This window comes from Paenibacillus sp. Y916 (genome assembly GCF_056786435.1).
In genome coordinates this window covers 57,672-115,342 of the sequence record NZ_JBXCJA010000012.1, presented here as the reverse complement: position 1 = coordinate 115,342, position 57,671 = coordinate 57,672, and the positions used below count along the sequence as shown (strand labels likewise).

The following is a 57,671-nucleotide window of genomic DNA, read 5'->3' as shown; positions in this document are numbered from 1 at the left end:
GTAAACTCCCCCATCTAGTTCAAGTATAGGAATTCTGAAGATCGTTTGCAATATAATGAGTCGATATGGATGTAAGTAATTGCTGTATGATCCTCGATGCTTTGCCAGGTATGGGTAATAGAGATATCATTATAAGAATGATAAGGTATCATCATCACCATAAAGGGGTACGTTATATGATCAATTTACAGGAAATGCGGAATATGATTACGGGGTCTAATAAACATTCAGTATTAGCATTCGTGGGAATGTTCAGACCGATTGATTTGGCAGAGTGTTTAGAACAATTGAATAGAGAAGAACAACTCAAATTAGTGAAGCTACTTCCACCAGGAGTGTCTGCTGAAATACTGGAGTATTTGGAGCCTTTACTCCAATATCAAATTCTATATCATCTGGAGGGAAGTTTGACTTCTGAGGTGCTGAACGAGATGTCTGGCGACGTAGTAGTGGATATGATGTTGGCTATACATCGATATCAGGCAGTGAAGTTACTCGATTTACTTCCAGAGGATTATCGTCAGAAAGTTCAGACATTAATGACATATCCCGAGCAGACTGCGGGAAGTTTGGCTACGATTGATTATATTGCAGCGAGTAATATTTGGACCATTGAATCGACATTGGCGCATATCCGAAAAGTTGGGAACCAAGCTGAAATTATGGCTTATATTTATGTGACAGGGGTTAAAGGTGAGCTTCTAGGTGTAGTTTCATTGAAAAAAATCATCTTAGCAGAACCTAAAACGCAATTGTTGGAAATTATGGATGATGCCATTTCTGTACCTGCTACGATGGAGCAAGAGGAAGCGGCAGAACTTTTATCGCGATATGATTTGGTTGCGCTCCCAGTTGTGGACACCCAAAACCGGCTTATTGGAGCAATCACAGTGGATGACTTAATTGATGTTATGCAAGAAGAAGCAACGGAAGATATTCAAAAATTAGGTGGAAGCCAGCCATTAGAAAATGCTTACCTAAAAACTTCGGTGTTTCATTTATACAAGAAGCGGATTGTATGGCTATTGATATTGTTTGTTGCTGAAGCCTATACGGGTTCTGTATTAAGGCACTATGAAGCAACGCTATCGGAAGTCATATCATTGGCATTCTTTATTCCATTGTTAATTGGTACAGGAGGAAATACGGGAACTCAGACGGTATCCACATTGGTACGAGCGCTCGCTGTTGGAGAAGTAGCCTTCCGGGATATGTTTAAAGTAATCAGGAAGGAATTTAGCGCTGCATTCATGACTGGGGCCACCATTTCAATTATTGCATTTCTGCGGGCATCGATGCTCGGGGTAGAATCGAATATTGGGTATGTTGTGGGTATAACAGCCATGCTGATCGTATTATGGGCCTCGTTGGTCGCAGCTATTCTACCACTCATCTTACACAAATTGAAGGCGGATCCTGCAGTCATTTCCGGACCACTAATTACTACGTTAGTGGATGGAACAGGTCTAGTCATCTACTTCACTGTTGCTAAACTAATATTAAATCTATAGATTGACATTCCCTTTTTCGCGATGTTACAATAAATCAACTAATACACACTAAACTTATCGGATTTGTTGATATATATAGAGTTGAGGGGGAATACGATATGGAACGTCACATTATTATTAAGCATAAAGAAGAGGAGTTAACAGCGAATATTCATTATCCATCTTCAATATCGAAGACAGAAGGACGAGGCAAAGAACGAGTACCTCTTATTGTCATATGCCATGGATTCGTAGGGAATCGTATCGGTGTGGATCGTTTATTCGTGAAGACTGCACGTGATATGGCAGGAGAAGGATATATGGTTGTTCGATTTGATTATATCGGTTGCGGAGAAAGCACGGGCGATTATGGTGAAGAAGGCTTAGAATCCATGATTGATCAGACTCGTACCGTACTTGATTATGCTCTGGCTTGTGCTGATGTTGACCCAACACGTGTTACCTTAATTGGACATAGCTTAGGTGGGGCAGTTGCGATACTGACTGCGGGACGTGATCGTAGAGTTAACAATCTCGTTTTATGGGCGGCTGTTGGTTACCCTTTCAATGATATTGTCAAAATAACGGGTCGAGAAGTGTATGATACAGCGGTTAAGACAGGTAAATCTGACTATTTAGGATATGAATTGAGCCCTGACTTTTTTGAATCACTTGCGCCGTTCCAACCTTTTCAACAGGCAAGTAACTTTAATGGAAATGTGTTAATTATACATGGGACTTCGGATGATTCGATTCCTGTAGATTATGCATTCCTATTTCAGAAAATATTCTGGATGCGATCAGAAGGTAGCTGTGATAAAGAAATTATTTTTCAAGCGGATCATACCTTCTCCTCAGGATCACATCGTGAAATATTACTTCAGCGGACGAAAGATTGGTTAAATCAACAAGAGAAAAATCAACAAGAATGGCATAATTGGACGATTTAGCATTTTATAGGTAATAAATATTGTCAAGATACCCCCATAAGCTGTAAAATAGTGAGTAGCAACGTATACTAGTGTATGGAGGTTGACATCGATGACATTACCTTCTCTATTTGTAGCTCACGGCTCACCAATGCTAGCATTGGAAGAGCACGAATATACCCACTTTTTGCAAGAACTAAGTCGCCAATTGATGACACCAAAGGCTATCGTGCTATTCTCAGCACATTGGGATACACCAGATCAGTCTATGACTGTAGATGACAAGCACAGTACGATGCATGATTTCTACGGATTTCCAGAGGAAATGTACAAGCTTACTTATCCTGTAGCTGGGGATCTCGAACTGAACAAAGAAATCGTTAATATTTTCAAGAGAAATAATTTGAATTATGTACCTGTACAAGGGCGTGGACTTGACCATGGAGCTTGGGTTATTCTGCAGAAGATGTATCCAGATGCTAATATTCCAGTCGTAGAACTATCTGTAGATTCAAAGCGATCACCGAAGGAACAATATCATATTGGCGCGATGCTTACGGAACTTCGCAAGGAAGGTGTACTAATCATCGCAAGTGGTGGGCTTGTCCATAACTTAAGGAAACTCAATAAAGCGGAACAGCCAGATGATTGGGCCGTTGAGTTTGATAATTGGATCGCTGAACAGCTAGAACAATGGAACTTGAAGTCTTTATTCGAATATCAACATAAGGCACCTCATGTTGATCAAGCCGTTCCTCATTATGGTGTAGAGCATTTCATTCCGCTCTTTTATGCGATGGGTGCAGCAGATGATGAACGTAAGGCCAGACGACTATTTCAAGACTATCAATACGGGAATCTCAGTCTAAACTGCTGGATGTTCGGCTCTGTATCAGATTCGTAATGACTTAACTCAGACCGATAGATGCATAACATTAAATAGAAGAAGAGCAGGACTTATGATAAGTCCTGCTCTTCTTCTATCATTTACATAGCACTTTTGGATCTTAGATGAGGAATCTGTGTTGATGGTGTCTTATTCTCATTGTGGAATAAGCTACGGATATACGGGATTACCCAACGGTCTAGCCCGATACGCCCACCATTAGCGGCGGAAACGACGATGAACATTTCCATTAATAACATTTGAACGTTGGTGCTTACTGTTCCCGATAATAAGAAGGCCGAATTCATGACCATGGCCATTAGTGCAGCGAATGTAGTGAACATTCCAAGAATTAGCCCCAGTCCTACTAATGTTTCACCTAATGGAATAAGTATATTGAAGAAATTTACACCTGGTAATGCGGCATGTTCCAAGAATGCGCCCCACCAAGCTTGAACGCTAGGGTTATCACCAGTACTCTTTGCAATAGCACCTTGTAGGAAGCCGCCCGAGTCGAAGCCACTGATTAATTTATGAATACCACCGGTAAACCATTGATAACCTAGATAAATACGGACGAATGTAAGGATCCATGCAACAAATTTATTAGTTCTTAGTGTATGATTAAACATTTGATACTCACTCCTCAGTGTATAGTTATGTGTCTGTGAAAGATAATCATCTTTGATATCCTTAGTATAAGTGAAACGATTCACATATAGTTGTGATTTAAATCACAAATTTAAACTATATTTTAAGAATATTAAATATAAGATTAAATGATTCATCAATATTAGAAAATGTTGACAGACAAGTAGCATTTAATATGATTAAATAGTAGGAACGATAGACTTATTATACAAGGAGGAATAATCATCACATGAACCAATTGAAAATTAAGCAAATTCTAAGCATCGTACTCATGCTATTTATTCTTTCATCCTGTTCGAATTCGAAAGAGGAAGTAGAGATGCTATTACCTGATCCATCTCCAGTAGTAGAAGAAGTTGAACCAATAGTGGAAGTTGGGCCTATCAATCAACACACAGCTCTGCTTACGGGGCTACCTATAGAGGAACCCTCCAACGCACGACCGATTGCGGTGATGATTAACAATGCTCCGGCAGCTAGACCACAATCTGGATTGAGTAAAGCGGATATCGTCTATGAAGTGCTTGCAGAAGGAGGAATCACAAGACTCGTTGCTATCTTCCAGAGTAACAATGATGCCGTTACGGTTGGTCCAATACGAAGTATCAGACCTTATCTTATTGAAATAGGGGAGCTATATAATGGATTACTTGTGCATGCAGGTGGAAGTCCTGAAGCCTATTCGATCTTACAGAAGCAAAAGAAAGATGATCTAGATGAGATCGGGAAAGCAGGTTCCTTTTTTTGGAGAGATAAAAGCCGTAAAGCACCGCATAATTTATACTCGGATACGGACAAGCTACGAGCAGGCGGAGAGAAATTGAATTATGCTCAAGATGTAACGATACCAACCTATCCATTTAGGGCAGAGGATGAGGTTATAGCAGGTGAGAACGCAGAAAAAGTGGATGTTACCTTCCTACAGAAAAGCTATATGGTTTCCTATGAATACGATGTGGATGCAAAAGTCTACAAACGATTCATAAATAGTAAATCACATATAGACCTAACGACCAATTTGCAACTTGAAGCGACTAATGTGATCGTAATGGGGGCGGATCATCGTGTGCTTGATGATGTCGGAAGGATTTCAGTTGATATCAATCAAGGTGGCGAAGCGCTAATATTCCAACGTGGGCAGATGATAAAGGCGAATTGGATTCATCGCAAAGATGATGTTATTCGATTCGTGCAGGGTGAGCAAGAGATTCCATTGGTTCCGGGAACGACTTACATAAATATTGTACCTAATGATCCTTCGTTTGAGGGTCATGTGACGGTGTCGAATCCTGCTTTAGAATGATGTGAAATATTCAAAATTTGTCATAATAAATTTCATTTCATCACAAAAAATATACTTTTGTAAAATATAATGATGAACTATGTAAAAAGAACCTAATTTGATTACACAAAAGAGATTCAGATTGTGGTAGAATAACAAGGTTGTCAATTGAATTGGGCAGATGAAATTATGACAATATTTCTGTAAAGGGGTAATCAAATGAGATTGAAGAAGAAGGACATTTTTTTTGAAACGATGGAGAACATGGCAGATAAGATTGTACAAGCTGCTGATTATTTTGCTGAGAATGTTGCGAATTTCAAAGATGTCAATGCATTTGCAACTCAAATGAAAAAGTATGAGTCGGAGTGTGATGAGTTTACACATATCATTATAATAGAACTCAACAAAACATTTATTACACCGATTGATCGAGATGATATCTTGGCGCTCACATCTAGCCTAGACGATGTAATAGATGGATTAGAAGCTACAGCTTCCCGATTCTATATGTATAATCTTGATGCGCCGGACGAGTATATTGTGCAGTTTGCAGAGATATTACGTCAGTGCGCTTATGAAATACAGAAGGCTATTCACTTGCTATCTCACAAGAAGTTGCTTGCTATTCGAGAATACACCATTCGTTTGAACGATCTAGAGAATCAAGGGGATGACCTCCTTCGAATTTGTATCAAGAACTTGTTCGCAACCGTTAGTGATCCTATTCAACTGATTAAGAAGAAAGAAATTTATGAACGTCTAGAGCAAACTACAGATACTTGTGAAGACGTGGCTAATATGTTGGAATCAATTATTATGAGCAATTCTTAAGGGGTTTACGAACATGGAAACATCATTATTTGTGTTAGGTATCGTCATTTTTCTCGCTCTAGCATTTGACTTTATTAATGGGTTCCATGATACAGCCAACGCTATTGCAACATCTGTATCCACCCGTGCATTGAAACCAAGAGTTGCTATTATTATGGCTGCGTGTATGAACTTCGTCGGAGCAATGATGTTTACCGGTGTAGCCAAGACTATTGGGGGGAGCGTAGCTGACCCTGCAATGCTCGATAACGGGCTACAGGTAATCATTGCGACTCTACTTGCCGCTATCATCTGGAATTTGGTGACGTGGTGGTTCGGTATTCCATCATCCTCGTCACATGCGTTAATTGGTGCATTAGCAGGGGCAGTACTCGTAGGAGCTGGATCTAGCCAAGTGAATTGGGAAGGATTTATTGGTATCGTAATGGTACTCATCTTCTCCCCATTAATTGCATTCGTTGTTGGTTATATCTTTATGACAGTCTTGAAATGGATATTTGCGAATAGGAGTCCGCACACGGTGAATAAGGGATTCCGCACAATGCAGATAATGACAGCAGCCCTGCAATCATTTACACACGGAACGAATGATGCGCAGAAGGCGATGGGGATTATCACATTTGCTCTAGTCACATCAGGAAGGCTTGACACATTTGAGGTACCGCTATGGGTTAAGATATCTGCAGCAACCGCCATGGCGTTAGGTACTTCCGTTGGTGGATGGAAAATTATTAAGACGATGGGAACTAAAATCTTCAAAATCGAACCGATTAATGGATTTGCCGCGGATATGACTGGAGCTTCTGTCATATTAACAGCGACGGTCCTTCACATGCCTGTTAGTACAACACATGCCATTACATCAGCTTTATTAGGCGTTGGTAGTGCGAAGCGGGTATCTGAAGTGAAATGGTCACTTGCGGGAAGGATCATTATAACTTGGTTTATTACGATTCCAATTTCGGGTCTGCTCGCTGGTTTGATATTTAAAATCTTATTCTAAATGATGAAGGCCAATCGCTGAAGGTTGGCTTTTTTTCTATTTAAATACACGGGGATTGTACCAGAAAGGATAAATGATGATTAGGACACTTGCCATTACACACTCACATGAAGTAAAGATTGGGATACCATTAGAAGAAATCCATATGGATGATTATCTATGGATCTGGACGGATTTCAGTTCTCCTACACCAAAGGAAGCGTTACTACTAGATACGTATTTTCATTTCCATCCACTAGCTATCGAGGATTGTATGCATGTACTGCAACGGCCGAAGCTGGACTTTTATGATGATTTACAGTTTCTTGTTCTCCATGCGCTGAATCCAGATACGTTAAAGGTTGAGGAAGTGGACCTATTTCTAGATCATAATCTACTGGTTTCCTTTCACCATCGACAGCTGTCTGAAATTGACGATGCATGGTCCCAAGTTATTGAGCATGCCCATGAGCGTATAATATGGTCCCGTGGCCCGGTTGGTTGCGCATATACCCTGATTGATATGATGGTAGATCGTTATTTTCCATCGCTCTACAGTATAGAAGATGAGTTGGCTGAGCTTGAGAATCAAGGAAGTAATGAATCTGTTGAAGAATTGATGAAGCAAGTGTTTGACTTACGAGGAAGATTATTAAAGCTTCGACGGACCATTGTTCCGATGCGGGACCTGATGTATCGAATTATTAATTCTCAGCATATAAAGAATAGTGGAGAGCATACGGTGTATTTTGCCGATATTTATGATCATTTGATCAAGCTAACCGACATGATTGAGGCTGATCGCGAAATGACGGCTGATTTGCGTGATAGCTATATCTCGCTCAATTCCAATCGAATGAATGCTATTATGAAGACACTCACCGTCATTACGGTCATCTTCATGCCGTTGACTTTAATTGCAGGGATTTACGGAATGAATTTCATTAATATGCCGGAACTTAACTGGAAATATGGTTATGCTATCGTGATGGCGATGATGTTCTTGCTTGGCGGTGGCATGGTGATGTGGTTCATTCGACGTGGCTGGTTTAAATAGGAAGAGTGCTGTTGTATAAATGCGGCACCCTTCCTGGAATATATGATGGAGTGTATATAAGACAGGATGACTTTATTTCTTTTTGTAGGTTGAACGTTTCTTGATCTGCGTGGGCTTGGTGGTGTTTGTGGATTTACGGCGTGATATCTGTTTCTGTTTATTAGTAGAAGATGACTTCTTGCGTCGACGTTTGGGGGGAGTGTAGTATAAGTCATCGCCCTCTAAGGAAGTACTTTTGGACTTCCCTTTTCCGAAGGAGCCCATCATGAGTTTGATCATGGGAGCCATTTGTTGGACACCAGCCATGACTTTCTGGAACTTTCCCATGGAGCTGACAATCCCGTCAACACCTCCCATTCTATCGATCACACCTTTGAGTTCACCTAAACTAGCAAGAGAGAATCCACCTGCTTTGGCAGCAGTTTCCGCAACAGGTAATAATGTCGTAGTTGCCGTTGCCACGGGATCAATCAATTCAGCCGCACCTAATTCGTTCAGCCCACCCCCTTGATATGGTGTTAACCCGGAGGATCCAAGCTGTGGAACATCTCCTGAGGAATTAATTCCAGGGTATGAATTGTTAGATGAAGGCGAAGAGAAAGGACCGAGTGAACGCTGGTTGTTCGAAGAATTACGATGGTAGTGCTCTGCCATGATTATCACTATCCTTTTCAGATTGGTTTACAACACTGTATGTGATAGGCGAACATAAAGTATGGACGAATGCCTGGGTAATACGGGATAGGAGCGGAAACGGGCGTAAGCCTATAGAAGGAAATCTTCTCGGTGCTGAAAAGCTGACTTTTTGAACTCGAACTTATAGAGGAAAATGCCTGGATAAATCATGTTATGTGATGAAAGTGTCAAGTTACTTTAATACGTGAAATCGTTAATGCTTGAAAAGATCGTACCGACTAAAGTACAATGGGATTACATAGTAATAGTAGGGGATGATTAGTGGTGCAATTAAAGAAGCTCAATGACAAGAACGTGGATCAATTATTTGAAGCAATATTAACTCTTAAAAATATAGAAGAATGTTATGTCTTCTTCGATGATCTGTGCACAGTGAATGAAATGCAATCACTTTCTCAGCGACTGGAAGTGGCACGTATGTTAGGAAAAGGATCGACATATAATCAAATAGAGGCAGAGACGGGTGCTAGTACAGCTACAATCTCCCGTGTGAAGCGTTGTTTGAATTATGGTAATGATGGTTATAAAATGTCATTGGAACGTTTAGGGCGGTAACAACATGAAGAGTCCTGGTATATTAATTATTAGCCATGGTTCGAGGGAATCATCCTGGGTAGAACTAGTGGATGAAGCAGTGAATCAATTACCGCTACAGGATCCTATTCCTGTGGCGGTTTCGTTCTTGGAGTTAGTAGACGGTAGGTTGATTCAGGATGGAATAAATCACCTTGAAGAACAAGGTGTGACTGACATCGTGGTCATTCCACTATTTGTATCTTCGGGAAGTACCCATGTTGATGAAATTGCTTACGCACTAGGGGCGAAAGAGATGGCAGATTGCGATACCGACCTTGCTCCTTTTCATATTCAAGCGAATATACATTATGGTATTCCGATGGATGATGATGACGATGTTGCTCAGATGATATGGGATAAGGTACAATATCAATTCACAGAACATGATCAGAAAGTGATTCTCCTCATAGGACATGGAAGTATTTATGATCAATTTCGCCAACGCTGGGAACTGGGAATATCATCACTAACTGCTAAATTACAACGAATTAGTGATGCAGCTGCCGTAGATTACGCGCTGTTGAACCCGGATTCTGTAAAGGAAAGAATGGCGTATTGGCAAAATGAACGAGGATATGAAGTGATTGTATTTCCACTCTTTTTAAGTGAAGGATATTTCACTCAAAATGTGATACCGAAGCGACTTGATGGATTTCAATATCGCTATTCTGGTGAAGCGCTATTGCCACATCCATTATTAACTCATTGGATAGGTAAACAGATTTATGCTATGTTACAAATGATTAAATATTGAAAACAGGTGGTTTCTTGTATGAAGAGAGCAAGGTTGATTTATAATCCGACCTCTGGACGAGAGGAAATGAAAAGAAGACTGGCTGATATACTAGAACGGCTTGACCAAGGTGGTATTGAGACTTCGGTCCATGCTACGACGGGTGAGGGAGATGCTACTCGTGAAGCTGCGGACTCCATAGAACGAGGGTATGATCTGATCATTGCCGCAGGTGGTGATGGTACGTTGTATGAAGTGGTCAATGGTATGGCGGGAAAAGAGAATCTTCCACCGCTTGGTTTATTTCCGCTCGGAACGACGAACGATTTCGCTCGAGGTCTTGGAATTTCTAAGAACTGGGAAGAATATTGTGATCTGATTATTAAACAAGAGACAAGACCAATCGATGTAGGTAAAGCAAATGATCGTTATTTCATTAATATTGCAGGTGGAGGAACACTTACAGAATTAACATATGATGTACCAAGCAAGCTGAAGACATTAATCGGACAACTGGCTTATTATCTTAAAGGGATTGAGAAGATGGTACGTTTGTCCCCCCAGGAACTCATCATTAAAGCGAATGGGCAAGACAATCTTCATGATGAATTCATGCTGTTCTTGATTGCTAATACGAATTCTGTAGGTGGCTTTGAGTTGCTAGCACCTAGTGCTCGTATTGATGATGGTCTTTTTGATGTGATTGCACTAAAGAACTGTACGTTGCCTGAATTCGTTCGTGTCGTCAGTATGGCGATCCGTGGAGAACATCTTAAAGACAAGAAAGTGATTCATTTCCAAACGGATTATATGGAAGTTACTTCACCTGGTGAAGTGTTGCTCAATCTTGATGGAGAACTCGGTGGTACTCTACCTGGAACATTTGAAAATCTCAAACATCACTTACAGATTTTCGCGAAATCGTAAGTTAAGGAAAGAAGTGAATATAGCATCATGAGAAGAAACCGTGGCGGTCGGCAATCTGATCGTCGGAGCAATCCAGTTCCATTGATCGGATTACCGGTATCCAAGAATGATGAAGTCTTGATTGACATCATTGGTATGAACCATGACGGGGAAGGGGTAGGCCGGACAGAAGGCTATACCCTTTTTGTGCAGGGTGCGCTCCCAGGAGAAAAAGTTCGTGTGAAAGTGTTGAAGACGAAGAAGCAATATGGCTATGCCAAGCTTGTGGAAATCGTTGTTCAGAGCCCAGATCGCATGGAGGCGCCTTGTCCGATCTATGACCAATGTGGCGGCTGTCAGCTGCAACATATGGACTATACAGCACAATTGGCGTGGAAGCGCCAGTTAGTAATGGACAACCTAGTGCGCATTGGAAAATTGGATGTGCTAGGTGAAGGGGAGAGTAGGGAAAGTGCCGGGCAGGGAATTAGTGGGGAAAACGCTGAGCAAGGGATTACAGTGTTACCTACGCTTGGAATGGATGATCCTTGGCGTTACCGTAATAAAGCCCAAGTGCCTATCGGAGAATTCGAGGGAGGGCTTGTAGGTGGTTTCTATGCACGAGGAAGTCACCGAATTGTCGACATGGAAGCATGTCTTATACAGCATGAGAACAATGATGAGATCGTCTCCCATATTAAAGCTATCGGCCGTAAGCTCGGCATCACAGCGTACGATGAAGAAACAGGGCAAGGCCTGCTTCGCCACGTCGTTGTCAGAGTAGCCTTTCGTACCGGAGAAATGATGGTCGTATTAGTGACAAATGGTGCGAAAATTCCAAACGTAAAGTCTTGGATTACTGAGATTACAAAGGCTATGCCAGCTGTAACTAGTATCTGTCATAATATCAATACCAAACAGACGAACGTCATCTTCGGTGATAAGACAAGCGTGCTGTGGGGAAATGAAGTCATCTATGATTATATCGGTGATGTTAAATTTGCCATCTCTGCACGCTCTTTCTATCAAGTGAACCCAGCGCAGACCGAAGTGTTATATGGAAAAACATTGGATTATGCTGGACTTACAGGTGCAGAGACTGTGATCGATGCATACTGTGGCATCGGTACAATCTCGTTATTCTTAGCGCAGCATGCGAAGAAAGTCTACGGAGTAGAGATTGTCCCCGAAGCGATTGAAGATGCACGAGCGAATGCGGAACTGAACGGCATGACGAACGTTGAGTTCGAAGTTGGCGCATCCGAGGACATCATTCCACGCTGGAAGGAGCAAGGCATCACGCCTGACGTGATCGTCGTCGATCCACCGCGCAAAGGATGCGATCCACGATTATTGGAGACGATCCTAGCGATGCAGCCGGAGCGGGTCGTATACGTGAGTTGTAATCCCTCGACGTTAGCGAGGGATTTGAGAGTGCTTGAGGATGGCGGCTACCGCACAGTTGAGGTGCAGCCGGTGGATATGTTCCCGCATACGGTGCATGTGGAGTCAGTGGCGTTATTGATAAAGAATAATACAGAATGTTGAGCCCCTTATAAATGCTGGGTTTTAGTCTGTAGAACAGTATCATCAATATCGGTAGTACAGACGACTAAAAAGTGCATTGATGTAAAAATTGATCGGAGAACAACCTAAAAGAACATAAAGATGACGCCAGGAATTGTTGATCCTGTGCGTCATCTTTGTTGTCAGGAGGTTTTATTTTCCCTGAACATGATGTAATTGCAGTTAAAGCCGACAATGAAAATGCTGGCTTAGTAACTAATATCTCTGGTTATCTAATCTATGTACTACACGATGAAGACGGGAAATCCCATTATCCCAAGATTGAAAATCAACAAGTTAACCAAATCAAAATATTTAGGGGTAATTTGTTACTACGTGAACTGATTGGAGAGGATTTAAACTCTTTTCGCCTCTTATTCAACCAGCAAGGACCACACAATGAATTTCAATTCGAAAAGGGACCTGAGTACACAGTTCTGTTTATAGGTGATAATTCGTTAGGGTATAACTATGGGGTTATGGAAAAGGATGGGCACTTTGGACTTCCTCATATTGAGAGCAAACTGCCAGATGAGATCATAGACTATTTTAAGTAGTTAGTTATCATTGTGCTAACGAAGTACGATAGCACAGCGGTGGAACCGATCCATCGCTTGTTTTGCATTGCTGGAAATCCGCTCAGCTAACGGGCAGTTTACTTCGATATAAATATCCATAGTATGGATTATATGGTAAGGTAATAGAGATGATTATGATTAGGAGGAGTTAGTTTTCCATAATGTAATAAAGCTTATGGTGAATAAGAATATGGTAAGAGGGGTCTGCGAAGGGGATCGCAGATAATATATTTTGTGTAATTCCCGAAGTATTCAATAATAGTAAAAATTAATGGTACTGTCTGTATAAACACAAAAATTAGATTCGAATGGAGAGATAAACTCAATGACAATTATGTGGTCAAATATATTAATTTCGTTAGTGATTTTGGGGATTTTTTTGGTATTCATCACATTCCTTATAGTAGGATTTTTTAAGATTGTAAAAAGTATTACAAATTCCGAAAAAACATTAAAAAGAATAGAAGGAAAATTGGATTATGAAATAAAGGACAAAGACAACGGTAAGTAAAAAATTAGATAAAGTCCTTATAAGCAACTAACGGGACACGATAGCACAACGGTGGATGCGATCCATCGCTTGTTTTGCATTGCTGGAAATCCGCTCAGCTAACTGGCAGGATAGAGGAACAGACGGTAAGGTTGTTCTCGAACAGAAGAACAAATTAATGATATGATGTTGTAAATGGAACAGGCTAGTCGAGCCTATTTTCTATTTTCGTGAGGGAGTCGATAAATGGGTATGGGAAGTACGAATCAATGGGATGCGGAATGGGAAGTATCAGAAGAATTGGCTCATAAATTAATAAGCAGTCAGTTTCCGCAGTTAGCTTCACAAAGCGTACAACAACTAGGATACGGCTGGGATAATACTGTTTTTCTTGTCGGGGCCGAATATGTATTTCGCTTTCCAAGAAGAGAAGTTGCAATTAATTGTTTAAGGATGGAAGGAAAGATACTACCTAAGCTTAAAGATTATTGTTCCATTGCATATTCGTTACCGCTATTTTTTGGGGAAGGGGATTATAATTATCCTGCACCTTTCCTAGGCTACCCCTATTTATCAGGAGAGTTTCCAATCGGATTAACTGATAAGCAACGTGCGTTATCAGCAACAACGCTCGCGCAATTTTTAAAAAGCTTACATGCATTCCCTGTGCAAATTGCCCAAGAAAATGGAGTTCAACATGACCATAGAAATTTGATTGATATTGCAATGCGTAAAGAAAAGTTGCATAAATTCATTTCCGACCTTGCCCTTCATTTTAGTGAAGAAGAGTATCGTGAAATATCGAACTATTTGGAACAGCTTGGAATTGAAAAAGTGAAACCCAAAAACGTATTCCTCCATGGAGACCTTCATTTTAAAAATATGCTGGTAGACGAGAATGGAATAGTTTCAGGGATTATCGACTGGGGGGATATCAATATCGGACATCCTGCTTGCGACTTGAATGTCGCGTATAGCTTTTTGCCTCCCGATGCGCGTTCAGACTTTTTCAAAGAATATGGGGATGTCGATGAAGAAACGAAGATATTAGCTCGATTGATAGCCATATACATTCCCATTTTGATCATGATGCAGGCAATTGATTATAAAGATGAAAAGTTGGTTGCTGAAGCAAAAGCGATCATAAAACGTGCTCTCGCTGATTAATAAATGTCATTCAGCTAACGGGACACGAGAGTTAAACAAATAAGGAGTAGACCTGCCGAGGTATCTGCTCCTCTTTTCTATTGAAGTAACGGGCAGTTTACAATAATGATCAATGCATATTGGAAAGAGGCTATCATAATTAAACATCTTCATTGTTAGGACTTAGTAATCATGTGAAGGAGAAATAAAATGAAATCAAATCGACTGTTATGGATTGCTTTGCTATTAGGAATAGCTGTGCCAGCTATAGTTACAATAGTTGTTGCCTATTTAATTTTTGGTGACTTAACTGAGGCTGTTAAAGCGATGTACAGCTTTCGTGGTCAACCCAACAGAACAAAAGACGCTGTAGCTTCGTTATTTTTGGTAATCTCCTCTTTGCTCGGCATCTATTCATTAATTAGTACGATTGTTTTTAGCTATTTAATTTGGAAAGTAAGTGATAGTACTTTAAAAGTCACAGAAAGGTCGGAGAAGTTAGAAATTCAAAGGGATCAAACAGTTATTCAAGAGCACGCATTAATTGTATACTATGATGTTCAACGACAAATTACTAATCTAGTTGATTTATATAAAAGTTTGGTTATAAGTAATAAGGAACCGAATCCATCTCGACTATACCTAAGTACTGATTGGATGAAGAATGTTGCTTCCCTCAGGAATGAACTCTCAGAGCAAGAAATGAAATATCTTTTTCGGTTTTATGAGGAGTTTCTGACCTTACAATCTATTCTTGAAATACATAAGGAACCAGTCGAAATAACAAAACATGTGAAAAAGCTTTCTGAGAAGTATCTTGTAGAGGGAGTACCAATGCAAATAATAATTCAATATTCACATTGGTTAAGTACAGAGAGTAAGATGTCACTGAAACTCCTTGTTATTATCCGAAAGGTTCACAAATCTACTTTTCCCTCGAATAAAATTAAAGAGGATTTGATCAAATTTGACGGTGAAGGGGATGTAATGAATATAGATGTCGATAAGTATCCCTATTTTAGAGAGGGGAGCACTTCAACGCTATTTGATGCTCTTGGTAATAAAATTCTTGTTGGTTCTTTTACATATGGCGGAGCTGAATTTCGGGGAGGTGAAAGGATTTATGGATCTCCGTCAAGTGTTGCATACAATATTGTAATTCAAAAAGCAGAGTCGGACGAAGGCCCCCCAGTAATAACTAATGTAATAATCCATGACTTTAAAGCAGAAAAAGATATCTATAACGCTGAAATAGAGAATAATGAACCTGTTAATGGTTTGGTTATTAAATATAATGCCGAAGACGAGAAGATGTACGAGGGTTATCTAATGGATGGTAAAAGAGAAGGTGAGGGTACATCTTATCGAAAGGAAAAAAAGTGTTTTTCAGGTATCTGGGAGAAGGACTACCCGAAGAATGGTGAGTTAAGAGAAAACGGGAAGCTAGTTTTTAAAGGGGAGATTAAAAACGGTATTAAACCATGGGAAGGGGAGGCATTCGAACTTACAAGGGATTCCTTTTATGAATTTACGGGTATTCTGAAAAATGGTCTTCCTTATCATGGGTCGGGTTATAATTTTAGACAGAATCAGTACGGGTTAAGCTATGACGATGAACTTGAGCATGAATACATTGATCCCGAGTATGAGCAGGAGATGCATAGACAAATGTTCGAAGACGATCACGCTCGACAAAACGAGAAGGCTCGTAAAGCACATAGGTGGGAGGAGTATATTAAGGCAGATTGGACTACTGGTGAGGCTACAGATAAAGATCCAATAGAATCTAATATTAGAGTATTATATTATAAATAATTTATTGGATAATCAGCTCATTTGAAAAAAACTGCTTTTGGCGTGACGGTTAAACATTTTTATAATTTGAGTATTGGGTCTGTCAGTCGGTCTCAATAAATAGCTTTAATTGCCATGATGATGCCGTCGAATTATTCAACTAACGGGACACGATTGTACTTGCTGCCGCAAACCATGCGTTAAACGAATGGTTTATTTATAGACTTTTGAAGGACAAGCCTGCTAGACTTTTGTTATTCTGTTATAGTGAGCTTAATTGTTATTGAGACTGTCAAAATATTAATCAGGGGTGTCAAATTAGGATGGAAATTGATCTGAAACAAAGATGGACACTTGGATATTCACTCGGAAGTGGTGGCTTTGGAAGAGTTTTTGAAGCTAAAAATGAAAACGGTGACGTAAAAGCAGCAATTAAACTCATTCCAAAGACGCCTGGCGCAGATCGTGAGCTTTTGTTTGAAGATCTTAGTGGTGTTCGTAACATAATCCCCATAATTGATTCCGGTGAATTTGAGCATAACTGGGTTCTTTTGATGCCACGGGGAGAAAAGTCTTTACGTGACCATCTTAATGAGAAGGGGAGTTTATCTGTTTCTGAAGCTGTGAATGTCTTATCAGACATTGCTACAGCATTGTCTGATATTAAGGGTACGGTTGTTCACAGAGATCTTAAACCGGAGAATATCCTGCTTCTTAATGGACAATGGTGTATATCCGATTTTGGGATAGCACGGTATGCAGAAGCTTCGACTGCAGCAGACACTCATAAGTTCTCTTGGACGGGTGCCTATAACGCACCGGAAAGATGGCAATATTACCGTGCTACTGCAGCCTCGGATATGTATTCGTTGGGCGTTATTGGTTTCGAACTAATCACAGGTCGACGACCGTTTCTCGGTATTGATCCTAGGCAAGAACATCTAACGCAGAATCCTCCTCCGTTGACTGGTTGCCCGCCGCTTTTAACAGCTTTAGTAGCTCAATGTCTGATGAAGGCTCCAGAAGTACGGCCGTTAGCCGAAAACTTCTTGGCTCGCCTTACTCCAATCCTTCGCCCATCATCTGGAGGTGCTTCACTTCTACAGTCAGCTAATTTAGCTCAGTCTCAACAATTAGCCAGTGAAATGGCAGCACGGTCAGCAACTGAGGATGAGGATCAGCGAAAGAAAGAGATTGTAAAATCCGCAAGTCAAATTTTTTCTATGGTTCTCAACCAACTAGAACAATCAATCCGTGATAATGCTCCGAGCGCAACGATAGAACAAATAAGAAACAAGTGGATTGGGACGACACGGAAAGTCCAGATCCTTGATAATGGTGGGGATTACTCACATGGTTTGTCCGCCAAATTAGGACCTTCCACACTAACAGTTCAGCCTGTTGAAGAGACCAATAACAACAATTGGGGGCATTCCAAGCCAGCCTTTCAGGTGCTGGCACATACTTCAATTGAAGTTCGAATTCCACCAAACAGCTATGAATACGAGGGAAGAGGGCATTCACTCTGGTACTGCGACGCTGAAGAAGAAGGGGTATTCCATTGGTACGAAACCGCATATATGTTTACGCCAATAATCAATAGGAGAGGGCGCCAAAATCCATTTTCTCTCTCACCCGGTGAAGAGTCCGGAAAAGCTCTTAGTCGAGCATTGACGGAATTTCAAGTGTCTTGGCCATTCATTCGGATCGAAATTGGCAATGAAAATGAATTTCTTGATAGATGGATGACTTGGTTCGCACAGGGAGCAGTGAACCGATTGTCTTCCCCTTCATCCATGCCAGAAAGAGATACAAGCGGAACGTGGCGTCAGTAATAAAGTAAAGCTGGTCAAAATTCCAACCGAGTGTTTTTAGTTCAATCTGTTGGGTGTCAAGAACATTAATAAATTTTAGGTGTTGTCGGACGCATAGAACTTCTATACACTGCCGTGGGCCAAAAAGTACTCCGAGTTATTAAGCTAACGGGACACGATAGCTCAATAAACATCAGGGGAAGACTTGCCGACAGCAATAGATCGGCAGGTCTTTTCCGCTAAGTGGCAGGAGAGTTGCACAAGATGATGGGATTTTTGTTAGTATTAAACAAAAGGGAGGGGAAGAACGTGCATAAAAAGAAGTATTTTATTCTAATGCCACCTATGCTGATAATTGGGCTAATTTTATTTTACTTTCTTCCAGCAAATCAGAGATCTTATGTGTTTTTAGCTCCTATTACATTATGGTTGATATATTACACTTGGATATTTATTGAAAGAAAACAAAAGAAAAAATTATAATTGGCTGTTATTGAACTATCGGGCAGGTTAGTTTAACAAAATGTGGAATTAATACGAATACACTGTTATTTGTGTGAGGATGAGCTTCTGAGAGAGGGCGCTGCTGGACAATTACCTGGAAAGCGGTCAGCAGGAGACCTTCCGTCAGGTGGTCGCCGAAATTTTCGATTGGAAAAATTATTTGACTACTTAACTTATGAATGAAAGAAGGTAAAGAAAATGATACGAGAAATTAAAGAGCAATTCACTGAAGAGATCCTTACCGAAGCAATAAAGCGATATGACATTAATAATGACACCGTTCGTTTATTGGGCGGTTATGAAAGCTTTGTTTATGAATACCAGAAAAACAATGCACATTTCATATTAAAAATCTCACATACAATTAGAAGATCAAGAAACAATATACGGGGTGAAATTGAATTTTTAAATTTTTTGTCGAATAAAGGACTGGCAGTTTCAAATGCTGTTCCATCGACCAGGGGTAATATGGTTGAAGAAATTGCTGCAGAAAACGGTTCGTTCCTAGCCATTTCATACGAAATGTCTCTGGGAAAAGAAGTGTCGGATGAAGATTGGAATGAATCGCTTTACGAAAAATGGGGCAAGTTTCTGGGGAAAATCCATCATGCCACAAAGGGCTATGAATGGAGTAATCCGGCGTATAAACGACAAGCCTGGGACCAAGAAGTTCAATTAAAGGCGGAGAAATACCTGCGACCTGATGATGTGATGATTTCAATTTTAAAAGAAAGATTAACAAAACTTACTTCTCTGCCCAAGTCCAAAGATACATATGGTTTGACTCATACTGATTTTCATCAAAGTAATTTTTATCTACATAACGGAGACATTTATTTGTTCGATTTTGATGATTGCGGTTATACGTATTTCGTGAACGATATTGGGATTACATTGTATTATGCACTTTCTTATCCGTTTAAGGAATTTGAAAATAAAACGGAATATTATAAATTGTTTTTCCGCCATTTTATGAAAGGATATCTGAAGGAAAATACAATCCAAGAAGAAGAAATAGTATATTTACAAGATTCTATTAAACTTCGTCATGCATTGCTGTATATTTATTTTCATCAAGTAAACGATGTGTCAAATTTGGATGAAGAATCAATGAACTGGTTAAAAGAGCTTCAACGAGTAGCCGCTTCTGATGACCCTATGCTGCCGATTGATTTTGTTCAAGAATTTAGAAGCATTTATAATAGTATTCATTAACCTGGGAGCATCGCATTTTACTAACGTAGGAGCCGGCTGTGTGTTTTTTTAACTTATATTTTTAAAATGGTGTTACTTAGTATCTGACACTAAATAGAAATACATACAGCAGTCTGCTCATTTTATTAAGGTAGCGGGACACGATAGTTCAGTAAAACAGATTAAACCCTCTCAATTCAAGTAAACCTAGACTTATTAGGTCTAATGGGAGGTTTTTTTATGAAGTTAAGTGATTTATGGAAACTTTATGAAGCAGACAAACGAATTCAGGGATATAGTCCGTACACCTTAAAAGCTTATTCATTACAAATGAAGATGTTGATTAGCGAATTAGGTGACCTTGATATAGGAGAGATCACTTTACACTTGCTAAAGGAATATTTATCTAATCAGTCCGGGCGATTGAAGCCCAGTAGTTTAGGACACCGTATTCGATTTGTCCGTTCTCTTTTTCGCTTTGCATATGAAGAAAGTTACCTCACGATGAACCCCTCTCTTAAATTAAGGGAACCGAAGATGGATAAACGCATTCCGAAGTTCTTAATTGAAGAGGATGTGATTCATCTGAAGATCTCTTGTCTATCCTTTCGAGAACGAGCTTTACTCGAATTCCTATATAGTTCTGGCTGTCGTGTTGGGGAGGTACAGAAGATAAACATTGAAGATCTTAACTGGGAGAATTGTTCAGCAATTGTAAATGGTAAGGGAGCCAAGCAACGAGAAATTTACTTTACCACCGAATGTAAAGTATGGTTAAAAAAATACCTGGAGAGCCGCGTGGACTCCTGTAAGGCACTCTTTGTGACTGATACACACCCTACACGACGAATGGCGATCCCAACGATCAGATGGGCATTAAAGCGATTAGCAAACCGAGGAGAAATTGAAGCTAATGTGTACCCTCACCGTTTTCGTCATACCTATGCATGTAAGTTATTAGATAACGGAGCTCCGTTGGAGTTCATCCAAGGTATGTTGGGTCATGAGAAAGCATCGACCACACAAATCTATGCTCAGCTTCGTGGAGAACGAAGACGAGAGCTATATCGTCGGTTCTTTTAGTACCTTCCCCCTCAAGAACAGGTAGTTGATAAAGATGGGCGTTACTGGTACTAAACTAAAGGGCAGTTTAGCGTAACAATGGATTTGGTATACGAGAGTTGTGAAATATACTGATAATGTGTAGAATGTGTTCAAAAACCTTCGTGAATTGAATAAATATCATTAGGCTCTTTTTGGAGGGTTATATTTGGAGGGTTATAGATGTTCTTAAGCAATAAGAAGAAAATTAGAGGATGGAAAAGACACGTAAGAAAAATTGAAAAGTGGAAGCGACGAGTCATTGATTTAGACATAGAACATCTACATCAATACCAAAAGGATTATGCAAAAATTTTGATTCATCCATTTTACGCCATCCCACGCAGAAATCCTCCTGTCTGGTACAATCGACTTCTCCTTGAAGTGATTTTGGATGTTTATCAAAGTTGGCATGAAAAGTTATCAAAATTAGATGAAGATTTCTATCTAAGGTTATGGATATATGACCCACACTTCATCAACTCGCAGGTTGTAACTGCTTATAAAGATTGTCTTCAATTTTACGACCAAACATTTGATGTTGGAAATCAAGAAAAACAATTCCCTTTAGACAAGTACACTTACCTAAGAGAAAAGTTAGAAATGTTCGATTGGCACATACATATTGATAGCGACGTTTACACAGAGAGTGACCTAATTGACAATATCCAGCAAGGTTGGACGAGTGAAAATGAAGTTGAAGCTATTAAAGGGAAGGCTTACAAAGTCGAAACAGTTCATATTTCTGATGGAGATACAGATAAAACATACAGTGTGAATGTTGGGGATGTTTGGGTAGGTTCAATAAAAAAATACTAATTATCGTTCCATAATGATGGGGTGTTATGTACATCCAGTGACTGTGTAAGCAATGAACTATACCAGCTAATAGCTTGTCAAGATTACCAGTAAAGTGAAGCTTATTCATATGGTATATTTAAAAATAAGTAAGGCAAATAACCCTCCAATCTTATTATATTTGGAAGGTTATACCACTGCTTTCATATTAAGCAGACCGGAATGTCTTTTTGTTTTTCATGATGGCATATAGCCAATGAACCAATTTATTGGCACATGCGACTAGAGCCACTTTATGTGGTTTTCCTTCGGCTCTCTTACGATCGTAGAACTCCTTGATTCGTGTATTGCGAGCCCGGATTAAGCCACATTGGACAGCCAAAACCAGTGCATATCTAAGCTGCCTGGAACCACGTTTTGTGATCCGATTTCGAGTTGCCGTGAACTTACCCGAAGCAAAGACACTTGGGTCAATGCCTGCAAAAGCGACTAGCTTTTTGGGATGATCAAATCGGTCGACTTCTCCAATTTCAGATAAAATTGTTGCTGCAATTTTATGTCCAATACCGGGAATCGACTGAATTAATTCAAATTCTTCAATTTCTTCAGCCAGAGCATCTATGTTCTGTTCCAATCCTTTAAGATGCTCTTGGTACTGAAGAATGAGGGTAATAAGGACTTTTAAATTAATTAAGTGGCTTGCGTACATGGTTTGCTGAAATGGGTTTTGTTTTGCCGCATCTAGCAGTCGCTGAACGCGTTGGTTAATCCAATCCTCTGAACGTCCTCGTTTCGAAGAGAGAAGTTCTTTCATTTTAGCTTTGAGTGAATCTTCGTCTGTCTGTAAAACCGAATATGAGGTTGGGAATTCACTTAAAAACCGTAGCGAAATACCTGAATACATAGATCCGAAGACACCTTTATAAGCAGGGAAAACCTGATCTAGAACAGCTTGGAATTGCAGTTTAGTCTGTACACACATCTTTGAAAGAGACTCATATTGCCTTGTTAGATAGCGTAAATTGAGCAGCTGCACACCCCTTTTCTTAAAAGGTTCAAACTCTTCCTTGTAGTACAATTCTCCCAAAAGATAAGCGTCAGCAGCATCCGTCTTTACTTTACGAAGCTGAGACTTCCTAAGCCGATTTGAGATGAGCGGATTTATGACAATGTAAATAAATTGATGTTCCTCTAGGAACTGAACAACGGGACTTTGGTAATGTCCGGTTGCTTCTAGGATAAGTAAAGGACGTTGTTTGGATGCAGACTCAACGTCCTTTAAAACTTGATGGAGATTCGCTAGACCATCACGAGTGTGCTGGAAATGGAACGTCCCTCTGAATGGGTTTCCGCGCTCTAAAAAGGCTTGTCCATGGCTATCTTCTTTAGAAATATCTAGACCGATAACTGGATTCATTTCATCTCTCCCTGTATGTTAGATTTACTGGCAGCCCCTACGTTTTCCTCTTGTCGCTCCATAGCATCGCTTGTTATACGGGATCTCATGTCCCAACCAGCCTCAATCATGGTCATGACAAGTAGGGGTGAACACTATAGCGCTCGGGATCAAGTCCCACGGGCAGGAACGTTCGACCAGGCTACCTTAATCCTCAATCCAAATGAAAAAAGGATCAACCAGAAAGAACTGGTTAATCACATAATACGAACGGGCAGTATAGTTTAAACGCTTCGCGAATAACTCCAAGTATGGAATTAATTGCGAAGCTCGCAAATTAATCGTTATACGCAATTACACAAACACCTGAAACCATTTCTAAACATAATCGTAGCATATTGTAAATACATTGAATTGAGGTGAAGTATGAAAGCTTTTGATTACTTAAGAAGAGCCTATTATAAGCTTAGTTATTATTATCAGAAATTTCAATTGATTGTAATGTCTTTTGTAGTTGTTGGAATAGTTGATTATTTTTTTCTTTACGAGATTTTCGTTTCATTATCAGCATTAGCTCCTGTTTTTCTTTTAGAAATTATTCCAGTCATTACTATCATTTTATCAATAATTATTATTCGAGGAATCGTTAAATTTATTAAGAAGATGAAAGAAAACAAACACTTACTATTTTTAATCTAACAAGAAATCATATTAAGAAGCTTTGACCGTATTTCAAGGAGTGTTAAACATCGTATAACAAGATATTAACGCTTCTGTTCATTGGGTTCTCCCATAGCACTTTGAGGATTTAAGTCAGTTTTTCATTAAGCTAACGGGACACGATAGTGGAATAGCGGTTGCTTCGGCAGTCGTTTTTTATTTGCTAAACTAACGGGCAGTTTAGCAAAATAATCACAACCGTATTCTGGTAATATAATTTTTAGGAGGAAGTCACTTCGCCAAGAGCCTGTAACAGTTTTACCTTTCTAAATTTAATAAAGGAAGCAATTCTCCAAGGTACTACATAGCTAAAAGCAACTATAAAGAAAAGCATACCTAGACTTGTTGGATCCATGCCAGAAAAATATTGTCTTGCTACGAATCGAATCACCACAACTGCAATCAAAACGATAAAAAAGGATTTATTTTTTTGTGCATAAATCTGTCCGTCCTGACGAATTTCATAGTTGGTAGTCAACATAAGAGGAACTGCCAGTAATACCCCGATCAAAGATGCTACGCCAATTTCCCGAATTTTCAAGTGGAATGGAAGTTGTGAAAACATAGAAATCACCGGAAATAAATAGAGTATCGGGAGCAAAATTTTGATCCCCGACCCTTGAATCGGGCGAAACATCGCCCTAGTGCGCCTCCAAAATACTAACCCTAAAATCACAACCATGAATCCATAAATGGTTAATCCGTTCACTTTTCATTCTCCTTGTTCGCTTATTGTTAGACGATTAAGTCTTGTTTTTCGTTTGCACCCTGATAATATCGCCCTTTATTAGGAGAGAAATAGTAACCTTTGTCAACAATTCCATGTTACTATAGTCACTCACTAGTATGAGATGTGACAGGTTCGCTCAGTTGCTAGAAGGAGGGGCTTAGCTCAGCTTGGAGCACACCTCTTGTTGGTTACACACTCGAAAAAACTATTCAAAAAGTAAGACAATTTGCACGGGGTCATTGCTCAGCTGGCAGAGCGCTACACTGGCAGTATAGAGGTTAGGGGTTTGATCCCCCTTTCCTAAATGGTTTTGGATATTATCTCTACGATATGGCAGGGTTATAAGATAAGTTTACATTTAAGAATGATCTCAATATTTGGTCAAATTACACGCTTAGACTCTTGTTGACGTGGTGCAACCATTCTTCCAAGTGTAAGACCGAACCATACCAAGAAAAGGATGAGTAGTAGCGCGATAACAGTACCTATCAGAAACGTCACTACATCTATCACAGCTGCGTCGAATAATCTATAAAGGGTATACGTGGAGTAGGGGATTTCAAGTAACGATGCTGTGATGACACCTGGAGAGTACATTTTTAATGCAATGGTCACCCCAACATGTTTAATACCATCCAGCAAAATCACGGCAACGATTCCAACAAACAGCATATTTAGTTTGCCGTTACTGTCGAAATCTTTTATAGCCAAGTATGTTATTAAACTAAGAAACGAACCGAGCAGCAATACCGCAAACGTAAATTGAAATGTGATGCGCTTTTCCCAATTAATCAGGCGGTTTCCCATAGCTAAAAAAGGATGGTCCTTATTTACCCTCAGACACTTCTCTATCGTCACAATTTCTTCTCCGTCATGGATGAAAAATATGATCGGCAGCAACCATATCAAGGTTTTTGTGCTGATAAGTTCATTTATGTACCATAACATTATCATCGCCTTCCTTTCGTTGCATTGTACGGATAACGTAGGCGAAGAAACGTAGCTTCAACCTCTTGGGCAGAAGCTTACTGACGCCTGCATATAAGAATCGATTATGCCATCCTGGGACAATAAGTGATTTTTTCCCAAGGTTACGTATGGCTGCTGTGACGACGGATGACGTACTCATTGCTCCAACGTCACTAATGCCTGCAACCTCTTGAAATTCCGTCTTCGTTGCCCCAGGACATACGGTTAGCACATCGATTCCCTCATGTTTCAATTCATATGACAAACCTTCTCCAAAATAAGCGTTGTGAACTTTCGTAGCGGAATAATGTGTCCAGTAAGGCACAGGACTGAAAGCGACACTGGATGAAACGAAAACAATACCTCCGCGCTTGCGAACGGCCATTTGCTTGCCGAACGTATAGGCCAATAGAATAGGCGCTAAACAATTGACATGCAGCATATCCAATTCTTTCTGTATATCGTTATTCAAAAATGCACCCGTGATGCTGAATCCTGCGCAATTGACTAATAAGCCAATTTCAATCGTATCTGTTATAGCAAGGATCCCAGTTAAAAAATCTGGCCGAGTTAAGTCAACGGCGGCTACTTTTATCTCTACTCCATGCTCCTTAACTAAAGTCTGTGCCAATTCATTCAGCTTGTCTTCACGGCGTGCAACCAATACCAGATTCATCCCGCGACTTGCAAGTTGCTTGGCAAATTCGGCGCCAATACCGGAGGATGCTCCAGTTATTAAGGCCCATGAGCCATATGATTCGATAAATGTACCCATATCATTTCACTCCTAAATAATAATTAATTGAGTACTCACTTAAATTAGAGGAAAAAAGAATGGCTGCCGTGGACTGTTTCATTATAGACAACTGCAATCAGCTATATTTTAGCTATTGTTGTACGATCAGGCCATGCAACAGCAAATGCACAAGATGGCGAATGTATGGCTCTTCTTCGAGCATGAAAACGTTGTGTCCAAAGCGGGAACGGATAATAACGTATACGAGAATAGATGACGTGAGCGACATCATGGCAACTTCATAAGAACCTTCATCCCATTGCTCACTTGAAGTTCCATTGTTAAGTGTGATACTGCCAATTGTACCGATATTCTTGATCAGATGAAGCACCCCTTGGGATACCGTTTCATCCTGAATCATTTCTGGAGACCAAATAAGCATAATGTAATCTAAATTTTCCTTCAGAAAATGTAGGTATCTCATCCCGTAATGAACGAGCGCTTCCTCCAGCGGCAGTTGCGCAAGCTTTTCTTTCTCCTCCTGTATTCGCAACGCAAAAGAAAAATTGTTCACAAGATCGAGTAAAAGTTTCCGTTTATCGCCGAAATAGTAGAAAATAAGTCCTTCCGCAACGCCGCACTCATTCGCGATTTCTTTGGTCGTGGTAGCATGAAAGCCTTTTTGCGAGAAAAGCTTCAGTGCTGCCTTAAGAATAAGCTCCTTCTTGGATTCCTTGTCCTCTTTTATTGGCAAAATAATATGTCCTCCCTTTGAATACGAATATCATTTTATTTGAGTATATACTCAAATTTTGTCTTATGTTCAGTCCTTTGTCAAGTGGGGGTCAGAATGGGTGTGTTTCGCATCAGAGGTGTCAAACTAACCCTTATCACGTTTTTTTGTATTGTGGGGTTGAAGCAACGGTAGGGTTATGGGGAGCCAGTTATTTGGTTGGTGCAAGAGATGTTACGGCTGAGACGGTAGCCTGGTGGATATCTTTATAATATGGGAGGAATTACAGTGTGAAGGTTTATTACTGGCTTTATAACGCTGAAGGTTCTAAACTGTGTGTTAATCCGCTTAGGTCAGCTCGTTTTCATTGTAGGCGGAATTATCATCTTGCTTCCAGTGCCTACTCCGCTATTACTGATTGGATTCATTCTGGTAGGTCTCGGTCTTGCACCCATCTATACTGGGCTGCTCCATGAAGGGCCACAACCCGGTAAGCTTTACGCTAACGGAGAACGATAGTGCAGAAAGTACTAGCACTTGACAGGGTATAATATCGTCATATAGGTTTATATGGAATTATGTGGACAAAATATTTGACGAGGGGTTGATATAATGTTAGATGAAAAGAAACCGTTCTCTCATTCAGCAGATCCTCATGGGGCTAAAGCTAACTTTGATGTGAACGAAAAGAAACTTCATTCCCAAGGTGCTCCTGGTCTCTGGCGGCAAGTGACAAATTTACTCGTTTTGATTGGAATCATAGCTCTTATTGCTATTTTAGTTAGAGTATTTTGAATAAATGTATCATCTTGAAAGCGAGCGGTATTTTCCCGAGATGGTGTTATTACCAGAGATCAGTATCCTGATTGGTTTGTAATTTTTAAGTCACCGATTCAACTAACGGGACACGATAATTCGATTAGAAGTGGGGACGTGATAAACTCAGGTCCCCACTTGCGTTTTAGTGTGCTTGTTCTTGTAATTCTTTTTGCTCTTTCATTAAAGCTTCGTTTTTTTATTAATTTGGAGATAATCAGAATGGGGAGTATAAAATCACATCCAAATGGAGATATCTGTTATGGATATTCATATTAAGGCAAGCAAGAATACAAAAAAAGATAAGATCTATGATTTATTGAGTTTTCAATTAAAAAAATTAGAACAGATTCTTACTGAGCATGGAATTGTTGTATATAGCACAACAATTCAAGGAGATTATTTAGATGCAGAGAATATCATAAAGATTGAGATTAAAGAAGACAACACTGAACAAAACGATTCAGGTAAACGGAAAAATAAAGGGCGGATGAAAATCCGTTCTATTGTACCGAGTTTACCCTTTACAGAAGAAACCGTAACGAAACTTGCAACGGAAAGACTAAGTGAAATTTATCTTGATTTAATGAAAGCAATAAGAGATAAGAAAATTATGTCTGAAATATTGGGATTAGAAGCAACAGAAAATGATAATCAACTGTTTAAGGCTTTTGCAGAACAATATCGGGATTTATGGCTTACTACTGATGATAGGAAGAAAGAATTACTCAATAAATTTAAAGAAAGAAGCATGTTTGTTCTTGAAAAATATTTGAATGAACACGAATCACTTAGTAATTAGTCGAATTTACACTGCATCTAAACCCTCATTCCCTACTATGTAAAGAATTAATAAACCCGTGATATTACAAATAAAGCCGTGCTAAATATCAAATAAAGTCGTGATAAAACCATCAAATCGCTAAATAGAGCACGGTGCAACCCTAGATCCATGCGATTCCGTAGAGCCGACCGATTTTCAGGATTTCCTCCTGCTTTTAATCTTATCTCAAGATTTTCCTCGTTCTTTAATCGATCATTTACTCTGATTATTTTCTTCCTAACCCCAGCAATTCACCTGTGTCTTCTCGTGTTCTGACGGCAGATTGTTAGCTATTTGACGTAGAGAAGAAAAAGGCGAGAGAAGGGCTGATATGCCTTGCTGGGCGTGGGATTGTGGAGATTGGAGAGGGAGCGGAATCTGCGAATTTTAGGCTTTACCTGTGTTTGTGGCAAGACATTATTCAGATTTTAATAAAGTTGTGATAGAAAAAGTTGGGTGAAAAATTGAGGAAATCACTGTTTTGTAGCAAGTGTTTATTCATACGGGCAACGGTGGAATACGGGTTTGAGGGGTGCTTTTTAGCAGATGTATATTAAGTTTTAACATAAGGGTTTTGAGTGAGTGAATAGAGGAGTTGGGGACGAAATGGGGACGTGAGCTATTCACGTCCCTATTTGAATCTGATCAAGGTGTTTTTGAAAAGTGTATTCGTCTCCACCGCCAGTATCAAGCACTAAATTGTCGATTGTTAAAGAGCGACCGTTGTAACAAATCGTCATGGACGTTTGGAGTAAATCATGAGTGAGGATAACTTCGTTCGGTATGAGAGTCAAGAATTTCAAGTAAGACGTATTGATCAGGGTATATATAAGTATACTTTACTCAGAAATCTAAGGATACTAGTGTGTCCTTAGATTGGATTACTCTTCATCTTCTTTATTTGTAAAAAGGTAATTAAAAACAACCGTTACTCACTTTTGAGTAGCGGTTGTTTTTTTGAAAAGATAGTAAACTTTACGCCGCTTTAAATCAAGCTAAGCCGCGACAGCGGGATAGTTTTCTTTTGGTTAAGGAAATTAAACACCGATATTTACACTACCTTCACACCAAGTTAATACAGCCATGTTGTCGCCAAGTTAAGCTTCAATTAACAAGTAAGCCATACTCAAGAAATTAAAAAGCTTTCAGAGCAGCCTACAGTTCATGAATCAGCGAATATATATAATAGCTATTTGGGTGCTTGGACAGAAATTGGACCTAGGGTGCTGTTTGTCGATTCGAGTATTGGAGATTACACCTATTTAATGGGCGAGGTCAATATTCATTATACGGAGATGGGCAAGTTTTGCTCGATAGCTTCTCATGCCTGCATTAATCCAGGAAATCACCCGATGTGGCGAGTGACGCAGCATCACATTACTTATCGCAGCGGTTCTTATGAGATAGATACGGGCACTGAGCAGGATGTGGTTCGTAAGCTAGAAGCGATTGCTTGGTGGGATTGGTCTAGAGAGGCAATTGCGGCTGGTTTAGAGGATATGAAGAACATGGATTTATTTTTAGAAAAATACAGCTAATGAGTGGAGGTAATCAATTGCATACAATCCATAAGCCAGAGCTAGCGGTATCTCCTTACTTAGCTATTGCAGATACGCTTCAAAAGGAAATTGATATTGGCCTTTATGTAATTGGTGGACCGTTGCCGTCGGAGGCGGATTTAAGTCGCCGCTTTAAAGTCAATCGGTATACGATTCGACATTCGTTAGATTTTATGAATAAAAAAGGGATTATCCGCTCACAGCAGGGCAAAGGACATTATGTCTGTGAGAAGCCGATGGATATCCAATATACGATTACTCAAGCCATGTGTTTTACGGATGTAATGATACAGCTGGGTTGCAAGCCAAGTGCCAAGGTTTTAAAAAGCGAGGTGAACCTTCCGCCTAAACGGATAGCGGAGTTATTGAAAATGGCACCTGACGAAAAGGGAATCCGACTTGAGATTCTACGTTACGCCGATGGAATCCCGCTTGCTTGGAATGAGACGTGGTTACCTGAGCGATACTTCCCTCATTTCCCAGATCAGTCCACTGCATTTACATCGCTTTATGCTTTGCTACGAGAGGATTATCAAGTGGAGCTTGCTCGGATCTGGTCTACATTTGAAGCCATCTACCCAAACTCAGCAGAAGCGACTCATTTGAAAATCTCACCCAGCACTACGCTGCTGCACATCGAAAGTGTGATGAGGGATCAGAACCAACATCTAGTTGAATATACCTCAGCCAAATATCGTGGTGATCTTTGTCGTGTATCTATACAGTTTGAATAGCTAATTCTTACGATGCTGGCTTGCGAACGTAAGCCGAGTTAATCCGTTTTCTAAAGAAAACTCTAAGGAGGCCCCAATGAAAAAATCACGCTTAACGCATATTTTAGTCGAAGGTGATCCGAAATTATTAGAAAAGCTCGCATTGCAGGTTTTGCAGAACGACACCGTAACCATTGTAAGAGAGCCTGAAAAAAGTCTGGTGATGAACAAAGCGCGAGATTCTGTTTCAGGTAATCTATTTTATATGGGCGAAATACTGATTACAGAATGTACGGTTTCAGTGGGTTCGATTTATGGATTTGGAGCGATCATGGGTGAAGATCCGAATCGGGCTTATCAGCTAGCGATTATCGATTATGCCTATAATGCTAATCTGCCAGAGACGTTGGAGTGGGAAAAGCTGCTAGTGGAAGAAGAATTACGAATCGACTACGAAAAACGTCTGGAGTACTCGCGGATTATGAAGTCCAAGGTTAATTTCGATACGATGGGAGAATATCATGCCAAATCCAAATCTTAAAGAACTAAGCTTTGATCGGGTACATGATACACAAGAGGTTTACCGTGTTCTATTGCAGGCCATGTCAAGACCTGGTTTGGTATGTGAGCTCGGAGACAGAGTCCATGGAATCGATATTCCCGAAGGAACCTCCAAGCCTGCGGCTGCAATGGCACTTGCTTTGCTCGATGGAGAGGTTACATTCGCTGTCCATATGCAGGGTCATGATGGCTGGACGGAAACGATTCGCCGATTGACCTATTGCAAATTAGTTGATTATGCCGCTGCGGATTATGTATTCGTAGAGGGTACTGAAGATTTGAGCTTTATCAACCAAATCCAATCCCAATTAAAGATAGGGACACTATCTTCTCCAGAGAAATCAGCAACTGTTTTCATCCGAGTACAAGGCTTAAACGAATCTACCACTCAAGATCAAGGCTACTCACTAAAGCTAACAGGACCAGGAATCCAAACGGAAACCATCTGTACTATAAATGGTTTGTCCCTTATATGGATTGAGATTAGAGCTCGCTTGGTGGAGGAATACCCACTTGGAATCGATCTTATCCTCTATACAGAGCAGGGTGAATTAATTGCCATTCCGAGAACTACGCTTGTGAAAGGAGTGACTGGAGCATGGCATATGTAGCAGTGACTGGGGGTCAAGAAGCAATTCAGCAAGCAGAGCAACTTGTTAAATTTTATCGCTCTAAGGATTCAGACGCGGTTCTTAACATCGCGATGATTGAAAAACAGCTTCGCTTGCTAGTGGATCGTATTATGGGCGAGGGTGGGATGTATGCCCCTGAGTATGCGGCGATTGCACTTAAACAAGCGGAAGGCGATCCAGCGGAAGCGGCTTTCTTGGTTCGCGCTTATCGTTCTACGCTACCGCGTAATCACTATTCTTTAGTGTCTGAGCCAGCGAACATGCGAGTGATTCGACGGATTTCATCCTCCTTCCGCGATATGCCGGGCGGACAAGTCTTAGGCCCAACTAACGATTACACCCATCGCATGCTGAACTTCTCTTTAAAAAATGAAACCACTGAAGATCTCCAGGCTTTTGTAGAGGAATATTTAAGTGATTTGCCTTGGGATGAGAGCAGTATGAATTTCAAGAAAATTGCCGACCTGCTGAGAGAGCAAGCTTTAATGGCGAATGTTATAAACTCGAATGACGAGGAGCCCTACGATATTACACGCCAGAAGCTAACCTTTCCGTGCAGTAGATCTGCTAGATTACAGACCCTCTCTAGAGGCGAAACCGGGGCAATGACAGCTTTGGCTTACTCCTCGATGCGTGGTTATGGCGCAGTCCATCCTACCATCGGCGAGCTGCGAGTTGGCTACACACCGATTCATATCCCCCATCCGTTCGGCAACGATGAGGATGGAGAAGGCATCTATATTGGCGAGGCTTTAATGACGGAAGTCGAATCGATTAACTCCTTTACGCAAGACAAAGAATCAGGCAACGTACAATTCTTGCTGGGCTATGGGCTTACCTTTGGACAAAACGAGCTGAAGGCCATATCGATGTCAATTCTCGAGCGAAGCTTGGAAACCAATGGAACAGCACCTGCACAGAATGAAGAATTTGTATTAACTCATATCGATAGTGTCGAATCAGGCGGTTTTGTATCCCATTTGAAATTACCGCATTATGTGACATTCCAAACCTACTTGGATCAAATCCGTAAGACACAAGCACGGAAGAACAAGCCAGCTTCAGAGGAGGTTGCCGTTGATGAAAGTAATAGAACAGATGAAGTTCAACACAGCGGAGTATAACTTTGCTTTTTTGGATGAGGGCTCGAAGCGTGAGATACGTCGAAAAACACTAAAAGCTGTTGCAATCCCAGGCTATCAGGTACCTTTTGGCTCAAGAGAATTACCAATTGGCAGAGGCTGGGGAACAGGCGGCTTGCAGCTTACCTTATCCCTAATTGGAAAAAACGATATCGTTAAAGTCATTGATCAAGGCAGTGATGATAGTGTAAATGCGGTAAGTATTCGGCGATTGATTGAAGAAACCAGCCATATTGTCACAACGGAGGATACCACGCAGGCAACCATTATCCAATCGCGCCATCGGATTCCAGAGGATCGGATGCATGCTAATCAAATCTTAGTGCTTCAAGTTCCAGAGCCAGAACCCTTGCGACATGTTGAGCCAAGCGAGGAAGTAACCAAAATTCAGCATGGCGAGATGGACTATAGCGGAATTTGGTTGACGCTTTATGAAAGCATCGTTAAATGGGGAGCGATAACGCAAGGTGCAGATTATCCTGTTATCGTGCATAACCGTTATGTAATGGCACCAAGTCCAATTCCACGCTGGGATAATCCCAAGCTTCATCAAGCGGACCATTTAACCTTATTGGGTGCGGGTAGAGAGAAGAAGCTTTATGCAGTTCCCCCTTATACGAATGTAGTCTCCTTGCAGTTTGAGGATTATCCGTTTGAAGTCGAATCTTTTACTGGCTCAGCTTGTCGGATTTGTGGAAGTGAAACAACCTTCTTAGATGAAGTCATCGATAGTGAGTCGGGTCAAATTATTTACCAATGCTCAGACACAGACTACTGCAATCGAAGCAGTGAGCAGCAAGAAGAGGAGACCTCCTAATGGCGATATCGAGTTTGAAAGAGGCAAGTATATCTGATGTAAACAATAGTAAAGAGGATCTCCCGCTTCTAAGCGTTCGCAATCTAACTAAGAAATATGGTGAAGGCTGCACCTCCTGTCTGCTAGATTCTGCACTAGGCGGTCGCTGTCCAGAGTGCGGAACGGTCTGGGCTTGTCGCGATCTTAGCTTTGATCTTTATCCAGGAGAAATTCTAGGTGTAGTAGGGGAAAGCGGCTCAGGCAAAAGCACGATGGTCAAATGCCTTTATTATGATCAGGAAATTACGAGTGGGCATATGTCGATCTCGACCTTTAAGGATGGGGTTTCCAATTTGTTTGACGAATCAGCCCAGCAAAAAAGATACATTCGCAACCATCTGATGGGTATGGTTTATCAGAATCCTTACTTAGGACTGCGAATGGGCTTTTCCAGCTCAGGCAATATCGCTGAGAAGCTAATCGCAGCGGATCATTATCATGTCGGTAAGATTCGCAGTCGCGCATCGGAGCTGCTGGATAAAGTCGAAATCCCTTTGCAGCGCATGGATGAGCCGCCAAAGAATTTCAGTGGGGGTATGCAGCAAAGGGTGCAAATCTCGAAGGCTTTAGCGAATAATCCGCCATTACTGCTGTTAGATGAAGTCACAACGGGCTTGGATTTATCGGTCCAAGCCAAGGTACTGGATTTAATTCGCAGCATTCAACGGGAGTTAGGCGTAGCGATGATTGTGGTTTCCCATGATCTTGGCGTCATCCGAATGCTGTCGGATCGTACAATTGTATTAAGACAAGGACAAATTGTTGAGCATGGCCTAACGGATCAGATTCTCGAGGATCCACAGCATCCCTATACCCAGCTTCTGGTTCATTCCTTGTTATAAGTGAAAGTAGAAAGAAGGGATTCTCAATGCTAAAAGTAACCGGTCTATCAAAACTGTTTCAGCTATCACTCAGTCATGATATGAAAGTAAATCCATTTCAAAATCTCAGCTTTGAGATTGCTAAAGGTCAGTTTATGGGGATAGCTGGACCGAGTGGGATTGGTAAATCCTCGATTCTTAAATGCATTTATCGTACGTACCTCCCAACCTCGGGAAAAATTATATATGACTCATCCTATTATGGTGCGATTGATTTGGCTCAGGCAACGGAACGCGAAATCTCGCATTTACGGAAAAATGAAATTAGCTATGTCTCGCAATTTCTCAAGGTTATTCCGCGAGTATCGGCTGTCGATATTGTCGCGGAGAAGCTGCTGCCCTCAGGAATTCCTATTGAAGCAGCAAAATGGCAAGCCGAGGAAATGCTGGAACGGCTGCGGATTCCACGTAAGCTGATCCATGCTTTTCCGGCTACCTTCAGTGGAGGCGAGCAGCAGCGTGTTAATCTGGCTCGCGCCTTTATCGTGCGACCGCGTTTACTCATACTGGATGAACCAACGGCATCCTTGGATAAAGAAACCAAGCAAAGTGTTCTGGAGCTTTTAGATGAAATGAAAGCCCAGGGTACAACGATGATAGGTGTGTTTCATGATTGGGACGTAATGGAACGGATAGCGGATCACATTCTTGATCTTCAAGCCTTTGTTTTGGAGCGAGTGTAGAGCATTAACTCGGAGAAGGGAGCATTGAGATGAACACTAGAGGTATGGGAGTTAGCTTACCGCCTAATGACACCATGGGCAATTTAGAAAAGCTGAAAAGCAAGCTGATTAAAATCGAAAGTCTTGGCTTAGAAGCTGTCGAATTGTCACTGCATGGCATGGATGTAATTCGTAATGGCGTGATTGATCAGCAGCGTTTGGAGGAGTATCGCAAGCTGCTTAGCAGCTTCAGCCTTAGCTACACAACACATGCTCCCTATGCCATCAACTTATTTCGTAAAGAAGATATTAGTATTGAGCGTGCTTCATTAATTGCCTCATTGGAGGTTAGCGGAGTACTCGGTGCGGAAACGATGGTTTATCATGTGGGCCGCTATATTGGAGAAGAAGAATTCTTATATCCTCATACTTGGCTTGATTATACCAAAGAGCATAAGCAAGAGCTGCTTATTGAGGAACAAAGCTTTATGCGCCAGCTTGGGCAGCTTGGGCAGCAATTAAATGTACGAATTGCCATGGAGAATATGCGTCCTTATCTTGATTGTCCTTATTATTGCTACGCAGTGATCCCGAGCTCCTTGGTAGATCAGGTTGAAGCGATTAATCATCCCTTTGTTGGAATTACACTGGATATTGGACATCTCTACTTATCACATAAAATGTATGGGCTCGATTTAATGGCTGAGCTTAGACGAATGGTCCCTCATGTTATCCATCTGCATGTACACGACAATTATGGCAAAGCCTGCTTTTCCGCTGAGAAAAATCAATATGAGCTAACACCGATTGGTCGTGGAGATATGCACATGCCGATTGGCGATGGTGAGATTCCGATGGGAGCTATTTTTAAAGAGCTGCCGACGGAATTCCCAGGTTACCTGATTCATGAGGTTAGAGATAAATATGAGAGTGAATGGCCTGAGCTGCGTCAGCGTTATCAAACAGCCATTCAATAAACACAAAAAGTGCATGTGAGGAGAGGGTAAGCTTGAGTTCAAATCGTTTGCAAATTTATAATGCTCAAATCGTTACTTTGACTGCAGTACAAGCAGGCTCGCTGATTATTGAAGACGGTGTAATAGTTGAAATTCTTGCAAACAGTTCCCGAGAAGCAGCTTTTATTGGGGAAACAATCGATGCAGAGGGCTGTTATGTGATCCCAGGCTTAGTGGATATGCACAGTGATGCTTTGGAAAAAGAAATCCAGCCTCGGCCCAATACATTTTTTCCGCTGCACATGTCGTTCTTTGAATTAGAGAAAAAGCTTGCAGGCTGTGGTGTGACGACGATTTATCATTCCTTATCGCTGGCTGATGGAGTTGGCGTTCGTGATGACGCAATGGTCGTGGATGTAATCGAGCATATTGTTAAGCTGCGCGAAGAGAGATCGATGATTCATCACCGTGTGCATTTACGCTATGAAGTAACGAATCTGATTGGCATGGGTACCGTGAAAAACCTGATTAATACCCAGAAAATCGACTTGCTGTCGCTTATGGATCATACCCCCGGACAAGGTCAGTTTACGGAGAAAGACACCTATGAGAATTATCTAGTTAAAACCTATGGTGTGCGCGATGAAGAGCTAAGATTAATGGTGGATACACTGAAAAGTAATTCCAAATTAATCGCTTGGGATCAGATTAAGGATATGGCTCAGCATGCAATACAGCGTAATATCGTTGTTGCTTCGCATGATGATGATACCATCGCCAAAGTGGACGAAATGATTGATTATGGTGTGACAATTAGTGAATTTCCAATTAATCTGATTGCTGCTCAGCATAGTCATGAGCACAATCTTTTGGTTGTTGTCGGATCCCCTAACCTGGTAAGAGGTACCTCCCATAGCAATAACATGAGAGCCATCGACGCCATTAAAGCGGGTTACTCCGTTGCCATCTGCTCTGATTATCTGCCATCTTCCATGCTTCCGGCCGTATTCATGCTGCATTTGAAAGAAAATATGCCGCTGCATCAAGCTATTGCTATGGTCACCGCCAATCCAGCAGCTAAGCTTGGCATCAGTGATCGTGTAGGCTCAATTGCAACAGGCAAAATGGCGGATCTCGTGTTCGTCAAGCTGCATATAGATTATCCACTCGTCCATCGCACGTTAGTCAATGGCGAAACGATCTATTATGCCAAGCCGTTTCATTCCCAAGCGGATAAAGCGATTAGCTATGCTTAAAGCAGATCTGCATTGTCACACCGATGTATCGGATAATTCCTTCCGTATTGAAGAAGTAATCCAGCAGGCAAAGGCAGCTAAGCTAACACATCTTGCTATTACAGATCATGATACTACGGCAGGTATTGAAGAAGCATTATTATATGGCGAGCAATATCAGCTGCAAATTATCCCAGGAATTGAGATTTCTGCCTCGGATCCGCAACGTGATAGTCGAGCGCACATTCTGGGTTTATATATCGATCCGCAACATCCGGCGCTGGATGATGTATGCAAGGCAACCTTGCTTTCACGACATGAGGCTTCAAAACAAATGGTGGAAATCGTAGCTAAGATGGGCTACAGCATTAGCTGGGAGCTAGTCAGCAGCTATAGCAAGCAAGGAACTATCGTTTACAAACAGCACATTATGCATGCTTTGATGGATTTAGGCTACTGCGACGAGATCAACGGCGAACTGCAGAAGCAGCTGTTTTCACGGTCCGCGAAGGAAGCAGGTAAAGCATTAATTCCACTTGCTTATCCAAGTGCTGAGGCTGCGATTCGTGCGATTCGTTCCGCAGGAGGGGTAGCCGTGCTAGCCCATCCGGGTCAGTTGGGGAATTTTGAAGCTATTGAAGAATGGGTCAGCTTTGGACTGCAGGGTATAGAAGCTTATCATCCCAGTCATTCATCTGCGGATACCCAGCGATCACTTCAGCTTGCTGCTCAGTTTAATCTCGCGGTCACAGGTGGTTCTGATTATCATGGGCTTTATGGCAGTGCAGATTATCCTATTGGCAGTGTTTCTGTAAATTCTATCTCATCTTTAGAAAATCTATACATCAGGATAACAGTCCGATAACAATTGAACTTTATAGTTAGAATATCTTGAGCATAGTCATTATGCCAGGTGGGTTAACCATTTTATTCAGAGACGAGAGGAGCTTTACAATGAAAAAGGTAGGGATTCTGTTATTAGCTATTGCTTTATTCTCAGTATTCGCAGCATGCTCCAACTCGGCAAAAGAAAGTAAGACGATTACAATCGGTTGGTTGCCGAATGAATCAGGGGAAGACAGTAAAGCAGCTCGCGAAGAAATCGGTAAGCTGGTTGAAGCGGCAACAGGCAAAACAGTAGAGCATAAAACGACGACAGATTATATTATTGCCATTGAGTCTGTAGCTAATGGTAATGTAGACCTTGCTTACTTGGGCGCACAGGGGTATATAGAAGCTAAGAATAAGAATAAAAAAGTAGAGCCATTGGTAATCCCAAGTGGTAAATCAGGAACAGCGGAGGATGCCGTTTATTACAGCTGGTTGGCCGTTAAAAAAGGGAATGAAGCTCCTTACATGGATGGCGATAAATTTATAATAGATAATATTGCCGGGAAGAAGTTTTCTTTTGTTTCCAACAGCTCGACTTCAGGCTTCAAAGTACCATCGGATAACATCGTCACTTATTTTAATAAAATCGATAAATATAAGGATTTAAAGATGGACGATTTACTTGAAGGCGGCAAGGATAAATTTTTCAGTGATGTGCTTTATGGTGGTTCACACCAAGGCTCAGCCGTTAATCTATTAGCGGATAAAGTCGATGCTGCTGCATTCTGTGACACCTGTGTAGCGAATTATGTAAGCTTAGAATCAGGGACTGAGAACCGTGTAGGCGCGGTTTACAAGGTAAAAGACGACGCAGCCGAACCTTTTGATACGGTTAAAGATGGAGAGTTTTCATTAATTTCCGTCACACCCGTGCTTAATGCTCCATTCGTTGTGAATACAGATAAAGTCAGTGCTGAGACGATCAAGAAGATAGTTGAAGCCTTAACATCACCAGAAACAGCAGCAAACCCTAATATCTTTGTTACTAAGGAATCTGGTAAAAAAGGCATCTTCGCCAAAACAGATAAAGAAGCTTTTGTAGTCGTGGATGATGCGTTTTTTAATCCAGTTAGAGAATTGTCCAACTAATCAAACGGTTAACGAGCAACAATTAACAATTTCATTGTCCCTTTAACAGTCTAACGATACCGAAAATTGAATTAGAGGAGTTAGCTATGAAAACGTTATTAGATGTAAGACATTTATCCAAGGAATATGGTCAGGATACAATGGCGTTATCTGACGTTAACTTCTCTGTGCAGGAAGGAGAGTTCGTTTCCATTATTGGCCCCTCAGGGGCAGGGAAATCCACTCTTCTTCGTTGCATCAATCGGATGATTGATGCAAGCAGCGGAGAGATTAATTTTGATGGCGAGCAGGTTTTGGATTTGAAAAAAGCTGCACTACGTAAACTTAGAACGAAAATTGGGATGATTTTTCAGCATTATAATTTAGTGAACCGCTTGACGGTTATTGAGAATGTTTTACATGGCAGATTGGGCTACAAATCAACTTTAATGGGATCGCTTGGCTGGTATACGACCGAAGAGAAACAACAAGCCCTGCAAATCCTCGAATTACTTGGGCTCACCAAGCATATTTACAAACGATGCGACCAGTTAAGTGGTGGGCAGAAGCAACGAGTTGGTATTGCCAGAGCACTGCTGCAGAATCCCAAGCTGTTATTATGTGATGAGCCGATTGCTTCCTTGGATCCGAATGCATCCAAAGTCATCATGGATCATCTGCGCAATATTTGTAAAGTTATGGGCATTACCGTACTAATTAATTTACATCAGGTTGATGTTGCATTAAGCTACTCTGACCGTATTATTGGGGTCAATAAAGGGACGGTTATCTTTGATGGATCACCACAGAAAATTTCCTCCGAAGAAATCTACAAGATTTACGGCTCTGAGGCTGGCGACCTCATCATGGATGTCGGAGGGCGACATGTCGGTTGACTTTTTTGCCAAGAAAAGATGGCAAGCCCTTGGAGTCTTCTGTATTATCCTTGCGCTGACAGTTATATTCATTGTGATAACGGAGTTTAGTATCCTCGATGGATTTGCTTCGTTTCCGAAAGCGATTAGCTGGGCAGTGACTAATTTCTATCCCAATGCCAAGTCCTTGGAAAAGCTCCCGAGCATTGTGGATAAGCTGATTGAAACAGTATTGATTTCGCTTGCTTCAACTACGGTTGCCTCGATCTTTGCTGGGTTTTTCGCGATTATGGGTGCTAACACTACGCGAGTGAATCGGCTTATTGCAGTCATCTGCAGAGGCTTTGGGACTCTTTTTAGAAATATTGATGTAGCTGCTTGGGCTTTGATCCTATTATTCTCCTTCGGACAAAGTGCGTTAACTGGCTGGCTGGCTTTATTCTTTGTTAGCTTTGGTTTCCTCACTCGTGTGTTTATCGAAACCATTGATGAATCAAGCACAGAATCAGTGGAGGCGCTGCGTGCTACAGGTGCAGGATATTTTACAATAATCTTCCAATCAGTCATTCCAGCCTGTATTCCGCAATTCATTAGCTGGATCTTATTTATGGTAGAAACGAATATTCGCAGCGCGACCTTAATTGGAATTCTCACAGGAACTGGCATTGGCTTCTCCTTCAATCTTTATTACAAAAGCTTGAATTATCATGCGGCAAGCCTGGTTGTAGTCGCACTTATTGTTGCCATTTTTACAATTGAAATGATCTCGAATTATATCAGAAGGGTGATCATCTAATGGATCTGCTTAAATCCATCCCAGCTAATTACTCTGGTGCTCCAATACCTGCAAAACCGTTCAATAAAGCCGCTTTTATGATTAGGGTCACCTTACTAGGTTTGGTGCTTTTATCGTTATATGGTTTTATTACATTTGATTATCGTGGTGTTAATACTATGGATGGACTCCTAGCTTCGTTCAAAAACCTCAAAACGATGTTTACCGAAGCGCATTTCAAACATTTTACCTTTGGTGAAGCGCTCTATGGCATTGTAGTAACCGTAGGATTGGCCTTTCTCACAACTCTGTTTGGTGGAATCATTGCTTTATTTCTTGGACTGTTCGCAGCCCGTAATCTCTCCAACAATAAGGTTTCGAATATAATTAAAAGCATTGCTGCTTTCATTAGGGCGGTTCCAACTGTGCTGTGGGTACTTATTTTCGCAGTTGCTGCGGGTCTTGGAAGTGTGGCTGCTGTGGTTGGCATGACCTTTCATTCGGTTAGCTACCTAATTAAAGCCTACTCTGAATCCTTTGAGGAATTGGATGAGGGTGTGATTGAAGCATTAAAAGGAAGCGGGGCTAATTGGTGGCAGATTGTTTTTCAGGCTGTGCTGCCCTCCGCATTGACCTCGATTCTATCCTGGACCTTTTTCCGCTTTGAAATAAACTTTGGTGTGGCTGTCGCAATGGGCGCTGCAGCTGGAGCTGGCGGAATTGGCTACGATATGTTTATGGCTAGCTCCTTCTACTTGGATCTCCGTGAAATCGGGATGATTACCTACTTCGTGCTTGCCTTTGCAATCCTTCTTGAGCTCTTCGCTACGAAATTGAAAGCTAAGCTGCATAATAAGGCTTAGTATCTGTGTGTCAGGACAATTGAAAAAAGCCATCCTTTAATGATACGCTCCCATCATAGTAGACGGTAGAAAAAACAAAAACTTCTACTACCACAATGATGGGAGTTTTTCTGCTGGCAAGAAATAATCCAGACACACCAATATTATGGGATAAAAATTCTTGATATGCTAGTTGTTTGTATATTCTATTTAATTAAGGATAAATGATAAAACAGACTCTTATCTAGTAACTTATCCCTATCTTTTTACAAAACACTCAAATAGAAAGACACTTCCGTTAACAATTGACTCATACAATGGATGAGATATTAAAAACAAGGGAGTGATAGTCACTTGAAACAAAGAGGAAAAAAAATTATGTCATTACTGTTGGCATCCCAAATGCTTATTACCGGCGTATTTGCTGGGGGGATAGCCCAAGCGGCTGATACACTAATCGCAGGAACGCCCTATAATGCTGGAGGCTATGATGTTACTGCACCTCATATCATCATTAATCAAGTTTATGGCGGTGGGACAAAAACTGCTACAGACACTTATGCTAGCCATGGATTCATAGAGTTGTATAACCCGACGGATAACGATGTAAATCTATTAGGCTGGTCGCTTCATTATGCTTATGCGCCCAAAACTGGCATTTCTGATCCTTGGGTACAATTAAATCTCACAGGTACAATCAAAGCGCATTCATCCTATCTTATTATCGGTAAAGCAACTGGAGCAATCAGTCCGATTATTGACTTGACTACTAAATATGATCAGAAGTTAGTTGATGCAGGCGGTAACGATATTTTCATTAATAACAAAGGGTTAAAGGCTGTATTAGTCAATAGTACCAACACACTAACTGGTGTTGCTAATCCATTCCTCACTCCTATGGCCAATGGCTATGTGGATATGCTCGGAACGGCTGGAAATGATGATGGAAATCTGATTGACGGCTACGAGACAGAATTCCCTGTAGGAAGCGGTGGCAACTCTAAGAAGATTGGACTTCGTCGTGTAGATTTCAAAGACACCGATAACAATAAAATTGACTTTCAACCGGTTGACTATTCAGCCACATCGTTAAATGGAAAAGAGCCTCGCTACAGCGGAGACGGTGAGTGGGGCAATGAGCTTAGCATCACTACAACTTCACTTCCCGATGCGTATGTTGATTCAGCCTACTCCGTAACGGTAGCTGTGTATGCCGGTAAGTTACCTTATACTTTTGCTGCGACTGGACTGCCTGAAGGTCTAAATATCGACGATTCGAGCGGCACTATTACAGGAACTCCTACAACGGAAGGTTCTGCATCAGTGAATATCACTGTGACCGACAGTACCTACACTCCTGCTATCGCTAATACAACACTTGCACTTAACGTCCAGAAAGCTCAGATTGCTGACCAGCTGAACGTAGAGAAAATCAGTCAATATAATGTTGGGGAATCCAACGAAGATGGCGGCGTGGCGGAAATTGTCAAATATAACAAGGACAATGGCAAAATGTATGTCGTGAATGGCGCCGGTACTCCGCCTAGCGTGGATATTGTAGCCCTCACGAATAGCGCAACATTAACGAAGGAAAAATCTATTCTCGTTAAACAATTGTCCGAGGTAGATGGTTTTGTCTACGGCGACCTGACCAGTGTTGACATTAACACGGCGACGAAGCGCGTAGCCATAGCCATCCAAGAAGCTGACCATATGAAGAATGGTAAAATTCTTGTTCTTGATTATGAAGGAAATTTACTTAAAACGTACGAAACGGGTGTGCAGCCAGATATGGTCTTATTCACTTCTGACGGTAAATATTTACTGACAGCAGACGAAGCTGAACCACGTAACGGTACTGATGACCCTGAAGGCAGCGTGACGATCGTAGATACTACAACAGACGTCTCTACGAAAGTCAAATTCGATAATCAGGCAGTGATTGACGATAGCGTTCATATTCGTGGATCATCTGATCCAACAACTGGTTTAATTACAGGAAGCGGCACCAAGGAGGATGCCATCTTCGACTTAGAGCCGGAGTATATTGCACTTAACGATGACCAATCGAAAGCATATATTGCGCTGCAAGAAAATAACGCGATTGCCGTGGTGGACATTGCGAGCAAGAACGTTGATTCCGTCAAGGGTCTCGGTTACAAAGATTATAATGACCTTAATAATTCACTCGATTTAGTGAAGAATAGCACCATTAATCTAGAGAATGTCCCTTTCTTCGGAATGTATATGCCAGATGGTATCGCAAGCTATAACGTTAATGGAACGCAATACCTGTTCACAGCCAATGAAGGAGATGCCACAGAGTGGTCTTCTGACTCCGATGACCCTACCAGAACTAATGTAACGAAAATAGGAGACATCAAAGGTGGCTTAAACTCTAGCTCTGCCGCAGCAGCTTTTCTGAATGGAAAAACAGCTTACGACAAAGTCGAAGTCGTCAGCGACATGGGCAAAGACGGCATCTATTTGTACGGAGGACGTTCCTTCTCCATCTGGAATGCGAGCACAATGCAACAAGTCTTCGACAGTGGCAACGACTTCGAGACTATTACCTCGCAACGGTTGCCGAAATATTTCAACAGTAATCACAGCGAGGTAGCCTTGGATGGCAGAAGCTCCAAAAAAGGACCTGAGCCGGAATATGTTACGGTTGGTCAAGTTGGAAATAAAGCATTAGCCTTCGTAGGATTGGAGCGAATCGGGGGTATCATGACCTACGATGTAACAGATCCAAATCAACCTGTATTCGCTAATTATATTAACACTCGCGACTTCACCAAAGGAATAGATACGGATACCGGACCAGAGGGTCTGGAATTCATCCCGGCGACTAGCAGCCCAACTGGATTACCACTCTTGCTTGTAGCCAATGAAGTTAGCGGAACGATCTCTGTTCTGCAATTGAATGTCACGAAGGTAACGCTCGATAAATCTGCACTAGAGTTGCTACCAAATGGTGCTTCCGCTCAGCTTACGGCTACTGTAACACCAGATAGCGGCGGTGCCGCAACAGTATCCTGGACATCCTCAGATAAGGATATTGCAACTGTTGATGCAAATGGCGTTGTAACATCAGGTTCAGTAGAAGGCACAACAGTTATCACGGCACTTAGCGCAGATGGCTATGGTGTAGCAGAAGCAACTGTGACTGTCAGCAATTCATGGAGCCTGACAGTAATGCATACGAATGATACCCATGCTCACTTGGCTGATGTGGCTAGACGCGCAACACTGACTAAGCAAGTACGTAATGAAGTTGCCAACAGCCTTCTATTTGATGCAGGAGACGTATTCTCCGGAGACCTCTATTTCACCAAGTGGGCCGGTCAAGCCGATCTTGAATTTATGAATTATCTTGGTTACGACGCTATGACATTCGGAAATCATGAATTTGATTCTGGAACCAAGGTTTTGGCAGATTTCGTAAGCAAGGCGAAGTTCCCATTACTCACCTCCAACGTCGATTTCAGTAAGGATGTCAACATCAGTCCGCTGCTGAAAGCACCGAATACGATTGACGCAAGTAAGCCAAAAACACTTGATAATGCGGGAGTATATCCATACATCATTCTGGATGTGAATGGCCATAAGGTAGGTGTATTCGGTTTAACGACCGAGGATACTTTCGAAACCTCAAGCCCCGGCAAGAATGTTAAGTTCAATGATGCAACAACCTCTGCTAAAGCTACGGTGGCTGCGATCGAAGCCGAAAGCGTAAATGTCATCATCGCATTGTCCCACATAGGCTACAACCGGGACAAACAACTGGCAAAGGACGTTGAAGGCATCGACTTAATCGTCGGTGGTCATACTCATACGCAGCTTAATGCACCTGAAATCATAACAGATTCATATAATACACCGACAGTTATCGTACAAGCGAACGATTGGAGCAAATTCCTCGGTCGGGTTAATCTAAATTTTGATGCACAAGGTGTTGTCATAGCAGATCAGCTTACTGGAAATCTGATTCCTGTAACCAGTGCAGTTGAAGAGGATGCAATAGTTAAAGCTATGCTTGCTCCATACAACGCAGATCTTGAAGAACTTAAAAAACAAGTTATCGGTAATACAACTGTTGTACTAAACGGTGCACGGAATAATGTCCGTTCCAAAGAAACCAACCTAGGAAATTTCATTGCAGATGGTATGCTATATAAGGCGAAGATTCTCAAGAACGCCGATATAGCTCTTATCAACGGTGGCGGTATCCGCGGACCCATTGATCCGGGACCAATCACGATGGGTGAACTCCGCACTGTAATGCCTTTTGGGAATACCTTGTATCTGCTTGATGTAACGGGTCAAGAGCTTATTGCCGGATTGGAAAATGGGATTAGCGGCGCTAAGCTGACTGACCTTCCCGGTAAATTCCCACAAGTAGCAGGCATGCGCTTCAAGTGGGATCCAAGTCAAGTAACAGGAAGTAAGGTTTACGATGTTGAAATAAAAACCGATTCGGGCTACACACCGCTTAATCTGAAGAGCACATATCGTATGGCTACCAACAGCTTCGTCGCTCTTGGCGGAGATGGCTATACGTCCTTCGCTAAGGCGATTGAGAACGGAGCTTATCATGAGGATCTTGGTTATCCAGATTATGAAATCTTCATGGAATACCTTACATCACTCGGAGGTACGATCGCACCAGTTGTTGATGGTCGTATTACCGAAAGTGCGAAGCCAACTAAACCTAATGGGGACAGCATTCCACCAACGAATCCTAATCAAACATCACCGAATACTGTTCAAATACCAACACCTTCTGTAAAGCCACCAGCAGTAGAAATCGGCATTCTCTCTGGAGATTCACTGCAGATAACTCGAGGAACAAATGCGGCTGGTGATATTGTAAATCAAGTCACGGTTAAAGCAGCAGATCTACAAGCTGCTCTAACGAAAGTTCTATCTGTAGCTGGAACAGATAAGAATGTAGAATTAACAATCAATGTGCAGAATCTGAACGGTGCAACGGAAGTTACCCTGCCGGCAGTAGCATTAATTAGTGGCAAGGCTAACCAAGTAATCATCCGAATTGAAACAGGAGATGCCAGCTACTCACTGCCATTGCAAGTCCTTAATCTCTCTACCATCGACTCATTGAGTAATGTTAGTGTTCGTATATCCATTGCCCCTGTAAGTGATGCAACACTTGAAGCTCTGCAGAGCAAGGCGAAATCCTTCGGTGCGCAATTAGCAAGCAATACGGCGCTAGAATTCGAAGTATTCCTTGTTACAGGTACTCAAGAGCAAGCAGTGAGCAACTTTGGTAGTACCTATGTATCGCGGACCATATATATGCCTGCCGCAACAAATGTAACAAATGCAACGGCAGTTATGGTAGATCCAATTACCGGCGAGCTCATTTTCATACCGAATGTAATAACCACCTCGAATGGTAAGCCGTCGATTGTGGTGAAACGTCCAGGGAATAGTGTCTACACCGTGATTCAGTACAAGAAGAATTTCGCGGATCTGAATGGGCACTGGGCGAAGAATGATATTGAAGCAATGGCGTCTAAGCTGATCGTCAAAGGTGTTAACGATAATCAATTTGCACCAAGCACTGCTATTACAAGAGCAGAATTCACTGCCCTTCTCGTTCGCAGCATGGGTCTTACAACCAGTAATGGCTTGAGTTCATTCAAGGATGTCAGGACTGATGCGTGGTATGCTGGAACGGTTGAGACGGCAACACAATTCGGCCTTGTTAACGGAAATGGGCCAGGAACGTTTGCACCGAACGCAACCATTACCAGAGCAGAAATGGCGGTTATGATTGCCCGTGCAATGGAGATCGTGGATGCAGCAAACGTATCGAACACCACTACTTCACTGAACAAATTCTCAGATAAGGCATCGATCCCGCAATGGGCAACTACCCAAGCGGCGCTACTTGTGGACAAAGGCATCATGCAGGGTAATGACAAGGGTGCTTTCGCCCCTTCAAACAAATCAACTCGCGCTGAAGCCGCAGTAATCCTACAACGGACATTGAAGAATCTTAATTTCTCAAATTAATCTACTCTTCCAAGCGGTAAAGTAGAAACAGCTATGCCGTCCTACGGACTGGAAACTTTAAGTTGATAGATCAACAAACAGCAGGTCTAGGATAATCTGATATGCTCCCATCATAGTAGACAGTAGAAAAAAACAAAACTTCTACTACTACAATGATGGGAGTTTTTCTAATGTCTAAAAGAAGTCCTACTTCTTTAGAAGTGAAATTACACGCCGTTCAGCGGTGTCATGGGCGTAAGTCAAATTATTGTTATACAACATATGGATTTGGTTTGAATGACAGACTCAATCTTTAAAATAGGGCGTAATCCCTCTTGAATATAGGTTCTCCACTAACTTGAAAAATTCTTCTGACGATAAATCCTTTTGACGTTGGAGCCAAAGACGAAATAAAGAAAGGGAAGTTGTCAGGTAAAACTCAATTAAGTATGGCGTTAAGGAATGGTTTTGCGGAACGTTTATTTCTAATTGATCCAAAGTGATTTCTTTTTTTAAGCGTTTTAAAAAACGGGCACTTCCGTAATCACCCAAAAGGGCATTAAGAACCAGGAGATGTTCTCTTTTGTCCAGACAATAGAGCGTATCTTGAACCGTATGCATCGATAGCTCTTTATTCGTCAATTCTTTTTTCATGTCATTCAATAAGTCATTTTCAACAAAGTCTAACAATTCGTAAATGTCAGCAAAGTATTGATAAAAGGTGCTGCGGTTATATCCTGACTTATTCGCAATTTCCTGAACCGAAATTTTCTCAATCGGCTTTTGGCTATATAACACACAAAAAACTTCTACAAAATTTTGTCTTGTTTTCTCCGTTATTTGGGGTTGCTTTTTCATGTTTCCCTCCTACTAGCGAATAAGAATATCATCCGACAAATCATAAAAAACTGATGGTTGATCAAGGAATAATAAAGATTTACAATCACATCATACAACAAGTTGTCGGATGATCAAACGGAAATGTTAAATAAGTAGGGGTGATTTAAATGTCAGCAAAACAAGATAGAATTTTAATTTTTGGTGCAGGTGTTATTGGGAGCATGTACGCAATTAAGCTTATTGAAGCAGGGTTTGATGTTAGCCTGTTTGCACATTGTAATAGATTTAACTCATTAAGAGAAAATGGCCTGCAATATATAGAAAAAGGTACAGTTAGATCGATACAAGTGAATGTCATTGATACGCTCGAAAAAGACGATGTATACGATTTTATTTTCGTTACTGTTCGTTATGATCGGTCCGAATCAGCATTGTTAGCGCTAAGAGATAATCAAAGCAAAAATATAGTTACGATGACTAGTAATTCAATTGGATTTTCTTCGTGGCTGAATATCGTAGGGGATAGACTTTTACCCGCTTTTCCCGGCTTCGGCGGACAGATTAAAGATGGAGTATTGCATGCTCGATTTCTACCAAAGTTTATAGCGGCAACTGCATTTGGAGAAATTAATGGTGTAGTGACAGAACGCATAGAAAACCTCGCAAGATTATTTAAAACAGCAAAGCTTGCCTACGTTATTAAAAAGGATATGCAAGCGTATCTAATCACACATTCCGTATCAGACATTGCCATGTTGAGCGTTTTGTATTCTGAGAATAAGATAATTGACAAAAAAACAGCCAGAACCAGAAAGACGGCACGCAGAATAACAGTCACTTTAAAAGCGTATCTAAGGGCAATACAAAAAGCTGGCGTTTCAATTGATCCACCAATGCTTAAAATGGTGCTTAAATTTCCAAACTTATTTTTGGATCTATTCTTTATGACATGGCTACGAACTAAAATGGTTAGGGATATGATGTTGCCGGATTATGCGAATAATGCTAACAATGAGATTGTGCAGCTGAGTAATGATTTACTGAAATTTTTAAGTCAAAATGATATCAAATCGGAAACACATGTTCAGTAATTTTTTTTATTAAAATATTATGGTGATTTTTAATTTATTTTCATTAAATCCTTCAAATGGGCATTAATCTGAATATGAAAATCGAAATATACAGATGTAAACGTTATGGTCAAATCGTACATTGTGCTTAGATACTATACGGAGAAATCTATCACAAGTGATGGTAAAGCAAAAGATAGAATTAAAAGTAGATGCCTGTGTGGCAATATTTTCGGATAAGGGTTCAATCTCCTCGCCTTCACTATAGTACACCAGTCCGCTTGAGGGCTGGTGTGTTTTTTAGTGCGCCCAGCATGGGCGCTATCTATAGGGTGTGAGTTCCGAATGGTGAAGGCAGTAGTAGCCATAGCTTAAGGCAAGTTGCTTCGTCAGGATCTTGAATCGCTCGTACTCAAGCAACTTCATCAACGAACTGAATGTTATCTTCAGAAATCTAAGGATGCTAGTATGTCCTTAGATTGAATTACTTGGAGTGCGGGATATGAGCCCCTTGTCTTGGGGAGCATCGGAAGGGTAAGAATAAATTAGAAATCACTTTTGACTTTACAGTCTTGCTAGGGAAGAAAATGAATGCTCATAGAACCAATATAATTATTCACTAGATAAGTGAAATAACGTACAGCAAATAGAAATTGAATTATGATTGAATGGATGTATATATATTATATAAATGGAAAGGAAGTGAATGGATATGATGAGAAGAATAAGATTAAGAAATAGTCTCGATCAAGATTTATCCCATGCAGAATAGTGATAATGTAATCTGGTTCTGTATGGGATGAACAAGGCATTACATTATCTACTGATTCTGCACTTTATTTAGAAGCAAATGCTAAATAAGGAGTAGATAATTATGAAATATATAAATGCAGCAGATGTGCTACCGGAAAAGTTATTAGTAGAAATCCAAAACTATATAAAAGGTGAAATGATTTATATTCCTAATAACGGTCTGCAGAAGAACTGGGGAGAAAAAAGCGGCTCCAGAAAATATTATGCAAAGCGTAATAATAATATAAAAGAACAATATAAAATGGGAGAGTCCATTGATAAACTATCAGATGTTTATGGGTTAGAGAGTAGTCAATGATGAAATGAAAGTAAGGTAAAGATGGGGGGCAATTATGAAGTATACCTTTAGATATTTTACGGAAGAGGATTTTTATAAGATGGAAGAACTTGTTTTGAAAGCATATGAGTGGGAAGCGCCATCTTATGGACTGAGTCGCTATGAATTTTCAAAAGGATTCCATCCTGATCCTGTTAAGTGTGGAAACTGCTGGAGGCATACAGTGGGCATTTTCGAAGTTAATGGTGAAATAGCTTCTGGTGTTATTAGTGAGGGGAATTATGAAGGAGATGCCTTCTTTATATTTGACTCACAGGATAGAGCACTAGATAGAGAACTGCTTGAAAAGATGTTTGCTCATGCAGAAACTCATTTGTCAGCCATAAATAATGAATCGAAAGAAATGACTTTGTATTTGCGAATTCCTAAATGGAATAAGGAAATGACGGATATTGCGTTAAACCGTGGGTATATAAAGGAGGAATGGACAGAGAAAGTACATATACTGCCTTTTCGAGAGGAACCCTTTGAAGTGGAAATTCCTGAAGGATATAAGATCGTAGATGGTAGAACTACGCCTGACTTTTTCCTTTCTAATGTACATATGTTTGCTTTCCTTAACGGGAAACCGTTGGCTGAGATGGGAGAACAAGGCTTTCATGAATTAAGACAAATGAAGCATTATAATCCGGAGTTGGATTTATGTATGCTCAACCCTGATGGGAAGCCAGTTGGTATGTCCATCATTTGGTATGATGAAAAAATGCCATATGCTGAGTTAGAACCTTTAGGTGTTGCATGGTGGGATCGAAGAAAAGGTATTGCATCTGCGCTAATACATGAAGCAGCAAATAGGGTGAGAAAGTTGGGGAATTGTAATGGTATGACAGGTGGAAGCCAGCAATTTTATTATGACTTAGGATTTGAACTTAAAGGTGAGGACTACATTTACAAATGGAGTAAGAGAATCAAACAGTCATGGGAATAGGAAAATACCTAGATCAATCTATGATTACTGAATAGCGAGCTTAATTAAAAAGGATTGATAAATTAAAGGACATTACATATGACTAATATGTAATGTCCTTTGTATTTTTTTTATTTTATCGATATTCCTTTTCAACTATTAACTATAAGAAGTAATGTAAATAATGCTATAAAACAAGCTGTACCAATCGATGCTAATATATTTAAAATTTTATTAGTCTTCATTTCAGTTTTGAATATTTTGCAAAGTATGAGATAAATTCCAATTCCGATAATCCCACCTAATGTATTTCCTATGAAATCTGTAATATCGGTAGCGCCAATCGCAAATATGAACTGGAATATTTCAAACAACAAACTTACACTTGCTATTGGAGCAATCGTTTTTAAAAATGTCGAATTCGGCTTCAACATACTCATATAAATTCCGAATGGAACAAAAATAAGAATATTATTAATAATTTCTTCAAAATTAATCTGATTGTTAACAATAGCTGAGCCAGCAAAAGGAATTAAATTAATTCCTCTTAAATCAGGTAATTCTTGAAACGAAAAAGTCATTTTAAATAATATGATCCATGTTAGTACTAACAAGTATATAATCAACAAACTCATAGTGAATATCTTGTGATTTCTCTCTAATTTTTTCAAAAAAAACGTCTCCTTCTTATCAATCAATAATTTCTCGAATCATCTTAGGATAATACGAATGTATTGTATGTGTTAGTGCTAATGAGATCAGTATATCTGTCTAACATGACTATCAAGTGACTCCATAGTGACATTCTAGTCACTTACCGAGATAAATTAATAAAGCTAGGTTATACTTTAAAAATGACTTAATCTATTGAGTGTTTATGCGCCTATAATGAAAGGACTTGAATTTATATATGAAAGAAAATTTTTGGAATGATTTACCTAAACCGTTTTTTGTACTGGCACCAATGGAAGATGTGACGGATGTTGTTTTTCGACATGTCGTGAGTGAAGCGGGTAAACCTGATGTATTCTTTACAGAGTTTACAAATTCGGATAGCTATTGTCATCCTGAGGGACGAAAAAGCATGCGAGGACGTTTGCTATTTACAGAAGATGAACAGCCAATGGTTGCACATATTTGGGGGGACAATCCTGAGAATTTTCGTCAAATGAGTATTGGAATGGCAGAGTTAGGCTTTAAAGGCATCGATATTAATATGGGCTGCCCTGTACCCAATGTGGCCATGAGAGGTAAGGGGAGTGGCCTTATACTTCGCCCAGAGGTTGCTGCAGAGTTAATCGAAGCAGCAAAAGCGGGAGGACTGCCTGTAAGTGTGAAAACAAGGGTTGGGTACACGGATTTAGACGAGTGGCAGGATTGGCTAACGCATATATTAAAACAGGATATTGCGAATCTTTCTATCCATTTGCGTACAAGAAAAGAAATGAGCCAAGTAGATGCACACTGGGAATTGATTCCGGAAATCAAGAAGTTACGAGATCGTATGGCACCACATACGTTGCTCACAATTAATGGAGATATTCCCGACCGTCAAACGGGTCTGAAGCTCGTTGAACAGTATGGTGTGGATGGCGTGATGATTGGACGCGGTATTTTCAAAAATCCGTTTGCTTTTGAAAAAGAACCAAAAGAGCATAGTAGTAAGGAGCACCTTGATCTCCTAAGATTGCATCTCGATCTTCAAGATCAATATAAAGAAGAATTGCCACGTTCAGTCGCAGCGATCAATCGCTTCTTCAAAATATATGTCAAAGGTTTCAGCGGCGCAAGCGAATTAAGAAATCAATTGATGAACGCGAAATCGACAGATGAAGTGCGTACATTACTTGATCATTTTGAAGCTAACAATGTTGATTAATATCGGACGATTACGAGCCGAGTGAAATTCAGAAGCACAAAACCTGAACTTATCTAAGTTCGGGTTTTTGTTTATATAGTACTCCTTTAAAAAAGCTATTATAGCTATCTGGTAATCTTTGATATTAGTTATAGCTTTTAGCTATAACTAGATATTACCTTTAAGTGTTACGCAATTCGTATTCCTCCATGATAGAATCAAAACATTACAGAAAGACAGTTGTTAAATTGAGGAGGATTTTTCATGTGCAATAATAAATTTCAAATCGTAGGTAGCCTGTTGCGTCCGACGAATTTATTAGAATATAAACATCAAATTGAACATCGTGATGATATCAGTTATCCCTTTTACGAATATTTTCAAGGGTATGAGCAATGTGAATCTGATGCGATTCAGGCTGTAGTCGATAAAGAAATTAGTAATGGTTTGTCCATTCTTACGGATGGAGAATATTCCAAATCTATGTGGCATCTGGATTTTGTCTGGGGCTTCCAAGGGATTAGCCGCTATATAGCGGATCATGGATATTTTTTCAGAGATACCGATGGAACTTCAAAATATGAGACTCGAAAAGATATTGGTTTGCGTATTACAGATGAATTAAGTGGAAAAAACCATCATTTTATTCATGTATATAAAAAACTTCAAGTCCTTGCTGGCGACAGTGAAACAAAGCTGTGCGTACCTTCTCCATCACATATTTTCGGTGAGTTATCATGGTCAGATAACATTGGTGGCAAAGATGCAGTTTATAAGGATAAACAAGAGCTTAGAAACGGTCTTGTTAAGGCTTATAAAGAATTTGTCGAGGAATTTGCTGCTGCTGGAGGAAAAATCCTTCAATTCGATGATTGCTTATGGGAGCTATTCGCAGATGATAACCCGAACTCTCCATATACTGGCGAGAGTATCAATCAAGAGGAAGTACAGGCTCTTGCTACAGAATTTATTGACATTAACAATACAATAATTGATTTCGGTCATAGCTTAGGCTTGAAAATGTGGACTCATAACTGTCGTGGTAACTATGATTCCCGTAATATGGGTGGCGGCTCATATGCCAAAATTTCTAATCTGTTCTTGAAGCAGCTTAAATACGATCGCTTCTTCCTTGAATGGGATGATGAACGTGCAGGCTCACTTGAGGCACTTGCGGTTTTCAAAGAAAAGCCTGAAACGGAAATTGTACTTGGATTGTTGTCTTCTAAAACCAATACGCTTGATGACGAGGCTCGTGTAGTTAGAATGCTTGATGAAGCATCGAAAATTATTGATAAGGATAGATTATTACTCTCTCATCAATGCGGTTTTGCATCCTGTGATGGTGGCAATGAATTAACGGAAGATGAACAGTGGGCGAAAATTAAACAAGGACAACGTATTGCCCAGCAATATTGGGGTAAGTAATAGTAAATTAATTAAAGGGGGAGTAGATTCCCTCCCTCAGACTGTCGAAGGTACTTGTCGACAGTCTTTTTGTGGAATGCAGAATTTACTCAAGAAGGAAAAATAAAAAAGGTTTAAGTAAATTGAACTGAATAGTTTATACTAATAAGACCAATTTACTTCATAGGAGTTGTATAACGAATCATGATAAAGAAAGAAGTCGCGCATATACGCAAGCAGTTTAAGCTGGATCACGATATGATGAATATAAACGACATTCTCAACGTGTATATTATGAAGGATAGTAACGAGGTCTATCATTGGGAGCGCCAGGCGTTTGCTCTGGTGGATCGAGAGAAGCAAGAGCTGCATATGGGGAATTTCAAAAAACTGCTGACCGGCGAATTGGATCAGAAGTTGTTCGAATTGAAATTTCAGGAGGAAGAAGCAGTGGAGCCAACGCGGGTGCTGCTTCACCAAGGTTTGACGACAGGCGATCCTGAAGAATGGAAGGACCTGATGCTGCTGTTGGTGGATAAAATGTTGGTGGATGTTAAGTATGAACAGGATACAGTAGTCACGTTCGTTCGCGGACAGTATTTCCGGCAGACCAAGGGCAGAAATGAAGAAGCCGAAGAGACCGGGAAAGACGAACTGTTCGCGCATCCGTTCATTCTATGCAGCGTGAATACCACGGAGAAGCAAAAGAAAACGCTCTTGTTCGATTATGTCGAGCGGGAATTTAAGTACAATGTCATTGTAGATCCGATTATCAAGTTAAGTACACCGGAGGAAGGATTCTTTTACCCTAGCGTGACTGATAACTATTCGGATGTGAACCGCATTCTGTATTGTACGGCCAAATCGAATTATCCAGATCCGCACTTCATCGGACAGGTTTTAAATGCCGAAAGATCTATGACGGCAATGGAAGAGAGGGCTATTTTCGAAGACATTGTGAAGGAAGTGGCGGGTGAACAACTCGACGTAGCCACTCTCGCACAGGTGTACGAGGAGATCCACCAAGTAATCGAAACCAACAAAGATGAGGAAGAACCTCCGAAGTTGGATTATAAAGATGTGGAACGCGTGCTGACAGTAAGCGGCGTAGAGAACGTGACTCCGGAAAAAGTGGAACTCGCATTCCAAACGATCGTCGACGATCGGAACTATGAAATGAAGGCAAGCAGCGTTATGCCGAAATTCACTTCAAAATCAATTAAAATCGATACCAAGGTAGCCTCGATTTCGGTTAGCCCGCAGGATTTAAAGTATGTAAGACAGGTAAATTATCAAGGGAAACGCTGCATCATGATTGAGATCGACGAAGATGCAGTAATCGAAGGATTTACGCTCAGTACAGAGACATTATAGATTTGTTTGATCGTGCTAAAAATGGAATAAAGACGTGATCAATTTGAGGATTTGGATGAATGGATATTGGGACAAGCCCAGATCCATCAAGCCTTCTCCTCTGTTTTTATATCAAGAGGGTTTAAGTATATTTAGGTATTTATAATATAAACAATAGGAGGATATATGTCCTGGACCAAATTGAAGCAACAAATGGAGAGTTTTCTTTGTCCAGCGTTAAATGGAAGGGTCGAATACCGTTCAACTAGCTACCGTTATTTATCTGATAAAGCAGGAATTTGTTATATTGCGGTAGATAAAAAGAACGTACTTAATATGAGTGATATAACTAACTTAATCAGATGGTATCAGACGGAACTAGAGATTAAGAATGATTCAGATATCCAAATTCCTATCAGCAATGAAGAAATTGAAGCGGTTAGAATAGATACCAATGGGAAAGTTCCGGAGGATCGTCTAAAAGTAA

Annotated in this window: 53 protein-coding genes, 1 tRNA gene and 1 pseudogene (1 of these 55 only partly in view); 46 read left to right on the top strand and 9 right to left on the bottom strand. The window is 40.7% G+C overall.

The features are described from left to right. The first annotated feature begins 176 nt into the window (after positions 1–176). The 3 genes from mgtE (at position 177) to AC1TO9_RS20220 (ending at position 3,323) form a co-directional block, all read left to right on the top strand. Entirely contained in the window at positions 177–1,511 is a 1,335-nt protein-coding gene (mgtE, locus tag AC1TO9_RS20230; RefSeq protein WP_482060317.1) for a magnesium transporter, read from the top strand. A 98-nt stretch (positions 1,512–1,609) separates the two neighbouring features. Beyond that, a complete protein-coding gene (locus AC1TO9_RS20225) occupies positions 1,610–2,440 on the top strand; it encodes an alpha/beta hydrolase (protein ID WP_482057044.1) in 831 nt (276 codons plus the stop codon). Positions 2,441–2,531: 91 nt separating this feature from the next. Beyond that, entirely contained in the window at positions 2,532–3,323 is a 792-nt protein-coding gene (locus AC1TO9_RS20220; protein WP_482057043.1) for a DODA-type extradiol aromatic ring-opening family dioxygenase, read from the top strand. An 83-nt stretch (positions 3,324–3,406) separates the two neighbouring features. Here the strand turns inward: AC1TO9_RS20220 and AC1TO9_RS20215 are convergent, their stop codons facing one another. Further along, the gene (locus AC1TO9_RS20215; protein ID WP_482057042.1) at positions 3,407–3,937 is read right to left on the bottom strand and encodes a DoxX family protein; all 531 of its coding nucleotides are present in this window, start codon (positions 3,935–3,937) and stop codon (positions 3,407–3,409) included. Between the two features lie 248 nt (positions 3,938–4,185). Here AC1TO9_RS20215 and AC1TO9_RS20210 point away from each other — a divergent pair, with 248 nt between their 5' ends. The 4 genes from AC1TO9_RS20210 (at position 4,186) to corA (ending at position 8,111) form a co-directional block, all read left to right on the top strand. Continuing rightward, positions 4,186–5,259, top strand: coding sequence for a DUF3048 domain-containing protein (locus AC1TO9_RS20210; protein ID WP_482060316.1), 1,074 nt, complete (start codon positions 4,186–4,188; stop codon positions 5,257–5,259). Between the two features lie 198 nt (positions 5,260–5,457). Next, positions 5,458–6,072, top strand: a complete 615-nt coding sequence (locus AC1TO9_RS20205; protein WP_482057040.1) for a DUF47 domain-containing protein — start codon at positions 5,458–5,460, stop codon at positions 6,070–6,072. Between the two features lie 13 nt (positions 6,073–6,085). Continuing rightward, on the top strand, positions 6,086–7,075 hold the full coding sequence (locus AC1TO9_RS20200) for an inorganic phosphate transporter (protein ID WP_482060315.1): 990 nt from the start codon (positions 6,086–6,088) through the stop codon (positions 7,073–7,075). 76 nt (positions 7,076–7,151) lie between these two features. Next, positions 7,152–8,111 carry a magnesium/cobalt transporter CorA gene (gene corA, locus AC1TO9_RS20195; RefSeq protein WP_482057079.1) on the top strand — a complete coding sequence of 320 codons (960 nt, stop codon included), beginning with the start codon at positions 7,152–7,154 and terminating at the stop codon, positions 8,109–8,111. Between the two features lie 72 nt (positions 8,112–8,183). Here corA and AC1TO9_RS20190 read toward each other — a convergent pair whose 3' ends face one another. Continuing rightward, entirely contained in the window at positions 8,184–8,765 is a 582-nt protein-coding gene (locus tag AC1TO9_RS20190) for a tyrosine protein kinase (RefSeq protein WP_482060314.1), read from the bottom strand. A 306-nt stretch (positions 8,766–9,071) separates the two neighbouring features. On the opposite strand from AC1TO9_RS20190, the gene AC1TO9_RS20185 reads away from it, so the two are divergent. The 11 genes from AC1TO9_RS20185 (at position 9,072) to AC1TO9_RS20135 (ending at position 22,028) form a co-directional block, all read left to right on the top strand. Further along, entirely contained in the window at positions 9,072–9,362 is a 291-nt protein-coding gene (locus AC1TO9_RS20185) for a YerC/YecD family TrpR-related protein (RefSeq protein WP_482057037.1), read from the top strand. A 4-nt stretch (positions 9,363–9,366) separates the two neighbouring features. Further along, entirely contained in the window at positions 9,367–10,137 is a 771-nt protein-coding gene (locus AC1TO9_RS20180; protein ID WP_482057036.1) for a sirohydrochlorin chelatase, read from the top strand. An 18-nt stretch (positions 10,138–10,155) separates the two neighbouring features. After that, complete coding sequence (locus tag AC1TO9_RS20175) at positions 10,156–11,043, top strand: diacylglycerol kinase (RefSeq protein WP_482057035.1); 888 nt, start codon at positions 10,156–10,158, stop codon at positions 11,041–11,043. A gap of 27 nt (positions 11,044–11,070) precedes the next feature. Then, complete coding sequence (gene rlmD / locus AC1TO9_RS20170) at positions 11,071–12,570, top strand: 23S rRNA (uracil(1939)-C(5))-methyltransferase RlmD (RefSeq protein WP_482060313.1); 1,500 nt, start codon at positions 11,071–11,073, stop codon at positions 12,568–12,570. A 158-nt stretch (positions 12,571–12,728) separates the two neighbouring features. Beyond that, on the top strand, positions 12,729–13,145 hold the full coding sequence (locus AC1TO9_RS20165) for a hypothetical protein (protein WP_482060312.1): 417 nt from the start codon (positions 12,729–12,731) through the stop codon (positions 13,143–13,145). Positions 13,146–13,908: 763 nt separating this feature from the next. After that, entirely contained in the window at positions 13,909–14,823 is a 915-nt protein-coding gene (locus AC1TO9_RS20160) for a phosphotransferase (protein WP_482060336.1), read from the top strand. A gap of 219 nt (positions 14,824–15,042) precedes the next feature. Further along, positions 15,043–16,617 (top strand): hypothetical protein, encoded by a 1,575-nt coding sequence (locus tag AC1TO9_RS20155; protein WP_482060311.1) that lies wholly within the window; start codon positions 15,043–15,045, stop codon positions 16,615–16,617. Positions 16,618–16,919: 302 nt separating this feature from the next. Beyond that, positions 16,920–18,431, top strand: coding sequence for a serine/threonine protein kinase (locus AC1TO9_RS20150; protein ID WP_482060310.1), 1,512 nt, complete (start codon positions 16,920–16,922; stop codon positions 18,429–18,431). A 681-nt stretch (positions 18,432–19,112) separates the two neighbouring features. After that, positions 19,113–20,129 (top strand): phosphotransferase enzyme family protein, encoded by a 1,017-nt coding sequence (locus tag AC1TO9_RS20145; RefSeq protein ID WP_482060309.1) that lies wholly within the window; start codon positions 19,113–19,115, stop codon positions 20,127–20,129. 219 nt (positions 20,130–20,348) lie between these two features. Further along, positions 20,349–21,191, top strand: a complete 843-nt coding sequence (locus AC1TO9_RS20140) for a tyrosine-type recombinase/integrase (RefSeq protein ID WP_482060308.1) — start codon at positions 20,349–20,351, stop codon at positions 21,189–21,191. A 201-nt stretch (positions 21,192–21,392) separates the two neighbouring features. Further along, positions 21,393–22,028: a hypothetical protein gene (locus tag AC1TO9_RS20135; RefSeq protein WP_482060307.1), complete on the top strand. Its 636-nt coding sequence runs from the start codon at positions 21,393–21,395 to the stop codon at positions 22,026–22,028. Positions 22,029–22,215: 187 nt separating this feature from the next. On the opposite strand, the gene AC1TO9_RS20130 is transcribed toward AC1TO9_RS20135, so the two are convergent. Next, positions 22,216–23,424, bottom strand: coding sequence for an IS110 family RNA-guided transposase (locus AC1TO9_RS20130; protein ID WP_482060306.1), 1,209 nt, complete (start codon positions 23,422–23,424; stop codon positions 22,216–22,218). A gap of 405 nt (positions 23,425–23,829) precedes the next feature. Here AC1TO9_RS20130 and AC1TO9_RS20125 point away from each other — a divergent pair, with 405 nt between their 5' ends. After that, on the top strand, positions 23,830–24,102 hold the full coding sequence (locus AC1TO9_RS20125; protein WP_482060305.1) for a hypothetical protein: 273 nt from the start codon (positions 23,830–23,832) through the stop codon (positions 24,100–24,102). 241 nt (positions 24,103–24,343) lie between these two features. On the opposite strand, the gene AC1TO9_RS20120 is transcribed toward AC1TO9_RS20125, so the two are convergent. Beyond that, positions 24,344–24,805, bottom strand: coding sequence for a CcdC family protein (locus AC1TO9_RS20120; RefSeq protein ID WP_482057077.1), 462 nt, complete (start codon positions 24,803–24,805; stop codon positions 24,344–24,346). A gap of 280 nt (positions 24,806–25,085) precedes the next feature. Here AC1TO9_RS20120 and AC1TO9_RS20115 point away from each other — a divergent pair. Continuing rightward, a tRNA-Ala gene (locus tag AC1TO9_RS20115) sits at positions 25,086–25,156 on the top strand. Positions 25,157–25,234: 78 nt separating this feature from the next. Here AC1TO9_RS20115 and AC1TO9_RS20110 read toward each other — a convergent pair. From AC1TO9_RS20110 to AC1TO9_RS20100, 3 genes are all read right to left on the bottom strand, one after another. Further along, the gene (locus tag AC1TO9_RS20110; RefSeq protein WP_482060304.1) at positions 25,235–25,801 is read right to left on the bottom strand and encodes an HXXEE domain-containing protein; all 567 of its coding nucleotides are present in this window, start codon (positions 25,799–25,801) and stop codon (positions 25,235–25,237) included. Continuing rightward, the gene (locus AC1TO9_RS20105) at positions 25,782–26,597 is read right to left on the bottom strand and encodes an SDR family NAD(P)-dependent oxidoreductase (protein WP_482060303.1); all 816 of its coding nucleotides are present in this window, start codon (positions 26,595–26,597) and stop codon (positions 25,782–25,784) included. Before AC1TO9_RS20105 ends, AC1TO9_RS20110 begins: the two co-directional genes overlap by 20 nt. 112 nt (positions 26,598–26,709) lie before the next feature. Then, positions 26,710–27,312, bottom strand: coding sequence for a TetR/AcrR family transcriptional regulator (locus AC1TO9_RS20100; RefSeq protein WP_482057028.1), 603 nt, complete (start codon positions 27,310–27,312; stop codon positions 26,710–26,712). Positions 27,313–27,420: 108 nt separating this feature from the next. On the opposite strand from AC1TO9_RS20100, the pseudogene AC1TO9_RS20095 reads away from it, so the two are divergent. The 19 genes and pseudogenes from AC1TO9_RS20095 to AC1TO9_RS20005 all read left to right on the top strand — a co-directional run. Beyond that, positions 27,421–27,774, top strand: a pseudogene (locus tag AC1TO9_RS20095) (MFS transporter); the annotation flags it as partial. A 129-nt stretch (positions 27,775–27,903) separates the two neighbouring features. After that, a complete protein-coding gene (locus AC1TO9_RS20090) occupies positions 27,904–28,086 on the top strand; it encodes a hypothetical protein (protein ID WP_482060302.1) in 183 nt (60 codons plus the stop codon). A 283-nt stretch (positions 28,087–28,369) separates the two neighbouring features. Next, entirely contained in the window at positions 28,370–28,909 is a 540-nt protein-coding gene (locus AC1TO9_RS20085) for a hypothetical protein (protein ID WP_482060301.1), read from the top strand. Between the two features lie 1,214 nt (positions 28,910–30,123). Continuing rightward, positions 30,124–30,468 carry an LbetaH domain-containing protein gene (locus AC1TO9_RS20080; protein ID WP_482060300.1) on the top strand — a complete coding sequence of 115 codons (345 nt, stop codon included), beginning with the start codon at positions 30,124–30,126 and terminating at the stop codon, positions 30,466–30,468. A 17-nt stretch (positions 30,469–30,485) separates the two neighbouring features. Then, a complete protein-coding gene (locus AC1TO9_RS20075) occupies positions 30,486–31,223 on the top strand; it encodes a GntR family transcriptional regulator (RefSeq protein ID WP_482060299.1) in 738 nt (245 codons plus the stop codon). Positions 31,224–31,299: 76 nt separating this feature from the next. After that, on the top strand, positions 31,300–31,743 hold the full coding sequence (phnG, locus tag AC1TO9_RS20070; RefSeq protein ID WP_482060298.1) for a phosphonate C-P lyase system protein PhnG: 444 nt from the start codon (positions 31,300–31,302) through the stop codon (positions 31,741–31,743). Continuing rightward, positions 31,724–32,374 (top strand): phosphonate C-P lyase system protein PhnH, encoded by a 651-nt coding sequence (gene phnH, locus AC1TO9_RS20065; RefSeq protein WP_482060297.1) that lies wholly within the window; start codon positions 31,724–31,726, stop codon positions 32,372–32,374. The genes phnG and phnH overlap by 20 nt, the downstream gene beginning before the upstream one ends. Further along, positions 32,362–33,519: a carbon-phosphorus lyase complex subunit PhnI gene (locus AC1TO9_RS20060; protein ID WP_482057022.1), complete on the top strand. Its 1,158-nt coding sequence runs from the start codon at positions 32,362–32,364 to the stop codon at positions 33,517–33,519. Before phnH ends, AC1TO9_RS20060 begins: the two co-directional genes overlap by 13 nt. Further along, a complete protein-coding gene (locus AC1TO9_RS20055; RefSeq protein WP_482060296.1) occupies positions 33,476–34,354 on the top strand; it encodes an alpha-D-ribose 1-methylphosphonate 5-phosphate C-P-lyase PhnJ in 879 nt (292 codons plus the stop codon). Before AC1TO9_RS20060 ends, AC1TO9_RS20055 begins: the two co-directional genes overlap by 44 nt. Next, positions 34,354–35,235, top strand: coding sequence for an ATP-binding cassette domain-containing protein (locus AC1TO9_RS20050; protein ID WP_482060295.1), 882 nt, complete (start codon positions 34,354–34,356; stop codon positions 35,233–35,235). Before AC1TO9_RS20055 ends, AC1TO9_RS20050 begins: the two co-directional genes overlap by 1 nt. Before the next feature lie 26 nt (positions 35,236–35,261). Further along, on the top strand, positions 35,262–35,957 hold the full coding sequence (gene phnL / locus AC1TO9_RS20045; RefSeq protein WP_482060294.1) for a phosphonate C-P lyase system protein PhnL: 696 nt from the start codon (positions 35,262–35,264) through the stop codon (positions 35,955–35,957). A gap of 29 nt (positions 35,958–35,986) precedes the next feature. Further along, positions 35,987–36,913 (top strand): sugar phosphate isomerase/epimerase family protein, encoded by a 927-nt coding sequence (locus AC1TO9_RS20040; RefSeq protein WP_482060293.1) that lies wholly within the window; start codon positions 35,987–35,989, stop codon positions 36,911–36,913. 32 nt (positions 36,914–36,945) lie between these two features. Then, the gene (locus AC1TO9_RS20035) at positions 36,946–38,148 is read left to right on the top strand and encodes an alpha-D-ribose 1-methylphosphonate 5-triphosphate diphosphatase (protein WP_482060292.1); all 1,203 of its coding nucleotides are present in this window, start codon (positions 36,946–36,948) and stop codon (positions 38,146–38,148) included. Then, a complete protein-coding gene (locus AC1TO9_RS20030) occupies positions 38,141–38,992 on the top strand; it encodes a PHP domain-containing protein (RefSeq protein WP_482060291.1) in 852 nt (283 codons plus the stop codon). The genes AC1TO9_RS20035 and AC1TO9_RS20030 overlap by 8 nt, the downstream gene beginning before the upstream one ends. 89 nt (positions 38,993–39,081) lie before the next feature. Beyond that, on the top strand, positions 39,082–40,107 hold the full coding sequence (locus AC1TO9_RS20025) for a PhnD/SsuA/transferrin family substrate-binding protein (protein ID WP_482060290.1): 1,026 nt from the start codon (positions 39,082–39,084) through the stop codon (positions 40,105–40,107). A gap of 86 nt (positions 40,108–40,193) precedes the next feature. Continuing rightward, a complete protein-coding gene (phnC, locus tag AC1TO9_RS20020; protein ID WP_482057014.1) occupies positions 40,194–40,982 on the top strand; it encodes a phosphonate ABC transporter ATP-binding protein in 789 nt (262 codons plus the stop codon). Then, positions 40,972–41,757 carry a PhnE/PtxC family ABC transporter permease gene (locus AC1TO9_RS20015; RefSeq protein WP_482057013.1) on the top strand — a complete coding sequence of 262 codons (786 nt, stop codon included), beginning with the start codon at positions 40,972–40,974 and terminating at the stop codon, positions 41,755–41,757. Before phnC ends, AC1TO9_RS20015 begins: the two co-directional genes overlap by 11 nt. After that, positions 41,757–42,599 (top strand): PhnE/PtxC family ABC transporter permease, encoded by an 843-nt coding sequence (locus AC1TO9_RS20010; RefSeq protein ID WP_482057012.1) that lies wholly within the window; start codon positions 41,757–41,759, stop codon positions 42,597–42,599. Before AC1TO9_RS20015 ends, AC1TO9_RS20010 begins: the two co-directional genes overlap by 1 nt. 357 nt (positions 42,600–42,956) lie before the next feature. After that, on the top strand, positions 42,957–48,620 hold the full coding sequence (locus AC1TO9_RS20005; RefSeq protein WP_482060289.1) for a choice-of-anchor I family protein: 5,664 nt from the start codon (positions 42,957–42,959) through the stop codon (positions 48,618–48,620). Between the two features lie 285 nt (positions 48,621–48,905). Here AC1TO9_RS20005 and AC1TO9_RS20000 read toward each other — a convergent pair whose 3' ends face one another. Then, on the bottom strand, positions 48,906–49,457 hold the full coding sequence (locus tag AC1TO9_RS20000; protein ID WP_482060288.1) for a TetR/AcrR family transcriptional regulator: 552 nt from the start codon (positions 49,455–49,457) through the stop codon (positions 48,906–48,908). 149 nt (positions 49,458–49,606) lie between these two features. On the opposite strand from AC1TO9_RS20000, the gene AC1TO9_RS19995 reads away from it, so the two are divergent. The 3 genes from AC1TO9_RS19995 (at position 49,607) to AC1TO9_RS19985 (ending at position 52,587) form a co-directional block, all read left to right on the top strand. After that, positions 49,607–50,530, top strand: a complete 924-nt coding sequence (locus AC1TO9_RS19995; protein ID WP_482060287.1) for a ketopantoate reductase family protein — start codon at positions 49,607–49,609, stop codon at positions 50,528–50,530. Positions 50,531–51,383: 853 nt separating this feature from the next. Then, a complete protein-coding gene (locus AC1TO9_RS19990) occupies positions 51,384–51,620 on the top strand; it encodes a CD3324 family protein (protein ID WP_482060286.1) in 237 nt (78 codons plus the stop codon). A gap of 34 nt (positions 51,621–51,654) precedes the next feature. Beyond that, positions 51,655–52,587 carry a GNAT family N-acetyltransferase gene (locus tag AC1TO9_RS19985; RefSeq protein ID WP_482060285.1) on the top strand — a complete coding sequence of 311 codons (933 nt, stop codon included), beginning with the start codon at positions 51,655–51,657 and terminating at the stop codon, positions 52,585–52,587. A 131-nt stretch (positions 52,588–52,718) separates the two neighbouring features. Here the strand turns inward: AC1TO9_RS19985 and AC1TO9_RS19980 are convergent, their stop codons facing one another. Beyond that, positions 52,719–53,237 carry a VanZ family protein gene (locus tag AC1TO9_RS19980; RefSeq protein WP_482060284.1) on the bottom strand — a complete coding sequence of 173 codons (519 nt, stop codon included), beginning with the start codon at positions 53,235–53,237 and terminating at the stop codon, positions 52,719–52,721. 239 nt (positions 53,238–53,476) lie between these two features. On the opposite strand from AC1TO9_RS19980, the gene AC1TO9_RS19975 reads away from it, so the two are divergent. From AC1TO9_RS19975 to AC1TO9_RS19960, 4 genes are all read left to right on the top strand, one after another. After that, a complete protein-coding gene (locus AC1TO9_RS19975; protein ID WP_482057003.1) occupies positions 53,477–54,445 on the top strand; it encodes a tRNA dihydrouridine synthase in 969 nt (322 codons plus the stop codon). A 243-nt stretch (positions 54,446–54,688) separates the two neighbouring features. After that, the gene (locus tag AC1TO9_RS19970; RefSeq protein WP_482057002.1) at positions 54,689–55,852 is read left to right on the top strand and encodes a cobalamin-independent methionine synthase II family protein; all 1,164 of its coding nucleotides are present in this window, start codon (positions 54,689–54,691) and stop codon (positions 55,850–55,852) included. A 183-nt stretch (positions 55,853–56,035) separates the two neighbouring features. Further along, positions 56,036–57,205: a DUF4317 domain-containing protein gene (locus AC1TO9_RS19965; RefSeq protein WP_482060283.1), complete on the top strand. Its 1,170-nt coding sequence runs from the start codon at positions 56,036–56,038 to the stop codon at positions 57,203–57,205. Between the two features lie 165 nt (positions 57,206–57,370). Further along, positions 57,371–57,671, top strand: partial view of an SF0329 family protein gene (locus AC1TO9_RS19960; RefSeq protein ID WP_482060282.1) — the 5' portion only. It continues 269 nt past the right edge of the window; 301 of the gene's 570 nt are visible here — the first part of the coding sequence; it begins with the start codon at positions 57,371–57,373; its stop codon lies beyond the right edge, outside the window.

Coding starts and splice junctions, on each gene's coding strand:
- rlmD (WP_482060313.1), top strand. CDS start 11,071: ATGAGAAGAAACCGTGGCGGTCGGCAATCTGATCGTCGGAGCAATCCA.
- AC1TO9_RS20215 (WP_482057042.1), bottom strand. CDS start 3,937: ATGTTTAATCATACACTAAGAACTAATAAATTTGTTGCATGGATCCTT.
- AC1TO9_RS20085 (WP_482060301.1), top strand. CDS start 28,370: ATGGATATTCATATTAAGGCAAGCAAGAATACAAAAAAAGATAAGATC.
- AC1TO9_RS20150 (WP_482060310.1), top strand. CDS start 16,920: ATGGAAATTGATCTGAAACAAAGATGGACACTTGGATATTCACTCGGA.
- AC1TO9_RS20190 (WP_482060314.1), bottom strand. CDS start 8,765: ATGGCAGAGCACTACCATCGTAATTCTTCGAACAACCAGCGTTCACTC.
- AC1TO9_RS20205 (WP_482057040.1), top strand. CDS start 5,458: ATGAGATTGAAGAAGAAGGACATTTTTTTTGAAACGATGGAGAACATG.
- AC1TO9_RS20225 (WP_482057044.1), top strand. CDS start 1,610: ATGGAACGTCACATTATTATTAAGCATAAAGAAGAGGAGTTAACAGCG.
- AC1TO9_RS20105 (WP_482060303.1), bottom strand. CDS start 26,597: ATGGGTACATTTATCGAATCATATGGCTCATGGGCCTTAATAACTGGA.
- phnC (WP_482057014.1), top strand. CDS start 40,194: ATGAAAACGTTATTAGATGTAAGACATTTATCCAAGGAATATGGTCAG.
- AC1TO9_RS19995 (WP_482060287.1), top strand. CDS start 49,607: ATGTCAGCAAAACAAGATAGAATTTTAATTTTTGGTGCAGGTGTTATT.
- corA (WP_482057079.1), top strand. CDS start 7,152: ATGATTAGGACACTTGCCATTACACACTCACATGAAGTAAAGATTGGG.
- AC1TO9_RS20125 (WP_482060305.1), top strand. CDS start 23,830: ATGAAAGCTTTTGATTACTTAAGAAGAGCCTATTATAAGCTTAGTTAT.
- AC1TO9_RS20025 (WP_482060290.1), top strand. CDS start 39,082: ATGAAAAAGGTAGGGATTCTGTTATTAGCTATTGCTTTATTCTCAGTA.
- AC1TO9_RS19975 (WP_482057003.1), top strand. CDS start 53,477: ATGAAAGAAAATTTTTGGAATGATTTACCTAAACCGTTTTTTGTACTG.
- AC1TO9_RS20010 (WP_482057012.1), top strand. CDS start 41,757: ATGGATCTGCTTAAATCCATCCCAGCTAATTACTCTGGTGCTCCAATA.
- AC1TO9_RS20060 (WP_482057022.1), top strand. CDS start 32,362: ATGGCATATGTAGCAGTGACTGGGGGTCAAGAAGCAATTCAGCAAGCA.
- AC1TO9_RS20145 (WP_482060309.1), top strand. CDS start 19,113: ATGATACGAGAAATTAAAGAGCAATTCACTGAAGAGATCCTTACCGAA.
- AC1TO9_RS20120 (WP_482057077.1), bottom strand. CDS start 24,805: ATGGTTGTGATTTTAGGGTTAGTATTTTGGAGGCGCACTAGGGCGATG.
- AC1TO9_RS20030 (WP_482060291.1), top strand. CDS start 38,141: ATGCTTAAAGCAGATCTGCATTGTCACACCGATGTATCGGATAATTCC.
- AC1TO9_RS20135 (WP_482060307.1), top strand. CDS start 21,393: ATGTTCTTAAGCAATAAGAAGAAAATTAGAGGATGGAAAAGACACGTA.
- phnL (WP_482060294.1), top strand. CDS start 35,262: ATGCTAAAAGTAACCGGTCTATCAAAACTGTTTCAGCTATCACTCAGT.
- AC1TO9_RS20210 (WP_482060316.1), top strand. CDS start 4,186: ATGAACCAATTGAAAATTAAGCAAATTCTAAGCATCGTACTCATGCTA.
- AC1TO9_RS20180 (WP_482057036.1), top strand. CDS start 9,367: ATGAAGAGTCCTGGTATATTAATTATTAGCCATGGTTCGAGGGAATCA.
- AC1TO9_RS19985 (WP_482060285.1), top strand. CDS start 51,655: ATGAAGTATACCTTTAGATATTTTACGGAAGAGGATTTTTATAAGATG.
- AC1TO9_RS20000 (WP_482060288.1), bottom strand. CDS start 49,457: ATGAAAAAGCAACCCCAAATAACGGAGAAAACAAGACAAAATTTTGTA.
- AC1TO9_RS20040 (WP_482060293.1), top strand. CDS start 35,987: ATGAACACTAGAGGTATGGGAGTTAGCTTACCGCCTAATGACACCATG.
- AC1TO9_RS20220 (WP_482057043.1), top strand. CDS start 2,532: ATGACATTACCTTCTCTATTTGTAGCTCACGGCTCACCAATGCTAGCA.
- AC1TO9_RS20015 (WP_482057013.1), top strand. CDS start 40,972: ATGTCGGTTGACTTTTTTGCCAAGAAAAGATGGCAAGCCCTTGGAGTC.
- AC1TO9_RS20110 (WP_482060304.1), bottom strand. CDS start 25,801: ATGTTATGGTACATAAATGAACTTATCAGCACAAAAACCTTGATATGG.
- AC1TO9_RS20050 (WP_482060295.1), top strand. CDS start 34,354: ATGGCGATATCGAGTTTGAAAGAGGCAAGTATATCTGATGTAAACAAT.
- AC1TO9_RS19990 (WP_482060286.1), top strand. CDS start 51,384: ATGAAATATATAAATGCAGCAGATGTGCTACCGGAAAAGTTATTAGTA.
- AC1TO9_RS19970 (WP_482057002.1), top strand. CDS start 54,689: ATGTGCAATAATAAATTTCAAATCGTAGGTAGCCTGTTGCGTCCGACG.
- phnG (WP_482060298.1), top strand. CDS start 31,300: ATGAAAAAATCACGCTTAACGCATATTTTAGTCGAAGGTGATCCGAAA.
- AC1TO9_RS20175 (WP_482057035.1), top strand. CDS start 10,156: ATGAAGAGAGCAAGGTTGATTTATAATCCGACCTCTGGACGAGAGGAA.
- AC1TO9_RS19965 (WP_482060283.1), top strand. CDS start 56,036: ATGATAAAGAAAGAAGTCGCGCATATACGCAAGCAGTTTAAGCTGGAT.
- AC1TO9_RS20200 (WP_482060315.1), top strand. CDS start 6,086: ATGGAAACATCATTATTTGTGTTAGGTATCGTCATTTTTCTCGCTCTA.
- AC1TO9_RS20090 (WP_482060302.1), top strand. CDS start 27,904: ATGTTAGATGAAAAGAAACCGTTCTCTCATTCAGCAGATCCTCATGGG.
- AC1TO9_RS20160 (WP_482060336.1), top strand. CDS start 13,909: ATGGGAAGTACGAATCAATGGGATGCGGAATGGGAAGTATCAGAAGAA.
- mgtE (WP_482060317.1), top strand. CDS start 177: ATGATCAATTTACAGGAAATGCGGAATATGATTACGGGGTCTAATAAA.
- AC1TO9_RS20140 (WP_482060308.1), top strand. CDS start 20,349: ATGAAGTTAAGTGATTTATGGAAACTTTATGAAGCAGACAAACGAATT.
- AC1TO9_RS20005 (WP_482060289.1), top strand. CDS start 42,957: ATGTCATTACTGTTGGCATCCCAAATGCTTATTACCGGCGTATTTGCT.
- phnH (WP_482060297.1), top strand. CDS start 31,724: ATGCCAAATCCAAATCTTAAAGAACTAAGCTTTGATCGGGTACATGAT.
- AC1TO9_RS20130 (WP_482060306.1), bottom strand. CDS start 23,424: ATGAATCCAGTTATCGGTCTAGATATTTCTAAAGAAGATAGCCATGGA.
- AC1TO9_RS20055 (WP_482060296.1), top strand. CDS start 33,476: ATGAAAGTAATAGAACAGATGAAGTTCAACACAGCGGAGTATAACTTT.